Origin of the sequence: Poseidonocella sp. HB161398 (assembly GCF_005870025.1) — a bacterium.
Lineage (GTDB): Bacteria > Pseudomonadota > Alphaproteobacteria > Rhodobacterales > Rhodobacteraceae > Mangrovicoccus.
In genome coordinates, this window is the sequence record NZ_VATA01000056.1 from 1 (window position 1) to 41,925 (window position 41,925).

At 70.2% G+C, this 41,925-nt stretch carries 37 protein-coding genes and 1 pseudogene; 23 read left to right on the forward strand and 15 right to left on the reverse strand.

The window, feature by feature from the left end:
• Positions 1-174: 174 nt before the first annotated feature.
• Entirely contained in the window at positions 175-1,203 is a 1,029-nt protein-coding gene (locus tag FGX59_RS28375; protein ID WP_138470718.1) for a LacI family DNA-binding transcriptional regulator, read from the reverse strand.
• 275 nt (positions 1,204-1,478) lie between these two features.
• Between FGX59_RS28375 and FGX59_RS28380 the strand changes: the two genes are divergently transcribed.
• Genes FGX59_RS28380 through FGX59_RS28390 form a run of 3 tightly spaced genes read left to right on the forward strand, consistent with a single transcriptional unit; the run spans position 1,479 to position 5,316 of the window.
• Positions 1,479-2,210, forward strand: coding sequence for a gluconate 2-dehydrogenase subunit 3 family protein (locus FGX59_RS28380; RefSeq protein WP_138470720.1), 732 nt, complete (start codon positions 1,479-1,481; stop codon positions 2,208-2,210).
• Positions 2,211-2,223: 13 nt separating this feature from the next.
• Positions 2,224-4,008, forward strand: coding sequence for a GMC family oxidoreductase (locus FGX59_RS28385; RefSeq protein WP_138470722.1), 1,785 nt, complete (start codon positions 2,224-2,226; stop codon positions 4,006-4,008).
• A gap of 3 nt (positions 4,009-4,011) precedes the next feature.
• On the forward strand, positions 4,012-5,316 hold the full coding sequence (locus FGX59_RS28390; protein WP_138470724.1) for a cytochrome c: 1,305 nt from the start codon (positions 4,012-4,014) through the stop codon (positions 5,314-5,316).
• A 48-nt stretch (positions 5,317-5,364) separates the two neighbouring features.
• Here the strand turns inward: FGX59_RS28390 and FGX59_RS28395 are convergent, their stop codons facing one another.
• Positions 5,365-6,129, reverse strand: a complete 765-nt coding sequence (locus FGX59_RS28395) for a DeoR/GlpR family DNA-binding transcription regulator (protein WP_138470726.1) — start codon at positions 6,127-6,129, stop codon at positions 5,365-5,367.
• 275 nt (positions 6,130-6,404) lie between these two features.
• Here FGX59_RS28395 and FGX59_RS28400 point away from each other — a divergent pair, with 275 nt between their 5' ends.
• From FGX59_RS28400 to FGX59_RS28480, 17 genes are all read left to right on the forward strand, one after another.
• Positions 6,405-7,193 carry an inositol monophosphatase family protein gene (locus FGX59_RS28400; RefSeq protein ID WP_138470728.1) on the forward strand — a complete coding sequence of 263 codons (789 nt, stop codon included), beginning with the start codon at positions 6,405-6,407 and terminating at the stop codon, positions 7,191-7,193.
• Between the two features lie 50 nt (positions 7,194-7,243).
• On the forward strand, positions 7,244-8,824 hold the full coding sequence (locus FGX59_RS28405; RefSeq protein ID WP_240722783.1) for an ABC transporter substrate-binding protein: 1,581 nt from the start codon (positions 7,244-7,246) through the stop codon (positions 8,822-8,824).
• A 59-nt stretch (positions 8,825-8,883) separates the two neighbouring features.
• The gene (locus FGX59_RS28410) at positions 8,884-9,864 is read left to right on the forward strand and encodes an ABC transporter permease (RefSeq protein WP_138470730.1); all 981 of its coding nucleotides are present in this window, start codon (positions 8,884-8,886) and stop codon (positions 9,862-9,864) included.
• On the forward strand, positions 9,864-10,778 hold the full coding sequence (locus FGX59_RS28415) for an ABC transporter permease (protein ID WP_138470732.1): 915 nt from the start codon (positions 9,864-9,866) through the stop codon (positions 10,776-10,778). The genes FGX59_RS28410 and FGX59_RS28415 overlap by 1 nt, the downstream gene beginning before the upstream one ends.
• Position 10,779: 1 nt before the next feature.
• Positions 10,780-12,639, forward strand: coding sequence for an ABC transporter ATP-binding protein (locus FGX59_RS28420; protein ID WP_138470734.1), 1,860 nt, complete (start codon positions 10,780-10,782; stop codon positions 12,637-12,639).
• Complete coding sequence (locus FGX59_RS28425; protein ID WP_138470736.1) at positions 12,632-13,909, forward strand: Zn-dependent hydrolase; 1,278 nt, start codon at positions 12,632-12,634, stop codon at positions 13,907-13,909. The genes FGX59_RS28420 and FGX59_RS28425 overlap by 8 nt, the downstream gene beginning before the upstream one ends.
• Positions 13,906-14,859: a phosphotransferase family protein gene (locus tag FGX59_RS28430; protein ID WP_138470737.1), complete on the forward strand. Its 954-nt coding sequence runs from the start codon at positions 13,906-13,908 to the stop codon at positions 14,857-14,859. Before FGX59_RS28425 ends, FGX59_RS28430 begins: the two co-directional genes overlap by 4 nt.
• The gene (locus FGX59_RS28435; protein ID WP_138470739.1) at positions 14,856-15,791 is read left to right on the forward strand and encodes a choline/ethanolamine kinase family protein; all 936 of its coding nucleotides are present in this window, start codon (positions 14,856-14,858) and stop codon (positions 15,789-15,791) included. Before FGX59_RS28430 ends, FGX59_RS28435 begins: the two co-directional genes overlap by 4 nt.
• 10 nt (positions 15,792-15,801) lie before the next feature.
• Positions 15,802-17,181: an ethanolamine ammonia-lyase subunit EutB gene (locus FGX59_RS28440; protein ID WP_138470741.1), complete on the forward strand. Its 1,380-nt coding sequence runs from the start codon at positions 15,802-15,804 to the stop codon at positions 17,179-17,181.
• Positions 17,178-17,921, forward strand: a complete 744-nt coding sequence (gene eutC, locus FGX59_RS28445) for an ethanolamine ammonia-lyase subunit EutC (RefSeq protein WP_138470743.1) — start codon at positions 17,178-17,180, stop codon at positions 17,919-17,921. The genes FGX59_RS28440 and eutC overlap by 4 nt, the downstream gene beginning before the upstream one ends.
• Positions 17,922-17,981: 60 nt before the next feature.
• Entirely contained in the window at positions 17,982-19,367 is a 1,386-nt protein-coding gene (locus tag FGX59_RS28450; protein ID WP_138470745.1) for an amidase, read from the forward strand.
• Positions 19,364-20,329: a phosphotransferase gene (locus FGX59_RS28455; RefSeq protein WP_138470747.1), complete on the forward strand. Its 966-nt coding sequence runs from the start codon at positions 19,364-19,366 to the stop codon at positions 20,327-20,329. Before FGX59_RS28450 ends, FGX59_RS28455 begins: the two co-directional genes overlap by 4 nt.
• Positions 20,326-21,231 (forward strand): phosphotransferase, encoded by a 906-nt coding sequence (locus tag FGX59_RS28460; protein WP_138470749.1) that lies wholly within the window; start codon positions 20,326-20,328, stop codon positions 21,229-21,231. Before FGX59_RS28455 ends, FGX59_RS28460 begins: the two co-directional genes overlap by 4 nt.
• The gene (locus tag FGX59_RS28465) at positions 21,224-21,694 is read left to right on the forward strand and encodes a DUF2938 family protein (protein WP_171060871.1); all 471 of its coding nucleotides are present in this window, start codon (positions 21,224-21,226) and stop codon (positions 21,692-21,694) included. Before FGX59_RS28460 ends, FGX59_RS28465 begins: the two co-directional genes overlap by 8 nt.
• Before the next feature lie 374 nt (positions 21,695-22,068).
• A complete protein-coding gene (gene dctP, locus FGX59_RS28470; protein WP_138470753.1) occupies positions 22,069-23,142 on the forward strand; it encodes a TRAP transporter substrate-binding protein DctP in 1,074 nt (357 codons plus the stop codon).
• A 52-nt stretch (positions 23,143-23,194) separates the two neighbouring features.
• A complete protein-coding gene (locus FGX59_RS28475; protein WP_171060872.1) occupies positions 23,195-23,755 on the forward strand; it encodes a TRAP transporter small permease in 561 nt (186 codons plus the stop codon).
• A gap of 9 nt (positions 23,756-23,764) precedes the next feature.
• Positions 23,765-25,063 carry a TRAP transporter large permease gene (locus FGX59_RS28480; protein ID WP_138470757.1) on the forward strand — a complete coding sequence of 433 codons (1,299 nt, stop codon included), beginning with the start codon at positions 23,765-23,767 and terminating at the stop codon, positions 25,061-25,063.
• A 38-nt stretch (positions 25,064-25,101) separates the two neighbouring features.
• Here the strand turns inward: FGX59_RS28480 and FGX59_RS28485 are convergent, their stop codons facing one another.
• Both FGX59_RS28485 and FGX59_RS28490 read right to left on the reverse strand, forming a co-directional pair.
• The gene (locus FGX59_RS28485; protein ID WP_171060873.1) at positions 25,102-25,680 is read right to left on the reverse strand and encodes an NIPSNAP family protein; all 579 of its coding nucleotides are present in this window, start codon (positions 25,678-25,680) and stop codon (positions 25,102-25,104) included.
• Positions 25,681-25,773: 93 nt separating this feature from the next.
• Positions 25,774-26,601: a helix-turn-helix domain-containing protein gene (locus FGX59_RS28490; protein WP_240722784.1), complete on the reverse strand. Its 828-nt coding sequence runs from the start codon at positions 26,599-26,601 to the stop codon at positions 25,774-25,776.
• 235 nt (positions 26,602-26,836) lie between these two features.
• On the opposite strand from FGX59_RS28490, the gene FGX59_RS28495 reads away from it, so the two are divergent.
• Both FGX59_RS28495 and FGX59_RS28500 read left to right on the forward strand, forming a co-directional pair.
• Positions 26,837-28,534, forward strand: a complete 1,698-nt coding sequence (locus tag FGX59_RS28495; protein WP_138470763.1) for an FAD-dependent oxidoreductase — start codon at positions 26,837-26,839, stop codon at positions 28,532-28,534.
• A complete protein-coding gene (locus tag FGX59_RS28500; RefSeq protein WP_240722785.1) occupies positions 28,531-29,343 on the forward strand; it encodes an SDR family NAD(P)-dependent oxidoreductase in 813 nt (270 codons plus the stop codon). The genes FGX59_RS28495 and FGX59_RS28500 overlap by 4 nt, the downstream gene beginning before the upstream one ends.
• A 16-nt stretch (positions 29,344-29,359) precedes the next feature.
• Here the strand turns inward: FGX59_RS28500 and FGX59_RS28505 are convergent, their stop codons facing one another.
• The 9 genes from FGX59_RS28505 to FGX59_RS28545 form a co-directional block, all read right to left on the reverse strand.
• Complete coding sequence (locus tag FGX59_RS28505; protein WP_138470765.1) at positions 29,360-30,151, reverse strand: DNA-binding transcriptional regulator; 792 nt, start codon at positions 30,149-30,151, stop codon at positions 29,360-29,362.
• Between the two features lie 32 nt (positions 30,152-30,183).
• The gene (locus FGX59_RS28510) at positions 30,184-31,062 is read right to left on the reverse strand and encodes a fumarylacetoacetate hydrolase family protein (protein ID WP_138470767.1); all 879 of its coding nucleotides are present in this window, start codon (positions 31,060-31,062) and stop codon (positions 30,184-30,186) included.
• A gap of 4 nt (positions 31,063-31,066) precedes the next feature.
• The gene (locus tag FGX59_RS28515) at positions 31,067-32,560 is read right to left on the reverse strand and encodes a bifunctional 3-(3-hydroxy-phenyl)propionate/3-hydroxycinnamic acid hydroxylase (RefSeq protein ID WP_138470769.1); all 1,494 of its coding nucleotides are present in this window, start codon (positions 32,558-32,560) and stop codon (positions 31,067-31,069) included.
• A gap of 2 nt (positions 32,561-32,562) precedes the next feature.
• Positions 32,563-33,543, reverse strand: a complete 981-nt coding sequence (locus tag FGX59_RS28520; protein ID WP_138470770.1) for a VOC family protein — start codon at positions 33,541-33,543, stop codon at positions 32,563-32,565.
• Positions 33,544-33,652: 109 nt separating this feature from the next.
• A complete protein-coding gene (locus FGX59_RS28525; RefSeq protein ID WP_138470772.1) occupies positions 33,653-34,648 on the reverse strand; it encodes a TRAP transporter substrate-binding protein in 996 nt (331 codons plus the stop codon).
• Between the two features lie 17 nt (positions 34,649-34,665).
• Positions 34,666-35,967 (reverse strand): TRAP transporter large permease, encoded by a 1,302-nt coding sequence (locus FGX59_RS28530; RefSeq protein WP_138470774.1) that lies wholly within the window; start codon positions 35,965-35,967, stop codon positions 34,666-34,668.
• On the reverse strand, positions 35,967-36,467 hold the full coding sequence (locus FGX59_RS28535) for a TRAP transporter small permease (RefSeq protein ID WP_138470776.1): 501 nt from the start codon (positions 36,465-36,467) through the stop codon (positions 35,967-35,969). Before FGX59_RS28535 ends, FGX59_RS28530 begins: the two co-directional genes overlap by 1 nt.
• Before the next feature lie 140 nt (positions 36,468-36,607).
• Positions 36,608-37,546, reverse strand: a complete 939-nt coding sequence (locus FGX59_RS28540; protein ID WP_138470778.1) for an MYG1 family protein — start codon at positions 37,544-37,546, stop codon at positions 36,608-36,610.
• 370 nt (positions 37,547-37,916) lie between these two features.
• Positions 37,917-39,344, reverse strand: coding sequence for a mannose-1-phosphate guanylyltransferase/mannose-6-phosphate isomerase (locus tag FGX59_RS28545; RefSeq protein WP_240722786.1), 1,428 nt, complete (start codon positions 39,342-39,344; stop codon positions 37,917-37,919).
• 317 nt (positions 39,345-39,661) lie between these two features.
• On the opposite strand from FGX59_RS28545, the gene FGX59_RS28550 reads away from it, so the two are divergent.
• Entirely contained in the window at positions 39,662-40,393 is a 732-nt protein-coding gene (locus FGX59_RS28550) for a FadR/GntR family transcriptional regulator (RefSeq protein WP_240722787.1), read from the forward strand.
• Positions 40,394-40,406: 13 nt separating this feature from the next.
• Here the strand turns inward: FGX59_RS28550 and kdgD are convergent, their stop codons facing one another.
• A complete protein-coding gene (kdgD, locus tag FGX59_RS28555; RefSeq protein ID WP_138470788.1) occupies positions 40,407-41,327 on the reverse strand; it encodes a 5-dehydro-4-deoxyglucarate dehydratase in 921 nt (306 codons plus the stop codon).
• Between the two features lie 55 nt (positions 41,328-41,382).
• Positions 41,383-41,925: pseudogene (locus FGX59_RS28560) on the reverse strand (aldehyde dehydrogenase (NADP(+))); the annotation flags it as partial.

Below are 41,925 nucleotides of genomic sequence, written 5' to 3' on the forward strand. Positions count from 1 at the left end.
GGCCGCTTCTTCCACGGGCTCTTCACCAGCCCGCTCTCCACCGTGCTCTTCATCGCCGTCGTCCTGATCTTCGTGTCGCAGACGCCGCTCTGGCGCAATCCCTTCCGGATGGCGCAGGGCGTGCGGGAAAAGCACAGCTGAGCAGGGCCCGGCGGAAAGCCGGGGAGGGCGGCCTCAGGCGTTTTCTTTCAGCAGGATGCGGAAGGGCAGGGTCTCGGCCGGGGCAGAGGCGGAGGCGGCGCCGTTCAGCAGCGCCTCGAGCCGGGCGACGGCCACCGGCACCGCCTCGGCGGCCGGATGGGCCAGCACCACGTCGAGCCCGCCATCGGCCAGGGCCAGGCGCGCGCGCTGCGTCGCCTCGAGCGCGACCGTCACCGGGCGCGGACCGGCGCAGCTGCCGAGCCCGGCCAGCAGCCCGTCCACCCCGCCGCCGCAGAGGAAGATCCCGCCCGGCGGCTGCTCCATCGCCATCAGCTGGCGAGCGATCTCGGCGGCGCGCTGGTCCTCCTCGCCGGTGAAGCGGGTGGGCAGGATCTCGGTGCCGGGCATCTCCGCCTGGGCATAGGCGCGGAAGCCCGCCTCGGCGGTCTGCTGGCAGCGGAACAGCCGGTGCCCCGAGATCACCGCGATCCGCTCCAGCGGGCGGGCGGGCAGCCGGTCGAGGAACCACCCGGCGCTGCGGCCGATCTGCCAGTCGCTGGCGCCGACGAAGCCCGCCGCCGCGCCGGCCGAGACCTCGCTGAGCAGCGGCAGGACCGGCACGCCGGCCCCGGCCAGATCGGCGATGGCGCGGTTGACCAGCGGATGGTCCACCGCCACGCAGGCCACCGCGTCGCATTCGGCCCCGAGCTTGCGCAGCGCCGCGGCCACTTCGGCCGGTTCCAGCCCGGGCGCCCGCGCCAGCACGGCCTCGCCCGCGACGCGCCGCAGCGCAGCGGCTTCGCGCATGAAAGCGTCGCAGAGATCGTCGTAGAAGAGCCGGTCGAAGGCCGGGACCAGCAGGCCGAATTTCCGCCGCGCCGCCGTGCGGCCGAGATGGCGCCGGATCGAGCCCGTGGCGTAGAAGTCCATTTGCTCGGCGATTTGAAGCACATGCTCCACCGTGGCCCGCTTCACCCCGCCGCGGCCGGAGAGGATGCGTTCGACAGTCGAGACGCTGAGCCCGGATTCGCGGGCGAGATCGGCGATGGTGTGGCGGGGCATGGGACGGGTCCGGATTGCTTTGCTGCTGCAGCATTAGTGCCGTCGGCGGCCAAGGGGAAGGGGGCGTTCACGAAGCGGCGAGCGCGCCTTCAGCAAAACCGGTCAGCATGAGGGGTTTCGCGGATGAAGGCAGGTTTCGTCCGGGCAGCGGCTTGTGCCGACCCCTCGGGCGGCCCTACCGCGGCGGCGCGAACGGAACGCGATGCGACAGGCGGTCCCGGCGGCCCGGAGGGCCGCGCGGCGGCGCCCGGCGCCCAGTCCAAGGAGATGACGAGATGAACCGCAGAGAAGCGCTGTTCTCGCTGGGGGCTGCGGCGGCCTCCACCGGGCTCGCCGCGACCGGCCGGGCTGCCGAGATCAAGGGCATGCCCGAGGCCACCCAGATGAGCGCCGACCACCTGCCGGTCCCGGCCCGCCAGGGCGGCGCCTTCCGCGTGCTGACCGACGAGACCGACCAGAAGACGCTGGCGGCGGTCTTCGACCGGCTGATTCCGGCCGACGGCAACGGCCCTTCGGCGACCGAGGCGGGCTGCCTCGATTTCGTCGACGACCAGCTGTCGCGCGACTACGGCGCGGGCAAGGCGCTCTATCTCGAAGGGCCGCTGAACCGCGAGAACGAGGAGGCGATCATGGGATCGCCGCAATTCCTGGCCACCCCGCGCGAGCGCTACGCCGCCGGGCTGAAGGCGCTGGACGCCTATGCCCAGAAGACCGACGGCGCCGCCTTCCACGCGCTGTCGCCGGGCCGGATCGACGAGATCCTGACCGGGCTCGAGGCCGGCGAGATCGACCTGGGTGCCGACGTGAACGGCCAGGCCTTCTTCGAGCTGATGCTGCAGAACGTGCGCGAGGGCTACCTGGCCGACCCGCTCTATGGCGGCAACCGCGACATGGCGGGCTGGAAGATGATCGGCTTCCCCGGCGCGCGCTATGACTACCGCCCCTATATCGACCGCCGCGGCGAGGACCTGGCCCTCGCCCCCGTGTCGCTGATCCCGCAGGACTGAGAGGACGACCCAGATGGCGAATGAACGCCCCAAGGCAGATGTCGTGATCGTCGGACTCGGCTGGGCCGGCTCCGTCATGGCCGAGGAACTGACCCGCGCGGGCCTGAATGTCGTCGCGATCGAGCGCGGCGCCTGGCGCGACACCTCGACCGACTTCCCCCCGGCCGTCGACCCTGACGAGCTGCGCTGGCACACCCGCCGCGAGCTGCTGCAGCCGATGAGCGTGGAGACCACCACCTTCCGCAACACCTCCGCCCAGACCGCGGCCCCGGTGCGCAACTGGAACGCCTTCCAGTTCGGCTGGAATGTCGGCGGCGCGGGCACCCACTGGGCCGGCATGTCCTGGCGCTTCCTGCCCTGGGACTTCGAAGTCGCCGGCAGGACGGCGGAACGCTACGGCCAGGCGAAGCTCGACGGGCTGATGGCCGAAGGGCTGATGCTGCAGGACTGGGGCGTCACCTACGAGGAGATGGCGCCGTTCTACGACCGCTTCGAGCGGATCGCGGGCACCTCGGGCAAGGCCGGCAATCTCAACGGCCAGGCAATGCCCGGCGGCAATGTCTTCGAGGGCCCGCGCGAGCGCGACTATCCCACGCCGGAGCTGAAGGACACGCACTGGATGCGGATGTACCGCGAGACGGCCGAGGGCATGGGCTACCATCCCTTCACCATCCCCGCGGGCAATATCAGCCAGGCCTACGTGAACCCGCTGGGCGTCGCGATGGGGCCCTGCACCTATTGCGGCTTCTGCGATTTCCACGGTTGCGGCAACTTCTCGAAATCCTCGCCCCAGGCCTGCATCCTGCCGGCGCTGATGCGCCGCCCGAACTTCACCGTGCTGACCGAGACCGAGGTCCTGCACGCGGTGAAGCACGAGGACGGCAAGACGGTGACGGGCGTGAAATTCGTCACCCGCGACGGACAGGAGGGCTTCCAGCCCGCCGATATCGTCTGCATCACCGCCTACCAGATGGACAATGTCCGGCTGATGCTGCTCTCGGGCATCGGCGAGCAGTACGATCCGGTCAGCCAGCAGGGCACGGTCGGGCGGAACTACAGCTACCAGACCTGCTCTTCGGTCACCGGCTTCTTCTCGGGGGCCAAGATGAACCCGTTCATCGGCGGCGGCGCGCTCGGCGTGCAGATCGACGATTTCAACGGCGACAACTTCGACCACGCGGAACTGGACTTCATCGGCGGCGCCGGGATCATGGGCTATTCGACCAATGGCCGCCCGATCGCCAACATGAACGGCATCCGCCCGGGCTCCAAGCGCTGGGGCTCGGAGTGGAAGGAGGCCTATGCGCGCGACTACCAGGAGGTGGCCAACATCTTCTGCCAGGGCACCTCGATGCCCGCGCGCGACGCCTACCTGTCGCTCGATCCTACCTATACGGACCGCCACGGCCAGCCGCTGCTGCGCCTGACCTTCGACTGGAACCGCAACGACAAGTCGATGATCGAGCATGCCACCGGCAAGGCGATCGAGATCATGAAGGAAGCCGGCGGCGAGGACCTGATGGTCGACAACCAGGCCGAAGCCTCCTGGAACCCCTACAAGCAGCACAGCTCGCACACGATCGGCGGGCTGGTGATGGGCGCGGATCCGGCGACCTCGGCGCTGAACCCCTACCTGCAGAGCTGGGACTGCCACAACGTCTTCTCGGTCGGGGCCTCGGCCTTCCCGAACAATGGCGGCTACAACCCGACCCTGACGGTCGGCGCGCTGGCCGTCCGCGCGGCGCGGGCGATCCACGAGACCTATGTCAACAATCCCGGACCGCTGGTGGAGGCCTGATCCATGGCAAACTGGAAGAAGATCGGCACCGGCGTCGCCGTGCTGGCCGTCATTGCCGCGGCAGGCGCCGGCGGCTGGGCCTGGACCAAGCTGAACACCTCGCGCTCCTCCGTGGCCGATGACAGCGTCGCGCTGGCCGATTTCAAGGCCGATCCCGAGGCGGCGGCGCGCGGCGAATACGTGATGCGGCTGGGCGACTGCGCGGCCTGCCACACCAAGGGGCAGGGCGATTTCGCGGGCGGCTACGAGATCCACACGCCCTTCGGCATGCTCGTCTCCTCGAACATCACGCCCGACCGCGAGACCGGCATCGGCGCCATGACCGAGCGCGATTTCTTCGACGCGATGCGCCATGGCCGGGGCTCGGAGGGCATGCTCTATCCGGCGATGCCCTATACCGACTATGCCAAGCTGTCGGATGCGGACATGCATGACCTCTGGGCCTACATGTCCACCGTGGTGCCGGTCTCGAACGAGATCGACGAGAATGGCGGCATGGCCTTCCCCTACAACATCCGCCTGGCCATGGCCGGCTGGAACATGCTGTTCTTCGACAATTCCGGCTTCTCGCCGGACGCGTCGCAATCGGCGGAATGGAACCGCGGTGCCTATATCGTCGAGGGTCCGGGCCACTGCTCGGCCTGCCACACGCCGCGCAACGCGCTCGGCGCGGAGATCGGCGCGGCCCATATGCAGGGCGCCGAAGTCGATGGCTGGCACGCGCCCGAGATCACCTCGAACCCGCATGTCGGGCTGGGCGGCAGCTCGCTCGAGGATGTCGCGCGCTACCTGCAGACCGGCTCCGACGGGGTGGCCTTCGCGGCCGGCCCGATGGCCGAGGCGGTCGAGGATTCCACGCAGTACCTGAGCGACGAGGATGCCATGGCGGTGGCGACCTACCTGATGTCGCTGCCGGGCTCGGAGGCGCGCGCCTCGGCGCCGATGGCGCTGAACGCCTCGGCGGCGCTGGCCTACGAGGTCAACTGCTCGGCCTGCCACGGGCTCGAGGGCGAGGGGATCGACGGCCTGGCGCCGGGCTTCGCCGGCAATGGCGCGCTGCTCTCGGACAGCACGACCAACCCGGTGCGGGCGCTGCTGACCGGCGCGCGGGCGGCCCATACCGGCGTGCTGCCGACCGGGGCGGGGATGCCGTCCTTCGCCTGGAAGATGAACGATGCGCAGATCGCCGAAGTGCTCGACTTCATCCGCAACAGCTGGGGCAACTCGGCGGCGCCGGTGAAGGTCGAGGATGTCGCCAGCCTGCGCGAGGCGCTCGGCGCGCGCGAGAAGATCGCGGCGCCCGAATGAGGCAATCCCCGGGGCGGTCCGCCGCCCCGGGGGGCCGCTCCGCCGGGCTCAGCCCCGCGGGGAAAGCGCCGCGTAATGCGTCGTTCCGCGCGGCAGGTCGAACGGCTCGGCCAGCGCATCGGTGACCAGATGGTCGATCTCGTCGAGACGGCAGATCGAGACCCGGCTCTCCGTCTCCAGCTTCTCCGAATGGCACAGCATGATGCAGTTCTGCGAGCAGCGGATCATCGCCCGCGCGACCTCGGCCTCGTGCAGCTCGTAGCTGGTCGCGCCGCGCTGGCGGTCGACCGCCACCGGCGAGATCACCGCATGGTCGGCGCGGAACCGGTCGATCTCGGACAGGGTCATCTCGCCATAGGTCGCCGGCACGTCGGTATGCGGCCGCCCGCCCAGCAGCAGCGTGTCGCAATTCGCGCCCTTGACCATGATCGTCGCGATTTCCAGCGAATTGGTCATCACCCGGATATTGCCGCGCGCCGCCAGCGAGGCGGCGAAGGACGAGGTGGTCGTGCCGGCGTCGATGAAGCAGGTGGCGCCCTCGGGGATCAGCTCAAGCGCGGCGCGGCCGATCGCGTGCTTCTGCTCGGAGAACTGCGAGGCGCGCGCGGCGAAGGCCGGTTCCGGCTCCACCGAATGCGAGCCGACGGCGCCGCCATGGACGCGCTGCAAGAGCCCCGCCTCCTCCATCTCCAGGAGGTCGCGCCGCACGGTCTCGCGAGAGACGCTGAAACGCGAGGCGAGGATATGCGCCGAGACCTTGCCGTCCTGGCTGAGCAGGGCGAGGATCTCCGCCTGGCGTTCATGTGACCACATTGCCGTCTCCTTCTGACATCCCCTCCTTGCGGGCCGTCCCGGGGAAAGTCCACATGGAATGTGGCTTTGCGTGGCATTTCTGGCGGTTCTCCGGCGCAGACGCCACAATCCATCTGCGATCTCGCCTGTTTGCGTGCCATTTTGTGGGATTCTGCGCTGAATTTTCCGGCGGAATGTGTAAATGCGTGGAAATGGCTGTGTCTTTGCGTGTTTTTTGCTGCTGATTCTGCGGTTATGGGCCAAAGCTTCCTCAAAAGCGCAGGATATGACACAGAATGACAACTACCCCGGAGACCGACCTGGCAGCCGATGTGGCAGACGGCGCGCGCAAGATGGCGCTGAGCTACTTCCGCAAGCCGCTGGCCGTCGATGACAAGCCCGACAGTTCGCCGGTGACGGTCGCCGACCGCGAGATCGAGGCCTATATGCGCGCCTGCATCGCCGCGGCCTTCCCTGCCCATGGCATCTTCGGCGAGGAGCAGGATCCCGAGCGGCTCGACGCCTCCGAGATCTGGGTGGTCGATCCGATCGACGGCACGAAGTCCTTTGTCACCGGCCATCCGCTCTTCGGCAACCTGATGGCCTTCCTGCGCGACGGCCGCCCGGTGATGGGCCAGATCGAGATGCCCGCCCTCGGCGAGCGCTGGCAGGGGACGAAGGGCCAGCCGACGCTGTTCAACGGCGCGCCCTGCCGCACCAGCGCCTGCACCGATCCCGCCGAGGCGCTGGCCTATACCACCGACCCGCTGCTCTTCGCCGGGGACGACCGCGCCGTCTTCGACATGCTGGCCGCCTCGGTGCGGCTGCTGCGCTTCGGCGGCGACTGCTACAATTACGGGCTTCTCGCCTCGGGCCATTGCGACCTGGTGCTGGAGATCGGCCTGCAGCCCTATGACTACCTGCCGCTGGTGCAGGTGATCGAGGGCGCGGGCGGGGTCATCACCGACTGGGACGGCAGGCCCCTGGGCCTCGGCTCGCGCGGCGACGTGCTGGCCTCGGCCACGCCCGAGCTGCATGACCGCATGCTGGCCCGGCTCGCCGAGCGCGCGCCGGTCCCGGCCTGACGACACGAATAACCAACCAAGAAAACCAGTTCCCGACAGGAGAGTTTACAGTGCTGAACAGACGGTCCTTCCTGAACTATGCCGGCATGGCGGGCGCGGGCGTCCTCATGAACCGCGTCAATCCCGATTTCTTCATTGGCACCGCCCGTGCCGATGTCACCAAGCCGATGACGTTCCTGTCGGCCGAGAACATCACCGGCAACTGGGATCCGACGGCGCATACCACGCTGTCCCAGACCACCATCCAGGGCTTCGTCATGGGCTACCTGGCGCGCGCGCCGATGCGCCCCGAGGACCCGCAGGCGATGGAGATGGAGCTGGCCACCGAGTTGAACCTGCTCGACGCGCACCGCTTCGAGATCAAGCTGCGCGAAGGCATCACCTTCCATGACGGCAAGCCCTTCACCGCCGAGGACGTCAAGGCGACCTTCGAATACGGCGCCCAGCCGGACCGTCCGGCGCAGTGGTATCCGGGCCCGACCGACAGCTTCGAGGTGACGACGCCCGACGACTACACCGTCATCGTCGACACCACCAAGGGCGGCTACGGCGCCCACATGTTCTACTTCCTGACCGCCTATCTGCCGATCATGTCCGCCAAGGACATCGCCGAGGGCCCGAAGGGCGCGCTGACCCAGCGGCTGAACGGCACCGGCCCGTTCAAGTTCGTCGAGCAGCGCGGCAACGACACCGTCATGGAGGCCAATGGCGACTACTGGAAGGGCGAGGTCACCGTCCCGGGCGTGGTCTATTCCTTCGTCGGCGACGCCACCACGCGGATGCTGTCGCTGCTGAACGGCCAGGCCGACGTCATCGAGCGCCTGGAGCCCGAGCAGCTGGAGACGCTGATGGGCAATGACGAGATCAAGCTCTCGAAGCTGGTCTCGGTCGAGAACAAGTACCTGTGGTTCCGCTGCTCGAAGCCGCCCTTCGACAACCCGCTGGTCCGCAAGGCGGCCGCCCATGCCATCGACCGCGAGCTGCTGCTCGAGGTGCTGGGCGATGCCGGTGCGCCGAACTCGAACTTCATCTCGCCGATCAAGTTCGGCTATGTCGAGCTCGACAACTACCCCGAATACGATCCCGACGAATGCCAGCGCCTGCTGGCCGAGGCGGGCTACCCGAACGGCGAGGGCCTGCCCGAGCTGGAATACATCACCTCCACCGGCTTCTACCCGAAGACCAAGGAATACGGCGAGGTGATCACCGCGCTCCTGCAGGAGCAGGGCTTCCCGGTGACGCTGAACGTCATGGAGGTCGCGGCCTGGAACGAGCGGCTCTACGACCGTCCGGGCGGCGGCCCCGGCCACATGATCGACTGCGGCTGGATGGCCGGCTCGCCCGAGCCCGACCTGGTGCTGCGCACGCATTTCCACTCCAGCTCCAAGCGGATCTGCGGCATCGAGGATGCCGAGATCGACGCGGCGCTGGATGCGGAGCGCAACGCGCCCTCGCTCGAGGCCCGCGAGCAGGAGCTGGCCACCAACCTGATGCCGCTGCTCGCGGACAAGGTGCCGGCGCTGTCGCTCTTCACCTCGGTGATGATCCACGCGATGCGCGCCCAGTATGACGGGCTCTTCATCTATGCCGACGGGCTGATGGACGCGTCGAAGGTGACCTCCGCCTCCTGATCCGCTCCCCGGGGCGGCGGCCACGCCGCCCCGTCTCCACCGCCCCGGAAGGGACCGCCATGTTCATTCTCCGTTTCCTGCTGCGCCGTCTTGCCCAGGGCGCGCTGATCATCTTCCTCGTCTCCGCGCTGATCTTCACGCTGCTGCGCGTGGTGCCCGGCGACCCCGTGCGGCTGATGGCCGGCGGCATGGCGCCCGAGGCGCTGATCGAAGAGATCGCCACCGAGATGGGCCTGCGCGACCCGATCCCGGTGCAGTTCACCCGCTACATGTCCGGCGTCGTCCAGGGCGACCTGGGCCAGTCCTTCGTCCGCCCGGCCAACGGCGCCGCGGTCGGCGGCGCCAGCTTCGACGACAGCACCCGCTCGGCCCGCGCCGAGGTCTGGGACCTGATCGCCGAGACCGCGCCGAAGACCATCCAGCTGGCCTGCCTCGCCATGGTCTTCGCGCTGATGATCGCCATTCCCATCGGCGTCTGGGGCGGGCTGCATCCCGGAGGCTGGCCGGACCGGATCGCGCTCTACTGCAGTTCCGTCTTCGTCTCGCTGCCGAATTTCTGGCTCGGCATCATTCTGGCGCTGCTGCTCAGCGTGAAGCTGAAGCTGCTCCCGGCGATCGGCTATGGCGGCTTCGCCTGGACGATCCTGCCCGCGCTGGTCCTCGCGATCGAGATCGCGCCCTTCATCATCCGCTCGCTCACCGTCTCGGTGGCGCAGATCATGGGGCAGAACTTCATCGACATCGCCGGGGTCCGCGGGCTGTCGCGCAACCAGATCATCTTCCGCCACGGCGCCAAGAACGCGGCCGTGCCGCTCCTGAACCTGCTCGGCGTGCAGTTCTCCATGCTGCTCGGCGGGGTGCTCGTGGTCGAGTTCATCTTCGACTATCCGGGGCTCGGCCTCCTGACGATCAACGCCGTGATGCAGCGCGACTTCCCGCTGATCCAGGGCATCGCCATCGTCACCGCCGCCGCCTTCGTCCTGATCAACATCGTGGTCGACCTCCTGTCCACCCTCATCGATCCGAGGCTCGAATACTGATGACCAGCATCGACACCCTTGCCGCTCCGGGCGGCCGCCGCGCCGAAGCCCGGTCGATCTCCTCGCGGATCTGGCGGCTCGCCTTCGCTTCCGTCGAGTTCCGCATCGGCCTGATCGTCTTCGCCGTCCTGCTCTTCGCGGCGCTGCTCTATCCCGAGCTGTCGGGCATCGACCCGACCAAGATGAACATCCGCGCCAAGATGACCCCGCCGCTCTTCATGGGCGAGGATTGGAGCTGGGCGCATCCGCTGGGCACCGACCAGCTGGGGCGCGACATGCTGGCCCGCAGCCTCGTCGGCCTGCGCTACTCGATCCTGATCGGCGTCACCACCACGGTGCTGATGCTGGCGGTCGGCGCGCTGATCGGGCTGGTCGCGGGCTATTACGGCAAGTCGATCGACACGGTGCTGATGCGCCTGACCGACGCGCAGCTCTCGATCCCGATGATCATCCTGGCGATCACCATCCTCGGCGTCTCGCGGCCCACGATCCCGTCGATCATCCTGGTGCTCGGCCTGGCCGGCTGGCCGGTCTATGCAAGGGTCATGCGCTCGACCATCATGGCCGAGCGGAAGAAGGAATACGTCCGCGGCGCGATGGTGCTGGGCGCCACCGACTTCCGCATCATGGTCCTGCTGCTCCTGCCGCTGGTCCTGCCGCCGATGGCCTTCGTCGCCGTGCTCGACGTCGCGCGGATGATGATCTTCGAAAGCGTGCTGGGCTTCCTCGGCCTCGGCGTGCAGCCGCCGACCCCGACCTTCGGCAACATCATCGCCGACGGCCGCAAGTACCTGCTGAACGCCTGGTGGATCGCCACCATGCCCGGCATCTTCCTCTGCCTGACGCTGACCAGCATCAACCTGATGGGCGCTTCGCTGGAGCGGGCCCGCAACACGATCTACGGAGGCGCGTGACATGGACGGCACCAATACCGCAACCCCGCTTCTCGAGGTCTCGGGCCTCTCGGTCGGGGCGGTGACCCCCGAGGGCACGACGCCGATCCTCGAGGACGTCTCCTTCAGCCTCCGCCCGCGCGAGATCCTCTCGGTGATCGGCGAAAGCGGCGCGGGCAAGACCGTGCTGGCGCGCACCCTGGCCAGCTGGCTGTCGGATCCGCTCAAGGTCACCGGCGGGACGATCCGCTTCCGCGGCACCGACCTGGTCAATGACACGGCCGCGGCGCGAAAGCTCGCCGGGCGCGAGATCGCCTATGTCGGCGGCAACCCGGCAGGCGCGCTCGACCCGACCATGACGGTCGGCGCGCAGCTGGTCGAGAAGCTCCGCGCGGTCCGCCCCGAGGTCTCGGGCGCCGCGGCGAAGCAGAAGGCGATCGAGCTTCTCGACGCGGTGCGCATCCCCTCGGCCGCGCAGCGCTTCCATGAATACCCGTTCCAGTATTCCGGCGGGATGATGCAGCGGGTGATGATCGTCGACGCGCTGATCTCGGATCCGGCGCTCTTGATCGCCGACAACATCACCCAGCCGCTCGACGTGACCGTGGCCGCGCAGATCCTCAAGCTGATGCGCGACCTGACCGGGCGGTTCGACACCGCGGTCCTGTTCATCTGCTCCTCGCTGCCGGTCGCCTGCGACGCCTCCGACGAGGTGCTGGTCCTCAACAAGGGCCGCGTGGTCGAGCGCCAGACCCCCGAGGCGCTGGTCGCCTCGCCGCAGCACGCCTATACCAGCCAGCTGATCCGCGAGCTGCCGAAGCTCTGGGACACGGCTGCCGCGGCGCCGAAGGAAGAGCGCGGCGAAGCGCGGCCGATCATGTCGGTCCGCGGCGTCGCCAAGCACTACACCGCCAAGAACCGCGCCCAGGGCGGCACCTCGGTGGTGCAGGCGGTGCGCAATGTCGAATTCGACGTCTTCCAGGGCGACAATTTCGGCCTGGTGGGGGAATCCGGCTGCGGCAAGTCCTCGCTGATGCGGCTGCTGACCGGGCTGGAACGTCCCGATGCCGGCACGATCCTGTTCGAGGGCGAGGATATCGGCTCCGCCCGTCCGGCGCGGATCCGCGAGCTGCGCCGCAAGTTCCAGCTGGTGCTGCAGGATCCCTACGGCTCGCTGCCGCCGCAGAAATCCATCGGCGCGATCCTCGAGGAGCCGTTGAAGATCCACCGCATCGGCGACCGGAAGGAGCGCCGCGAGCGCGCCCGTTCGGTGATGTCCGAGGTGGGCCTGCCGGAGGCGCTCTACGAGGAGCTGCCGAACGGGCTTTCCGCCGGGCAGCGCCAGCGCCTGAACGTCGCCCGCGCCATGACGCTGGAGCCGCGGCTGCTGATCATGGACGAGACGCTCTCGGCGCTCGACCAGACCGAGCAGCACAAGATGCTCGACCTCTTCGAGCGGCTGCAGGCCCAGCACGGCTTCACCTACATCTTCATCTCGCACGACCTCGCGATGGTGCGCCGCGTCTGCTCGCGCATCGCGGTGATGTATCTCGGCGAGACCGTCGAGGTGGCGCCGAACGACCGGCTGTTCTTCGATCCCGGCCATCCCTACAGCCGCGCGCTGCTCTCTGCCGCGCCGACGCTGGAGGAGCGGCGCTATGATCCCAAGGACTGCCTGCTCGAGGGCGAGCCGCCGAGCCCGATCGACCTGCCGCCCGGCTGCGCCTTCGCCAGCCGCTGCCCGCAGGCCTTCGACCGCTGCCGCGGCGAGAATCCGGGCCTGACCGCCCGTGGCGGCCGCGCGCTGGCCGCCTGCTTCCTGAACCCGCGCCGGGGCGAGGATGCCCCGTCCATGACGACACCGGAGACGACCCATGCCTGACACCCTCCAACGCGCCGGCTTCGACGCAGCCCTGTTCGAGCGCCTGATGGCGAAGGTCTCGGAATTCGGCGCGACCGCCCTGGGCGGCGTCGACCGCATGGCGCTGACCGATGATCACAAGGCCGCCCGCGAGTGGTTCATGGCCGAGATGGCCTCCCGCGGCTACACCGTGCTGGTCGACGCGATCGGCAATGTCTTCGGCCGGATCGACCTGGCCGGCGGCAATGCCCGCACGGTGATGGTCGGCTCGCATCTCGACAGCCAGCCCTTGGGCGGGCGCTTCGACGGCGCCTATGGCGTGATCGCGGCCCTGACTGCGGTCGAAAGCTACCGCGCCCACTGCGCCGCCACCGGCATCGAGCCGCAATGCAACTTCGTCATCGCCGACTGGATGAACGAGGAGGGCGCGCGGTTCCAGCCCTCGCTGCTGGGCTCTTCGGTCTTCGCCGAGATGCTCGATCTCGACTTCGCGCTGGCGCGCACCGACCGCGAGGGCCGCAGCGTCGGCGACGAGCTGAAGCGCACCGGCTTCGACGGGACGGACAAGGTCGGCATCCCGGATGTCTACCTGGAATTCCACATCGAGGGCGACGACAAGATGGAGAAGGCCGGCACCCGCATCGCGCCTTTCCGCCGCCACTGGGGCGCGCTGAAGGTCAAGATCGAGGTGACCGGCCAGCAGAACCACACCGGCCCGACCCCGATGGAGGACCGCCGCGACGCCGTCCTGGGCGCCGCCTATATCATCGCCGAGGTGCGCCGCCTTGCCGATACCGCGCCGGACACGCTTTTCTCCTCCGTCGCCCGCGTCGACATCTCGCCGAACTCGCCGAATATCGTGCCGGGCAAGGCCGTGCTCTTCGCCGAGCTGCGCGCGCCCGAGGCGGCGACGCTCGACTGGGCCGAGACGGGCCTGAAGGACGCGCTGCCGGGGCTGGCGGCGAAGGCCGCCACCGAAGCCGGGATCGTCTCGATCGACCGCCGCCCGGCGGGCAAGTTCGACACCCGGCTGATCCAGCTGGCCGAGGAAGGCGCCGACCGCCTGGGCCTGGCGCGGATGGATCTGGACACGATCGGCGGGCATGACGCGATCCCGGTGCTGACCCGCTGCCCGGCCATCGTCGTCGCGGTGCCCTCGGTCGGCGGCGTCATCCACCGCCATGACGAGTTCACCAAGCCCGAGGATCTGGCCGCGGGCGGCGAGGTGCTTGTCGACATGATCCGCCGCATCGACGCCGCGGCGGGCGATCTCGACCAGGCCGTGGCATGACGGAGGCGCTGGTTTCCCCCGGAGGGCTCGCCGCCCTCCTCGCCGCCGCGCGGCCCGATCTGGCAGGGGCGCCCATGGCGCCCGGCCCGGCCGCGCTGGCTTCGCCGAGCTATCTCGGCCTCGACAGCGCCTCGGCGCGGATCGCCGCGCCAGAAGGCGGGCTCTTCCTCAAGGTGATCCATCCGGAGATGCGCGGCCGCTACGATCTGGGCGCGGCGATGCAGCTTGCCGCCGGGGCGGGCGCGCTCGGCGCCGGGCCCGAGGTGCTCTGGTCGGATGCGGAGGCCGGGGCCATCCTGATGCGCGATCCCGGCCCGGACTGGCAATCGGCCAAGCAGGACCGGCTGCAGGACGGGGGCTTCGTCGCCGCGGCCATGGCGCAGATGCGCGTGCTGCACGGCGCGGCGCCGCTGGCGCACCGCTTCGACCCTTTCGCCGCCATCGACCGGACCGTGGCCGAGGCGGCGGCGGGCGATGTCGCGCTGCCGCAGGATGCCGGCTGGGTTCTGGCGCTGGTCGAAACGCTGCGCGCGCCGCTGATGGCCGCGCCGGTCGCGCCCTGCCGCAATGACGGCTCGGCCTCGAACCTGCTGGCGGGCCCCGGCGCGGCCGACGTGCTGCTGGTCGACTACGACCGGGCGGGGATGAACGACCCGATGTACGACCTCGGGGTGCTGCTGGCCGAGATCACCGATTTCGAGGCCGGCATGGTCGCCCCGGCCGGAGCCTATATGGGCGCCTTCGACGCGCAGGGCTTTGCCCGGGCGCGGCTCTGGTCGATCGTCGACGACGTGATGCACGCCTTCGAGGCGCGGGTCGCGGGCGCGCGCTCGGTCCGGGGGGGCATCGAATGGCTGAAATATTCCGAATGGCGGATCATGCGCGCGCGGCTCGGCCTGCGCCATCCGCAATTCGAGGAGAAGATCCGCATCATCGGGGGCGACACATGAAAACGCTGGGAGAGGCGCAATCGCCGGAAGAGCGCCAGCTGGAATCCGCCATCCTCGAGGCGCCGCTCTTCGCGGGCGGGCAGGGCGCGCGCTATGCCCCGGTCTCGGGCGGGATCAGCAATTCGAACTGGCGCGTGGCGCTTGCGGGCGGGCGCGACTACTTCGTCAAGCTGCCCGGCAACGGCACCGAGATGTTCATCGACCGCAAGGCGGCGCTCGACGCGTCGCAGAAGGCCGCGGCCGCGGGGCTGGGCCCGGCGGTCTATGACGACCTCGCCCATCACGGCATCGAGATCAACGACTTCATCCCCGACCGGCGGCCCTCGACCCATAGCGACTTCGCCGCGCGCGACCTGCGGATGGAGGCGATGGCGGCCTATGGCAGGATGCACGGCCTGCCCGCGCTGGGGCTGACCAAGACCGTCTTCGACATGATCGACGAGCACAAGGCGCAGATGGCCGAGCTCGGCGCGCCGCAATACCGCGACGCCGCCTGGATCGAGCTGAACGACCGGCTGGCGCGCGAGGCGCTGACAGCCTCCGGCCTCGACCTGGTGCCCTCCTTCAACGATCCGATGCCGGGCAATTTCATGATCGGCCAGGACCGCTCGATCATGCTGATCGACTACGAATACGCCTCGATGAACGACCGCTGCTACGATCTGGGCATCTGGTTCGGCGAAATGTTCTTCACGCCCGAGCAGGAGGCCGAGATGATCGAGGAGTATTTCGGCCGCGTCACGCCGCAGCTCGTCGCCCGGGTCACCATCCACAAGGCGCTGGCCGACGTGAAATGGGGCTACTGGTCGATGGTGCAGCTGATGGTCTCGCGGCTGGATTTCGACTTCTACAAATACGGCACCTGGAAGCTGATGCGCTTCCGCACGATCACCGGCGACCCGTCCTGGGCCACCCATCTGCGCAACGCCTGAGGAACCCCGAATGCCCGTCTACAGCGCCTCCGCCGGGGGCGAGACCTACCGTTTCGGCTCGCTCGCCCGGCTGATGGCAGCGGCCACGCCGCGCCGCTCGGGCGACGAGCTTGCCGGAATCGCCGCCGCCTCCGAGGGCGAGCGGGTCGCGGCGCGCTACGCGCTGGCCGACCTGCCGCTGGCGGAATTCCTCAACGAGGCGCTGGTGCCCTACGAGACCGACGAGGTCACGCGGCTGATCCTCGACAGCCATGACCGCCGCGCCTTCGCGCCGGTGGCGGCGATGACCGTGGGCGACCTGCGCGACTGGCTCCTGTCGGAGGCCGCGGACACGGCGGCGCTGGCGCGGCTGGCGCCGGGGCTGACCCCCGAGATGGCCGCCGCGGTCTCGAAGCTGATGCGCAACCAGGATCTGGTCGGCGTGGCGCGCAAGATCGAGGTGGTCAGCCGCTTCCGCACGACGCTGGGGCTGAAGGGGCGGATCGCCACGCGGCTGCAGCCGAACCACCCGGCCGACGACCTGGCGGGGATCGCGGTGGCGGTGCTCGACGGGCTGCTGCAGGGCACGGGCGACGCGGTGATCGGCATCAACCCGGCCTCCGACAGCATCGCCAACTGCACCGGCATCCTCGAGGCGCTGGACCGGCTGCGGCAGGATTTCGCCATGCCGATGCAGAGCTGCGTGCTGACCCATGTCACCAACACGATCAAGATCATCGAGGCGGGCGGGCCGGTCGATCTGCCCTTCCAGTCGATCGCCGGGACCGAGGCGGCCAATGCCGGCTTCGGCGTCGACCTGGCCGTGCTGGCCGAGGCCAATGACGCCGCGCGCAGCCTGAAGCGCGGCACGGTCGGCGACAACGTGATGTATTTCGAGACCGGCCAGGGCGCGCCGCTCTCGGCGGATGCGCATCACGGCGTCGACCAGCAGACGCTGGAGGCGCGCGCCTATGGCGTCGCCCGCGCCTATGACCCGTTCCTGGTCAATACCGTGGTGGGCTTCATCGGGCCCGAATACCTCTATGACGGCAAGCAGGTGATCCGCGCCGCGCTGGAGGACCATTTCTGCGGCAAGCTCCTCGGCCTGCCGATGGGGGTCGACGTGTGCTACACCAACCATGTGGAAGCCGACCAGGACGACATGGACACGCTGATGACGCTCCTGGCCGCGGCCGGGGTGAATTTCGTCATCTGCGTGCCGGGGGCCGATGACGTGATGCTGAGCTACCAGACGCTGGCCTTCGAGGATGCCGCCTGGCTGCGCCGGGTCTTCGGCCTGCGCCCGGCGCCGGAATTCGAGGACTGGCTGGCGGCGATGGATCTGGGCCCGGCGCGGCAGGCGCTGCCCGATCTGTCGGGGCTGGCCGGACGCATGGGGATCCCGGCATGACGAACGAGATCGGCAGCTTCGCCGGACGGCTGCGGGCGCTGACGCCCGCGCGGGTGCGGCTCGACCCCCGCGGCGGGGCGGCGCCGCTTTCGGCGGTGCTCGACTTCCAGGCCAGCCATGCCCGCGCCCGCGACGCGATCCGCCAGCCGGTCGACTGGGCGGCGGTGAAGGCCGGGCTCGGCGACCGGCCGCTCCTCGAGCTCGAAAGCCGCGCGCCGGACCGCGACACCTATCTGCGCCGCCCCGATCTGGGCCGCCGCCTGTCGCCGGAAAGCCTGGCGCGGGTGCCGCAGGCCAAGCCGGACCTGGCTGTGGTCATTGCCGACGGGCTCTCGGGTTTTGCCGTCGCGCATCACGCCGCGGCGATGGTGGCGGCGCTGGAGGCGGCCCTGCCGGAGACGGATCTGGGTCCCGTGGCGCTGGTCCGCCAGGGCCGGGTGGCGATCGGCGACGAGATCGCCCAGGCGATGGGCGCGCCGCTCTGCCTCATGCTGATCGGCGAGCGGCCGGGGCTCTCGGTCTCCGACAGCCTCGGCGCCTACCTGACCTGGGCGCCGCGCATCGGCACGCCCGACAGCGCGCGCAACTGCGTGTCGAACATCCATGGCAAGGGCGGGCTGAGCCACCGCGCAGCGGCGGAGCTGATCGCCTATCTGGCAGGGCGCGCCCGCGAGATCGGCGCGACCGGCGTGGCATTGAAGGACGAACGCGGGCAGGCAGCGCTGCCGTCCGCGGAGTGAAGTGACCGAAGCGGCCAGAGAGCCGCGCAGGAACGTGACCAGAGGAAGGGGCGGACACCCATGTGGAAACTCAGCGCAACCGAGCTGATCGAGGCCTACCGCGCCGGGACGCTGTCGCCGGTCGATGTCATGCGCTGCACGCTCGAGCGGGCGGCAGAGCTCAACCCGGCGATCAACGCGCTCTACGATATCGACGCCGAGGGCGCGATGGCGGCGGCAGAGGCCTCGGCGGCCCGCTGGAAAGCGGGCGCGCCGATGGGGCCGCTCGACGGGGTGCCCTGCATCGTCAAGGACTCGATCGCGGTGAAGGGCATGCGCATGCTGCGCGGGCTCGCCGCGCGTCATGATGCCGGGCCCGATGCCGAAGACAGCCCGCCCGCCGCGCGGCTGCGCGAGGCCGGGGCGATCCTTTTCGCCAAGTCGACCATGCCCGACATGGGTTTCCTCGGCTCGGGGCTGAGCTCGGGCCATGGCGTGACCCGCAACCCCTGGGATCTGTCGCTGAATACCGGCGGCTCCTCGGCGGGCTCCGCCGCTGCCGTGGCGGCCGGGATCGCGCCCATCGCCATCGGCAGCGATGTCGGCGGCTCGGTGCGCCTGCCTGCCTCGCATTGCGGGCTGGTGGCGCTGAAGCCGACCGCGGGGGTGATCCCGCATCTGCCCTATAGCCGCGACCGCGTTGCCGGGCCGATCACCCGCACCGTGGCCGATGCCGTGCTGCTGATGTCGGTGCTGTCGCAGCCCGACCCGGAAGCCTTCGAGCCCGGCGCCGAGATGCCCGCCGCGCTGGCGCCGCTCGATCTGGCGGGCAAGCGCATCGGCCTGCTGCTCTCGGTCGGCGACGGACCTGCAGTGGCGCCGGAGGTCGAGGCGCTGATCCGCGGCGCGGCGGAGGTCTTCCGCGGCCTCGGCGCCCGGGTCGAGGAGATGCCCGCGCCGCTGGATTTCCCCTTCCTGCGCAAGCTCTCCGCCTATTTCTCGGTCAAGGCCGCGGGCGAGCGCGCCGCGCTGCCCGAAGACCGCCGCGGCCAGATGCTGCCCGTGCTGACTGCCTGCTGCGATGCGGGCGAGGCGATGACGGCGCTCGACTTCGCCTCGGCCATGTCGACCGTCGACAAGGCGCAGCGGCTCTTCGCGCGGGCCTGCGAAGGCTACGATTTCGTGCTGGCGCCGACCATGCCGATGGCGAACTACCCGGCCGAGGCGGCGGGCGCCGATCCGGCGCATCCGCATGACCATGTCGGCTTCACCGCGCTGCTCAACCAGTCCGGCCAACCCGGCGCGACGCTGCCCTGCGGCTTCGCCGGCAGCTCGCCGGTCGGGCTGCAGCTGATCGGGCCCGCGGGCGGCGACATCGCGCTGCTCGCCGCCGCGGCGGCCTTCGAGGCGGCGCAGGGCGCAGGCGCGGCCTTCCCGGCACTGGCCGAAGCGGCGGTGCCCGCATGAGGGCGGCGGCCGATCCCTTCGCGGAGGGCTCCCGCGCGCGCCACGCCGCCGTGCTGGCGCGGTTCGAGGCGGGCGCGCCGGTGCCGCCCCTGGCAATGCCGTCGCATTCCGGGCTCGATGCCCGGGTCAGCTTCGCCACCTGCGGCAGCCGCGCGGTGGCGGTGAAGACCTTCCATCGCGGCGCGCTGGGGCAGGCGGGCTTCGCGGGCGCCGCCGAGGGCCATGCGCTGGCCTCGGAGAGCGGGCTCGGCCCGCAGCTGCTCGCGGCCGAGCCCGGTTCGGCGACGCTGGTCACCGAGCGGCTGGACGCGGGCTGGCGCCCGGCGATGGTGCCCGATTTCGTCACCGGCGGCAGGCTCGGCGATCTGCTGGCGGCGCTGAAGCGCTGGCATGGCGCGGGCAAGGTGACGGCGGTCAGCGATCCGCGCGCGGAATTCGCGGCGCTGGCCGAGGTCGCCGCGGCGCCGGGCATGCTGGCGCTCCCGGCCACGGCCGGGATGGGGCTGGCGCAGCTCGGCGACTGGGTCGCGCGGATCTGCGACGCGCTCGAGGCCGTGCCGGGCGAACCGGTGCTGCTCCATGGCGAGCTGATGGTCTCGAATGTGCTGCTCGGCCCCGAGGGCGGGCTGAGGCTCGTCGATTTCGACCGTGCGGCGATGGGCGATCCCTGGCGCGACCTCGCCTCGCTGGCGCTCGAGCTCTGCGTCGACGATGCCGATCGCGGCGCGCTGCTGGCTGCCTGGCTGGGCCGCGCCGCCACGCCGGCCGAGCTGGCGCGGCTGAAGCTGATGTCGCTGGCCGAGGATGCGATCTGGGGGCTCTGGGCGATCGCCGGCGAGGCCGCGGAGGACCGCGGGGGGCCCGAGCTCTACAAATACGCCTGCAACCGGCTGGTCCGGCTGCGGCTCCACCTGTCGCTCTTCGACATGGCGCAGCTCTTCGGGGAGGTCCGCGGGACATGACCGGCATTCACGAGGCCATTGCCGCCGTCCCGCATTTCGCCGGGCGCCAGATGCAGGCCCACCGCATCAATGGCGGGATCACCAATATCAACTGGCGCGTGGTCGACGATGCCACGGGCGAGACCTTCTTCGTCAAGCTCCACGGCGCCGGGACCGAGGCCTTCATCGACCGCGCCACGGCGAAGATCGCGGGCGAGATCGCGGCCGGGCGCGGGGTCGGCCCGCAGGTGATCCACTATGACGCCGCTGCCGGGATCGAGGTGCACGAATTCCTCGAGGGCTTCCGCAGCTGCGGCCTTCATGACGTGCAGGACGACACCGTGCGGGGCGGGATCATGGCGGCCTACAAGGGCGTGCATGACAGCCTGCGGCTGGAGGCGGCCAATACCGGCCTGTCGCAATTCGAGGATTTCGCCGCCAAGGTCGCCGGTTGCGGCGCGCTGCTGCCGCGCGACGCGGAGCATCTGGTCTGGAACGGCCGCCGCGCCGCGCGGGCGATCGAGGCCGCGGGGGTGGAGCTGAAGGGCTGCTACAACGACAGCTACATCTCCAACTACATGCGCGACGATGCCGGGCGGATCCGGATCATCGACTGGGAATACGCGGCGATGAACGATCCCTACTGGGACATCGCCATGTTCGGGATCGAGAGCTTCTTCGACGACCGCAGGGGCGTGGCGTCGCTCCTGGAGATGTACGAGGGCGCGGCGCGGACCGAGACGGTGGCGCGGACCTATCTCTATGTCGGGATGGCGATGGTGCGCTGGGGCTTCTGGGCGGTCTACCAGAGCGTCAATTCCGACGTGCCCTTCGATTTCGCCAAGTATTCGCGGCTGCTCCTGCTGCGCGGGCGGCGGCAGATGCTCTCGCCCGACTGGGACTGGGCGCTCGGCCATGTCTGACCTGCCCGTCTTCCTCGTCTGGGGGATCGCCGCGACGGCGTTCTCCGATCTGTGGCAGCGCGCGGCGATGCGGCTCTGCGGCCAGCCCGCGCCCGGCTGGGGCTCTGTCGGCCGCTGGGTCCTGGGCTTCGCCGAGGGGCGCTTCGTCGATGCAGAGCTGAAATCCCGGCCCGCGAAGCCGGGCGAAGACGCCGCGGGCTGGGCCTTCCACTATGTCGTGGGGGCGGGCTACGGGCTGCTCTACGGGCTCGCGCTGGCGCTTTTCGGCCTCCCGTCCTCCTTCTGGGCGGCGATCCTCTTCGGCTTCGTCACCCTGGCCGGGCCGATGCTGCTGATGAAGCCGGCCATGGGCGGTGGCCTCTTCGGCCTGAAGGCGTCCAATCCCTGGCCGGGCCTCGCCAAGACGGTCTCGGCGCATGTCTCCTTCGGCCTCGGGCTCTGGATCGCCGCCGCGCTGATCTGAGCGCGGCGCTGCCGAAATCTGCAACTCCCGGGCCCGGCCGCGTGCCGGGCCGCGGGCTCTGGCGCCTGGAAGCTGGCCGAATCCCCAGGAAATGCGGGCAGGGCAGTGTGGGCGGCCGCGCGGCGCCTGTCCCGTCCGCCGCGGCCCGGCACGAAATGTGCAACTTTTTTTCGCCTTTTCTCCATTCAGGAATGCCCGCTTTTCTGTGACCTTCCCGACGGGGCGCGGCACCAGAGGAGACCGTCCGCATCCCGGGAGGACCGTTCCGGCGGACAATCTGGCCATGCCGACCGCGCCCCGGCGCGGACCGCCCTCGGGCGGCGGGCAGGGCCGTGCCGGCGCGCCTCCCTCCAGACGGAGACAGGGAGGATACCATGACACGCGACACGACACTTGCCCCGGCCGGGCTTGCCCTGATGGCAGCGGCAGCGATGGGAACGGCACTGGCGGCTGGGCTGCCCTCGGCCGCGCAGGCGGCGGAGGTGGAGGGGCCCAAGGTCCGCTGGCTGGTCTCGCTCTGGGGCGCGCGGCGCGGCTTCACCGAAGGCGTCGAGGGGCTGAAGGACTATCTCGCCGAGAAGACCGACGGCCGGTTCGAGCTGTCGCTGGAATATGGCGGCGTGCTGTCGGACCCGAAGGAGAATATCGACGGGCTGCAGCTGGGCGCCTTCGAGGCGGCCACGATCTGCCCCTACTACCACCCCGAGAAGACGCCGGCCTCGATGGGGATGAGCCTCGCCTTCCTGCCGCTTCCCGATTTCGCGGCGCAGATCCGCGCCTATGACGCCTTTCTCGCCCATCCGGCGGTGCAGGGCGAATGGGCGAAGTGGAACGCCGTGCCGCTGATGTCGGCGCTGATGCCGAATTACGAGGTGATGGGCCGCGGCGAGGCGCCGGTGGCGGCGGCCGACTGGGACGGGCTGCGGGTCAATGCCTCGGCCGGGCATGCGGTTCTGATGGAGGCGCTCGGCGCGGTGCCCTCGACCATGCCGGCCCCCGATCTCTACACCTCGCTGGAGCGCGGCGTGATCGACGGCATCGTCTATCCCTATACCTACGCCTTCGTCGCCTACCGCTTCCACGAGCTTTCGGACTGGGTGACCGACAGCTGGAACCTGGGCACGATCCAGTGCACCGTCGCGGCCGGCAAGGACGCCTGGGAGGCGCTGCCCGGCCAGTACAAGGCGCTGATGGCCGAGGCGATCCCGGAGGCCTATGCCCGCCAGATCGCCGCCTATGCCGAGATCGACGCCGCGAACGAGGCGCTGTTCGAGGAGCAGGACCTGGCGCGCATCCCGATCACCCCCGAGATCCGCGCCGGGCTCGACGCCGCCGCGCAGCCGAGCTGGCAGGCCTGGATCGACGACATGACCGGCCGCGGCTATCCCGGCCAGGAGCTCTTCGACATCCTCGTCGCCGGCGCCGCCGATGCCCAGCCTGGCCAGTAACCGCACGGCCGGGGCCGCGATCCGGCCCCGCCCCGCAGAGGAGCCGTCCCGGATGCGCAGCCTCATTGAACAGGCGGACCGGGCGCTCGGCCGGGTGGAGCGGCTGGCGGCGCTGGTCGCCGGCATCCTGATCCTGGCGCTGATGGCGCTGGTCTGCGCCGAGGTGCTGGGCCGGGGGATCCTGAACCACGCGATCCGCGGCTCGATCGACATCGTCGAGCAGCTGATGGTCGCGCTGGTGACGCTGGGCGTGTCGTATTGCCAGAGCCATTTCGGCAATGTCCGCATGACGCTGGTCAGCGACCGGCTGAAGGGCCGCGCGAAATGGGCGGGCGAGATCTTCGCGCTCTCGGTCGCGCTCTTCGTGACGGTGGTTCTGGCCAAGGGCAGCTGGCTGAACTTCCAGCGCGCCTGGGGCAATGGCGGCGACACGCCCGAGCTCGGCATCCCGCTCTGGCCCGGCATCCTGCTTGTCACCCTGTCGCTGGCGCTCCTGGCGCTGCGGCTGGCGCTGCAATGGGCCGAGGCGCTGCGGCTGATGCTCCGGAACGGCGACGGCTCGCGCATCTTCGGGCATCCGGCGGATGCCATCGAGACAACCCCCTACGAGTGAGGAGCCCAGATGGACCCCATTACCCTCGGCGTGATCGGCATCCTCGTGCTGGTGCTGCTGGTCGTGACCGGCGTGCCGGTCGCCTATGCCTCGGCCTTCACCGGCATTGCCGGCATGATGATCCTCAGGAACCCGACCGTCGCGACCGGGCTGTCGGGCATCGTGCCCCATGCCAATTCCGGGCATTACGCGCTGAGCGTGCTGCCCCTCTTCATCACCATCGGCTTTCTCGCCATGCATGCGGGGATCACCACCTCGGCCTATGACGCGGCGCGCAAATGGGTCGGGCGCGCGCCGGGCGGGCTGGCCACGGCGACGATCTTCGCCTCGGCGGGCTTCGCGGCGGTCTCGGGCGCCTCGACCGCCTCGACCGCGGTCTTCACCCGGCTGGCCCTGCCCGAGATGGAGGCGCGCGGCTACGACCGCCGCCTGGCCGCGGGCGTGGTCGCCGTGGGCGGCACGCTGGCCGCGCTGATCCCGCCTTCCGCCATCCTGGTGATCTACGGCATCATCGTCGAGCAGTCGGTGGCGAAGCTGCTGCTGGCGGGGCTGGTCCCGGGGGTGATCTCGGTCATCGTCTACCTCCTCGTCATCACCGTCGTGGTGAAGCTGAAGCCCGGGCTCGCGCCGCTGGAGCCCTCGACCACCTTCGGCGAGAAGCTGCGCGCGCTGCCGCAGGTCAGCGGCGTCTTCGCGGTGGTCGGCGTGATCCTCGGCGGCATCTACCTGGGCTGGATGACGCCGACGGAATCCGCGGGCGTCGCCACCGCGATCATCCTGGCCATGGCGCTTTTCAAGCGGATCGGCCTGGGCGAGTTCCGCGACGGGCTCCTCGACACGGTGCGCACCACCGTGATGATCTTCATGGTGATCTGGGGGGTGATGATCTTCGTGCGCTTCCTCGCCTTCACCGGGCTGCCGGGACAGGTGACCGACATGGTGGTCGGGCTCGACACGCCGCGCTGGGTCATCATGGCCGGGATCATCGTGATGTACCTCCTTCTGGGGATGATCCTCGACGGGCTCGGCATGATGATGCTGACCCTGCCGGTCGTCTTCCCGGCGGTGACCGCGCTCGGCTACGACCCGATCTGGTTCGGCATCCTCCTGGTCAAGCTGATCGAGATCGGCGTGGTGACGCCGCCGGTGGGGCTGAACTGCTACGTGGTCAGCGGCATCCGGCCCGACATTCCGCTGGAAAGCGTGTTCCGCGGGGTGACGCCCTTCCTTGTCGGCGAGGTCGTCATCATCGGCCTGATCCTGGCCTTCCCCGAGCTGATCCTCGCCCTGCCGAACCTGATGGGCTGAGACCCGGACCGGCGGCGCGTCCCGCCGGTCCGTCCGCGTCAGCGCAGCGGCGAGAGCGCCAGGGGGCGCAGGATCTCGTGGCGGGCCGCGCCCTCGGCGGTGGCGAAGGGATCCTCGCCCGGCGCATGCGCGAAGAGCGACAGCACCCGCCCCGGCGCCGCCCCCGAGACCGCCCGCCAGCGGCCCAGCTGCTCGCCCGCGGCCGCGCCATCGCCCTCGGCCAGGGTCAGGAGCCGTTCCCCGAACATCGGCGTGCCCTGGGCATCCGGCGGATGCGCCTGGCGCCGCGCCGCCGCCACCAGATCGAGCAGCGGCGAGGAGGCCTCGCAGCGCATCAGCAGGTTCTCCTGCCTGACGATCAGCGGGAAGCCCGCCGGCACGAAGCCCTCGTTCCAGTCGCGGTCCCGGGCCAGCCCGGCCCGCGCCGCCGCGCGCTCTTCCAGCGAGGCGTAGATCCACAGATGGTAGATCCGGTTCAGCGCGCCGCTATCGGTCAGCCAGTAGCCCGCCAGCGGCAGGTGCCGCGTGACATGCTGCACGCCGTTCTTCCGGAAGAGCTCCAGATAGTCGGGGGCCTTGCCCGGCACCAGGTCGTAGATCCGCAATTCATGGAACATCATCTGCCCTCCTCGGCTTGCCTGCGACGGGTCTAGCCCGCCGGGACCGGGCGGAGAATGCAGCTTTGCGGGTTCTTCTTGCAGATTTGCCGCTCAGCCCGCGCGGCTGCGCCCGGCCAGCATCGCCTTGCGGTAGCCGCCCGGGGTCTGGCCGGTGCGGCGGGTGAAGTAGCGGCTGAAATAGGCCGGATCCTCGAAGCCCAGCTCGAAGCCGATCTCCGCCACCGAGCGGTCGAGATAGACGAGATAGCGCTTGGCCTCGACGATGGTCCGGTCATGCAGCAGCGCCGAGGGCGACTTGCCCGCCCGCGCCCGGCAGGCCTGGTTCAGCCGGTGCGGCGTCACGCCGAGCGCGCCGGCATATTCCGCGATGGTCCGCTGGGTGCGGAAGCCCTCCTCCAGCGCCTCGCGGAAGCGGCAGACCAGCGCGTAGTCGCGGTCGCCCGCGGCCAGGGACGGGCCGCCGGTCTCGGCTGCGGCGCGCATCAGCGCCACCAGCATCTGCAGCACCAGGCCGCGGATCGCCGCCCGCCGCCCCGGCGCCGACCAGACATATTCGCGGTAGCAGCCGCGGAAGAGCGCCGCCGCGCCCTCGCCATCCTCGGGCGGGTAGACCGCCGGGCGCGAGAGCGGCGCGAGAAGCCGCGCATCCTGTCCGGCCACCGCGCGCAGATAGCCGGTCGCGGCATTGATGACCCAGCCGTCGGTGCCTGCGGAGAACTCGAACCCGTGGACCAGTCCGGCGGGGACCAGGATCAGGCTGCCCTCGGGCACGGCCAGCTCCTGCCCCTCGACCAGGTAGCGGCCGCCGCCGCGCTCCACCAGCAGGATCTGCACGTGATCGGGATGGGAATGCTCTCCAATAATCCAATCATGCGCCCCGCTGCGTTCGCGGATCGGCTCGATATGCAGGAAGTCCATCTCGACATCCGAAATGGGGTCTCCGTACAGAAAACAAAGGGGAATTTCCAAATCCAGCATCGCGCGCCGCCTCCCTGCCAGCTTGTCCGCGCCTGTCTCCTCCCGGGCGCGGCCATCCAAATATGCAATTTTTGACGGGCTGCGTCCATTCATTCCGGCGCCGGTCCGAACGAGATTGCCGGAGATGGGCGCGGGCCAGGGAGAGGCGGCGCCGCAGATTCCGGGAGGACAGAGGATGGACGAAACGCTCCGAGACGGGCAGCGATGCGACGTGCTGGTGATCGGCTCCGGCGCCGGCGGGCTGGCGACCGCGATCACCGCGGCCGAGCACGGGCTCGACGTGGTGGTGATCGAGAAGGAGCCGGTCTTCGGCGGCAGCACGGCCTTTTCCGGCGGGGTGCTGTGGATCCCGGGCAACCGCCATTGCGGCGGCGCGGACAGCCGCGACGCGGCGCGGCGCTACATGCAGGCCGAGACCGGCAATTTCTACGATGCCGAAGCGGTGGAGGCCTATCTGCGGACCGGGCCCGAGATGCTCGACTTCTTCGAGCGCGAGACCGAGGTCGCCTTCGTGCCGACGCTCTATCCCGACTACCATCCGCTGGCGCCGGGCGGGGTCGATACCGGCCGCTCGGTGCTGGCCGCGCCCTATGATACCTCGGCGCTCGGCAAGGACATGAAGCGGCTGCGCCCGCCCCTGAAGACGATCACCTTCATGGGGATGATGTTCAATTCCTCGAATGCCGACATCAAGCATTTCTTCAATGCCACCAAGTCCTTCGGCTCGTTCCTCTATGTCGCGCGGCGGCTTGCGGGGCATTTCGGCGAGGTCCTCCGCCATGGCCGCGGGACCAAGGTGACATCGGGCAACGCGCTGGCCGCGCGGCTGGCCAAGAGCTGCTTCGACCGCAGGATCCCGATCCATACCGGCTGCGCCGCGACCGAGCTGCTGAGCGGGCCCGACGGCGTCACCGGCGCGGTGATCGCGACGCCCGACGGCACGGTGACGGTCCATGCCGGCAAGGCGGTGGTGCTGGCGGCGGGCGGCTTCGCCCGCGACCTGGAGCGGATCCGGCAGGCCTATCCGCATATGCGCCGCGGTGGCGAGCACCTGACGCCGGTCCCGGAGGGCAGCACCGGCGACGGCATCGAGCTGGGCATCGCCGCGGGCGGGCGGTTCGAGCTGCGCTTCCCCAATGCCGCCGCCTGGATGCCGGTTTCCAAGGTGCCGGACGGCAAGGGCGGGCATATCGCCTTCCCGCATCTGCTTGACCGCTACAAGCCGGGGATCATCGCCGTGCTGAAGGACGGGCGGCGCTTCACCAATGAAAGCGAGAGCTACCACGATGTCGGCGCGGCGATGATCCGCGCCTGCGAGGGCGGGACCGAGACCGCCTGCTGGCTGATCGCCGACCGCAGGGCGCTGTCGAAATACGGGCTCGGCCATGCCAAGCCCGCGCCTGTGCCGCCCGTGCTGTCGCAGCGCACCGGCTATCTCAAGCACGGCCGGACGCTGGCAGAGCTGGCCGCGGCCTGCGGCATCGATCCCGCGGGGCTCGAGGCGACGGTGGCGGAATACAACCGCGGCGCGCAGGACGGGCAGGATCCGGCCTTCGGCCGCGGCGCGACCTCCTTCAACCGCTATCTCGCCGATCCGGAGGTCGCGCCCAATCCCTGCGTCGCGCCGATCGAGACCGGGCCGTTCTATGCGGTCAAGCTGGTGATGGGCGATCTGGGCACGTTCGAGGGGCTCGACACGACGGTGGAGGGGCAGGTCCTGGACCGCGAGGGCGGCACCATTCCGGGGCTCTACGCGGTCGGCAATGACCGTGCCTCGATCATGGGCGGCAACTATCCCGGCGCGGGCATCACGCTGGGTCCGGCGATGACCTTCGGCTATATCACCGGCCGCCATCTGGCAGGTGCGGCATGACCGGCGGCATGGACTGGCTCGGGCTCGGCGGGCGCACGGCGGTCGTCACCGGCGGCGGCGGCGGCATCGGCCGCGCCTGCCTCGAGGGCTTCCTCGCCGCGGGCTGCAACACCGTCTCGCTGGAGATGGGCGCGGCGCGCGGCAAGGCGCTGGCCGCGGATTTCCCCGCCGAGACGGAGGCCGGGCGCTTCCTGGCGCTCGATTGCGACGTGACCTCGCCCGAGAGCCTGGAGCGCGCGGGCGAGGCGGTGGCCGCGGCCTTCGGCGGGGCGGACATCCTGGTGAACAATGCCGGGATCCTGCGCCCGGGGCCGCTGGCGGGGCTGCCGCTGGGCGACTGGAAGGCGATGCTGGCGGTCAATCTGGAGGGCGTCCTGCTGGCCAGCCAGGTCTTCGCCCGGCAGATGGCGGCGCGGGGCGGCGGGGCGCTGGTCCATGTCGCCTCGATCGCGGCCAGCCAGCCGCAGCCCTTCTCGGGCGCCTACAGCCCCGGCAAGGCGGCGGTGGCGATGCTCTCGCGCCAGCTGGCCTTCGAGATGGCGGCCGAGGGCATCCGCTCGAACGTGGTCAGCCCGGGCCTGGTGGTGACGCCGCTCAGCGCCGCCTTCTATGCCGATCCGCAGGTCCGCGCCGCGCGCGAGCGCCATGTCCCGGCCGGGCGGATCGGCACGCCGGCCGACATGGCGGAGGCGGTGCTGTTTCTCGCCAGCGCCCGGGCGGGCTATGTCACCGGCCAGGAGATCGTCGTCGATGGCGGGCTCTCGCAGGGGCTGATGGCGGCGGTGCCGCGCCCGGGCTACACCGCCTGAGCCCGCAGGCGCTGCCTCAGTCGGGCAGCGCCGCGGCGATCCGTCCGGCAATCTCGGCCAGCGGCGCGCCGTATTCGGACAGCGCCTTGCCGGTGCCCATCGCGCTGCGGATCCAGATCAGCGAGATGCATCCCAGAAGCCCGGTCCCGGCGCGGATCGGCGCGGCGATGGAGGCGGTCTCGGCGCGGAACTCGCCGCTGTCGCGGATCGCGAGGCCGCGCGCGCGGGTCTCGGAGATCATCCGCAGGAGCCAGCGCTCCTCGAGGAAGGGCAGGTCCGCCGGATCGCCGAGCCGCCGCAGATGGTCGAGGATCAGCGCGCGCTCCTCGTCGGGGCAGAAGGCGAGATAGGCGCGGCCCGCAGAGGTGCGCAGCATCGGCAGCCGGTAGCCGGTCATGCCGCGGTCGATCGACAGCGGCGAGCGGCCATGGGTGGTTTCCTGGATGACCATCGCGGCGTTGTGGTAGACCGTCAGGTCCAGCGGCCAGACCACCTGCCCGGCATATTCCCCGAAGATCGGCCCGGCCGCCTGGGCGATCTCCGCGGTCAGCGCATGGCCGTCGCCGAGCGCGGCGGCGAAACGGGTGACGCGGACATATTGCGAGGTGGCGGAGAAGGCGACATAGCCCAGCTCTTCCAGCGTCTCGAGCAGCCGGTAGACCGTGGGGCGGGGCAGGCCGAGCGCCCGGGCGATCTCGCCGGGCCGCGCCTCGCCGACCTCGTTGACATGGCGCAGGACGGCCAGGCCCCGTGCGAGCGCGCGCACGGAGCCGGAGGAGGTCTTCGGCAGGGCGGGACCGTCTGTCATGGAAAGCAGCATGTCACGCCCCCGCGCCGGTGTCAGGCGTCTTCGGTCGCCTGGACGGCGGCGCCTGCCTCGGCCTCGGCCCGGACCGGGTTGCGCAGAATGCCGATGCCCGAGACCTCGACCTCGCAGACATCGCCCTCCTTCATGAAGAGCGGCGGATTGCGCCGCGCGCCGACCCCGCCCGGCGTGCCCGAGACGATGACGTCGCCGGGCAGAAGCGGCAGGATGGTCGAGCAGTAGGCGATGAGCCGCGGGATCGAGGTCACCAGCAGCGCGACGGAAGTGTCCTGCACCACCTCGCCGTTCAGCCGGGTCTGCAGGTGCAGGCTGGTCGGGTCGGGGATCTCGTCGGCGGTCACCATCCAGGGGCCGAAGCCGCCGGTGCCCGCGAAGGTCTTGCCCGGCATGAACTGGTGGGTGTGCTTCTGCCAGTCGCGCACCGAGCCGTCATTGTAGCAGGCATAGCCCGCCACATGCTCCAGCGCCTCGGCCTCGGGGATGCGGCGGCCCGGCTTGCCGATGATGACGGCGACCTCGCCCTCGTAGTCGAACTTGTCGGATTCCAGCGGCTTGATCAGCGGCGCGCCGTGGCCGATCTGGCTGCCGGGGAAGCGGGCGAAGAGGACCGGGTTCGGCGTCTCCTCGCGGCCGGTTTCCTCGATATGGGCGTGGTAGTTGAGGCCGACGCAGATGATCTTGTCCGGGTTCGGGATGACCGGCTCATGCGCCACCTCGTCGAAGGCGTAGTCGGGCGCGGCGGAGGCCAGTGCCGCGACCTTCCCGGGATCGCCCGCGGCGAGGAATGCGCGCAGGTCCGGCTCGGCGAAGCGGCGGCCGAGATCGACGATGCCTGCCTCGGTGACGAGGCCGTAGGAGGAGGTTCCGTTCTTGGAGAAAGAGCAGAGTTTCATGGGGTCACACCAGTTCCGGTTGCTGAGTTTCGATGGGATTGGGAAGCGCGAGGGCGAGAAGCTGCGCCAGCTCTGCGGCGGTCCCGGCGCTGCCGAGCGTGTGGCGGTCGGGGCGCAGCAGCACGGCGCGGGTGCCGAGCCGCTCCAGATGCCGGGCGGCGTCGGACTCCGCGGTGGTGACCAGCGCCACGTCCGCGGGCAGGGCGAGCCCCTCGGTCAGCCCGGCCTCGGCGACAAGGACGAACTGGTGGGGGTGGCGGTCGTCCATCCGCGTGCCGTCCGCCAGCCGCGGCTGGCCGAAGAGCCGCCCGGCAAGCGGGCCGGTCCCCAGCCCCGGCCCGAGCGGCGGCGCGATGCTTTCCATCCGCGCGGCGCCGTCCGCAGAGGGCAGGGCAGCGCGCAGCGCCTCCTCGGTGCCCGCGGTGTTGATCAGCCCGCCGAGCCGCACGGCGGTGGCGATGTATTCCCGGGCATTGGGTTTCCGCTCGCTCTCGTAGCTGTCGAGCAGCCGCTCGGCCGCGGCGCCCGCGACCTTGCCCTGGCAGATCAGCGCGAGCTTCCAGTAGAGGTTGGCCACGTCGCGGATGCCTGCGCACATGCCCTGGCCCATGAAGGGCGGGGTCTGGTGGCAGGCATCGCCCGCGAGAAGCAGCCGTCCGCTGCGCCAGTCCTCGGCGACGAGCGAGTGGAAGGTGTAGACGGCGGTGCGCTCCAGCTCGGCCTCTTCCGGCGCGATCCAGTCGGAGAGCAGCGCCCAGACGGAGTCGGGCCTGGAGATTTCGGCGCTGTCCTCGCCGGGCAGGACGGTGATCTCCCAGCGGCGGCGCTTGCCGGGGGTGCGCACATAGGTTGCCGGGCGGCCGGGGCGGCAGTACTGGATCGAATGGTCGCCGAGCCCGGGCTTCTCGCCCTTGAGGATCAGGTCGACCACCAGCCAGCGCTCGTGGAAGCCCAGATCCTCCATGCCGCTCTCGGTATAGCGGCGGATCAGCGAGCGGGCGCCGTCACAGCCGACGACATAGGCGGCCGTCACCCGCTCCACCTTGCCGCGGGACATGTCCTCGAAGCGCAGCCCGACGCGGTCGCCCTGGTCCTCGACATGGAAGACATCGCAGCGGGTGCGGACGGTGACGGTGTCGCGCGTCTCCATATGGCGGCGCAGCAGCGCCTCCAGATCCGGCTGGTGGAAGCGGTAATTGGCGCGCCAGCCCTGCGGACCCTCGCCCTGCGGTCGCGGCCAGTCGAGCAGCAGCTGCCCCGCCCCGTCGACGAAGCGCATGCCGGGATGGACATGGGTCAGCGGCTCCATCTCGGCGGCGATGCCGATCCACTGGAAGACCCGCATCACCTCGGCATCGAAATGCACCGCGCGGGGCAGGTGGTAATGGGCGCTCTCGCGCTCGAGCACGAGGGTCTTCAGCCCGCACTGGCCCAGGAGATGGGCGAGCGTGGCGCCGGCGGGCCCGTAGCCCACGATGGCGACGTCGTAATGGTCCATGGTCATTTCCACTGCTTGGTCAGTTCGGCAAAAAGCCAGGGGCACTCCGCCACCGGCGGCGCGCGGCGGCCGCGGGCGGCGGCGTCGAGGCGCATGTCGCGCAGGCGCTTCCGCCCGCCTTCCTCGGTCAGGTAGAGCCGTTCATGGCCCCAGAAGCTCGGCCCGTCGGTGGTCTCGTGCGGCTCCCAGGTGGCGGGGTCGATCACCCGCCCGCCCCAGCCGTTCTCGACGAAGAAGCCCGAGGGCGAGTTGGCGTAGTAGGAGGTCATGTAGTCGTTGGTGTGCCGCCCCAGCGTGTAGGCGACGCGGCCGTCCTCCTGCTGGGCGAGGTCGAAACCCTGCCCCACGTCGTCGAGATTGCGGAACTCCACCATGAAATGGTGGAAGCCTTCCTGCCCCGAGCCGACCATGGCGAAGGAATGGTGCCGTCCGTTGACGTGGAAGAAATAGAGCCCGTAGGGGTCGAGCCCGTAATCCGAGACGCGGAAATCCAGCAGGTCGCGGTAGAAGGGCATCATCACCTCGATGTCCTTCACATGCAGCACCGCATGGCCCATGCCGTAGGGGCCGGTCTGGAACCCGTCGATCGGGCGGCCCGGCACGAAGGGATCGGCGGCGATCACCGGATCGTGGAACAGCTCCACCCGGTTGCCCATCGGATCCTCGAACCAGATCAGCGCTCCCACCAGCCGCCGGTCGCAAAGCTGGGGTGTCCCCGGATGCACCTGCACTCCGGCCCGGTCGAGCCGCGCGGCATAGTCGTCGAGGTCCGACTTCCGCTCCACCTGCCAGCCCATGAAGGCCAGCGTGTCGCCCGGCTCGTCGGTGACCAAGAGCCGCTGCGCCCGGTCGTCCATGCGGAAGGCCAGCGCCTTGCCGCCGCGGTCGATCCTCTGCATGCCGAGCAGCTTGCCCGCGAAGTCGCCCCAGTCGTCGAGCTTGCCGGAGCGTATGCCGAGATAGCCCAGAGCATTGATTGCCATGGTCGTCTCCATTCATAGGGAATTCGGGATGGCCCAGGCTAGCTGCGCCGGGGAGGCCGGGGGAGCGCCGCGCCCGATCTGTCCGGGGCGCGGACTCCGGCGGAGGGCGTCAGGGCCCGGCGACCTCATGCGCCCGCGCCAGGGCCGCGGCGGCGGCGGCGGGGTCGGGCTGTTCCTCGATCCACAGCTCGGGCGCGGCGGCGAAAGCCTCCTGCCAGAGCGCGGCCTTGCCGGCGCCGGGCTCGGTGAAGGTGACCTTGCCCTCGTCGCGGAAGGCGGCCTCGATCTCGGCATCGGTCGCATCGACCACCCCGGCGATCCAGTCCGCGGTGGCGCGGCCCGACATGGCGTCGATCGCCGCGCGGTCGGCCTCCGACAGGCTGTCATAGCTGCGCCGGTTCATCAGGATCGACATCGGCTGCGCCATGAAGCCGGTGGTCGAGATGCTGGGCGCCACCTCGTCGAGCCGGAAGGTGCGGTAGGCGTCCATCACCCAGGCCGCGCCCGAGACCACGCCGCGTTCCAGGTTCTCGTAGACCTGCGGCGCCGGGATGCCGACGCCCGAGGCGCCCGCCATCTCGAAGAGTTCAGAGCCGAATTTCGACGGCGAGCGCAGCTTCATCCCGGCAAGCTGGGCCGGATCGTCCACCGGATCGCCGGTCAGGAAGAAGCGGTAGGCCGGCGTGGTGAAGAGCGCGATCACCTTGTAATCGGCATATTCCGCGTCGAGCGCGCCCTCCTCCTGCAGGGTGTTGAGGATGTCGGCGCCCATCGCGCCGGTCTTCACCAGCCCGGGCAGCTCGACCACGCCCGAGAGCGGAAAGAGCCCCGGCGTATAGGTCGGCACCACCAGCGCGATATCGGCGACGCCCTTCTTCACCAGCTCCGCCTGCGCGGGCGGCGCGCCGAGGATGGAGCCGGGATAGAGCCTCAGCTGCGCGGATTTCGAGAGCTTGGCGTTCACCTCGTCGATCCAGGGCTGCAGGATCTTCGCGGAGTAGAAGCCCTGGGCCGGTTCGAAGGACGAGACGCGCAATTCGCGGGCCTGGGACGGGGCGGCGAGCGCCAGGGCCAGCAGCCCTGCGGCAGTCAGTCGGGTGAACATGGTTTCCTCCCTGATGTTCAGATGGCGTTGAGCGGCAGCCAGGTCACGATCGCGGGCAGCGCGATGATCGTGGCGACGCGGATGACATCGGCGGCGACGAAGGGCGCGGCGCCGGTCCAGAGCTCGGTCAGCTTCACCTCCGGGACGACGGCCTTCAGCACGAAGAGGTTCATGCCGACGGGCGGGGTGATCAGGCCCATCTCGACGACCATCACCGCGAAGATGCCGAACCAGATCAGGTTGATGCCCGCCGCATCGGCGATCGGCACGAAGAGCGGCACGGTCAGCAGCAGCATGGCCAGGCTGTCCATCAGCGTGCCGAGCAGAAGGTAGATCGCCAGCATCAGCAGGATCACCAGAAGCGGCTGGTCGAGGATCCCCGAGAACAGCCCGGTCAGCGAGAAGGGCAGCCCCGAGAGCGCCAGGAAGAAGTTGAAGAGGTTCGCCCCGATCAGCACCAGGTAGAGCGCCCCGCAGGTCAGCGCCGTGTCCATCAGCGCGGCGAGGAAGCCCTCGGCCGAGAGCCGCCGGGTCAGCGCGCCATAGGCCAGCACCACGGCCGCGCCGATGGCGGCGGTTTCGTTGGCGGTGAAGACCCCGCTATAGAGCCCGCCCATGATCAGCCCGAAGATGCCGACGGGCGGCAGCAGCTCGCGCAGCGCGGCCCGGCGGGTCTCGCGGCAGGCGCGGCCGCGCTCGGGCGCCGAGGACCAGCCCGCCCGGATCGGCAGCCAGACCGCCAGGCAGTAGAGCAGGATCGCCAGCACGATGGGCCCGGCAGTGGCCAGCAGCAGCGCGCGGATCGACTGCTCGGCCATGAAGGCGTAGATCACCAGCACGGTCGAGGGCGGGATCAGGATGCCCAGCGTGCCGCCTGCGGCCACGGAGCCCGCCGAGAGCGCGCGGGAATAGCCGGCTTCCTGCATCTCCGGCAGCGCGATCCGCCCCATCGTGGCGGTGGTCGCCAGCGACGAGCCCGAGATCATGCCGAACCCCGCCGAGGCGCCGATCGTGGCCAGCGCGAGCCCGCCGCGGCGATGGCCGAGCAGCACCGCCATCGAGCGGTAGAGCTTGGCGGAAAGTCCGCTGCGCGCCGCGGCATTGCCCATCAGCACGAAGAGCGGCAGCATGGTCAGCGTGTAGTTGGTCAGGCTGTCCCAGATCGTGGTCGAGCCGATCGCCATCGCCCCGGGCAGGCCGATGATCATGGCCGAGCCGAGAAGCCCGACCAGGCCGAGCGCCACGGCGACCGGGATTTCGAGGAAGATCATGAGGATGGCGGCGCCGAAGCCGATCCCGCCGAGAAGGATGCCGTCCATTACCAGCTCCGGTCGTTCTTCAGCGCCAGGCGCAGCCCCGCCAGCGCGGCGGCGAGGCAGGCGCCGAGCGCAATCGCGGCGATGGCCGTGGCCAGGGGGACGGGCAGGCCGAGATCCGCGGTGGTCTCGGGCGAGCCGATCTTCTCGATCGCGGCCTGGGCCATGATCCACAGGAGCAGTGCGGCGAAGGCCGCCGAGACCGCGGCGCCGGCCAGCCCGAGCGGGCGGCCGAAGCGGTTCGGCATCAGCTCCGAGAGCAGCCGCGCGGTGACATGGCTCTGCATCGCGTAGCAGACCGGCATCGACAGCAGCGCGCCGAGCCCGATCGAGAGCGAGGTCAGCTCGATGGCGCCGGGAATGTTTCGTCCGGCCAGGGCGCGCAGCGCCACGTCGCCGGTGGTGACGGCCATGCCGAAGAGGAAGCAGGCGCCTGCCGCGCCGAGAAAGGCGCGCGAGACGATCTTCCTGGCGGAGAGCCTGCGGGTGCGGGGCGCGGTCATGCCGCTGCCCCGGCAGGGGGTGGGGTGTCGTGATGGTCCATGGCGTTCCTCCCAGACGCGGTCCCCCGGTGATAGGGGACCGGCCGGGGCCGCGACATGGAAAGAACCGGGGTGTCCGTCAGGCGGACACCCGGGGAGGGCTAGGCCTGCGCCGCCCCTGCCGCCAGCGCCTCTTCGACGGCCAGCGCGGCCATGGCCATCACGGCCTCGCGCGACTTCGCGGCGGCGATGAAGCGGCCGTTATGGCAGAAGATCGCGCCTTCGACGCCCGAGACGGCTTCCAGCTCGGCGCCGTTCAGCCCGGCCCAGGCGGCCGGCAGGTCGGCGCGCTGCTCGAAGCCGTCATCGTTCAGCCGGATGCCTCCCAGCGTCCAGTCGCCGCCGCGCGGCGTCACCACGAAGAGCAGATGGTCCGCCCCGGCCTTGATGACCGCCGGACGGAACGGCATGCCCATCGGCAGCTCCAGCACATGGCTGTCGCCCGCGGCCTTCACCGCCTCCTCGGCCAGCACCTCGGCGCGGCGCTTGGCGGCGCTGCGGGCGATGCGCGCCTCGATGAAGGCGCGCGCGATCTCCACCGCCTGGCGGAAGGCGCGGATCTCGGCCTCGGGATCGGTGTCGTCGAAGACCGGCTTCAGGCTCTCGATCAGCCCGGGCAGGGTCATGCCGGAAAGCGCGCCGGCCTCGGAGAGGTTCAGCGCGCCGTTGTCGACCAGATCGACCGGCAGCACGAAGCCCGTGTCGAAGGAGGCATGGACCGGATCGACATGCGCTTCGGGCACGCCCGAAGCGGCCAGGTAGTCGCGGCCGAAATGCTTCCACACCAGCCCGAAGGAGCTGTAGGGCGCGCCGTCCTCGCGCAGCGGCGCGCCGCGCTGGTGGTGGTCGAAGATGCCTGCCTCGGGATCGTAGAGCCCGCCGACATCGTAGATGATCCGGTCTTCGGCCGGGGCGATCCAGTCGGGCGCGCGGCTGCGGACGATCTCGGCCTCGGGGAAGAGCCGGGTGAGGATGACGGTGGAGAAGACTTCGTCGGCATGGAAGCCGCCGGAATGGGTGACGAGATAGCTGGGGGTCATGGGGCGCCGTTTGCTGATGGAGCGGTTGCCCGCCACATAGTCCGCCCTGGCCCCGGGGTTCAAGCGCCGCAAGGGAGGCAGGACCATCCGCGGCCGCCGGTCCCCTCGCGCCAAAGGCGCGGTCTGGCCGGTTGTCGCCAAAGGCGCGGTCTGGCCGGTTGCCCGCCTGAGGCGCGGGTTGGCCGGTTTCCGGCCTGAGGCGCGGGTTGGCCGGTTTCCGGCCGCACGCGTGGATTGGCCAGTTTCCGGTGGCAGGCGCGGTCTGGCCGGATTCCCGCCTGGGACACGTGTCAGGCAGTTCCCAACGCCATTGGTGCGGTGTCCGGCCGCCCGCCCGCGCCTGAGGCGCGGCAGCGGCCGGTCCGGCGGCTCAGGCGCGGTTGTAGATGTCCTCGTAGCGGAGGATGTCGTCCTCGCCGAGATAGCTGCCGGTCTGGACCTCGATCAGGTGCAGGTTGACCTTGCCGGGATTCTCCAGCCGGTGGACGGCGCCCAGCGGGATGTAGACCGACTGGTTCTCGGTCACCAGCTTCACCTCCTCGTCGATCGTCACCGTCGCCGTGCCCTTGACCACGATCCAGTGCTCGGCGCGGTGGTGGTGCGACTGCAGCGACAGCTTCTTGCCCGGTGGCACCATGATCTGCTTGACCTGGAAGCGGTCGGCCAGGGCGAGGGTCTCGTACCAGCCCCAGGGCCGGTAGGTGCGGGGCAGGGTCTCGGCCTCGCGCACGCCCTCTGCCTTCATCTCCAGCACGGCGGTCTTGACCGCCTGCAGCTCGGACTTGTCGGCCACCAGCACCGCGTCGCGCATCGCCACGACGGCAATGCCCTTGAGCCCGACGCCCACCAGCCGCGGCCCGTCCTCCTCGGAGCGCAGGAGCGTGTCGGTGCAGTCGACCTCGGTCACCTCGCCGCGCTTCGAGACGCCGTTCGCATCCGGCCCCATCTCGCGCCAGACGGCATCCCAGGCGCCCAGATCCGACCAGCCGCAGGAAAGCGGCACCGCCACCACACCGGCGGCCTTCTCCATGATGGCGTAGTCGATGCTGTCCTCGGGCATGTCGGCATAGGCGGCCGGATCGAGCCGCAGGAAGCCCAGATCGGGCTTCGCCCCGGAGACGGCCGCGCGGCAGGGGGCCAGCATGTCGGGGGCATGGGTTTCGAAAGCCGCGATCAGCGCGTCGGCGCGGAACATGAAGATGCCGGCATTCCACATGAAGTTGCCCGCCTCGACCATCCCGGCCGCCGCCTCGGCGCCGGGCTTCTCGACGAAGCGCTCCACCGGCATCACCTCGATCGCGCCCTCCGCCGGGGCGGCGGCGAGCTCGAGATAGCCGTAGCCGGGCTCGGGCCGGTCGGGCCGGACGCCGAAGGTGACGAGCTTGCCCGCCGCTGCGGCCGGGGCCGCGGCCTCGATGGCGCGCTGGAAGGCGGCACTGTCGCGGATCACGTGGTCCGAGGGCGCGACCGCCATCACCTCGCCGCCCTTGCCCTGGGCGTCCAGATGCAGCGCCGCGGCCAGGATCGCCGGAGCGGTGTTGCGCGCGGTGGGCTCCAGAAGGATCGCCGCCTCGGTGATGCCCAGCTCGGAGGCCTGCTCGGCCACGAGGAAGCGGAAATCGGAATGGGCGACCAGGACCGGGGCGCCGTAGCCGTCGCCGCAGAACCGTTCGAGGCTGCCCTGGAACAGGGTCTTGGGCCCGAGAATGCGGGTGAATTGCTTGGGATAGTCCTTGCGCGACAGCGGCCAGAGCCGTGTGCCGGAGCCGCCGCAGAGAATAACCGGATGAATAATCATGTTGCCGTCCTTGAGCCGAGGGCCTTCACGTCTGCCGCCTTTCCGGCAGCCTTGGCGCAATCGCAACCTGACGCGGGCCGGCACAGTGGCTTTTGTGGCAAGCCCGGGTGGCAGGCAGGAAATGCTGCCGATCCGAAATATTGCCAAAAAACAATTAATTTTCCCGGGCTAAGCTGTCAATGACTGAATCCCGCTGCGGTTGCCGGCGGTCCGCGGGGGCGGCCGCGGGGGCCGAGAAAGCCGTTGACCCTCCGGGCATTTCGCACTTGTATGACATGCCATCCGATGGCGCGGACCTTGCAGAGACGGACATCCCCTTGAGCGCAGACAGCCCCGACACGCCCCCCGCCGCCGCCAAGGGCCGCGAGAGCCTGGTCGCGCAGCTCTGCGCCAGCCTGCGCGCGATGATCGAGAGCGGCCAGTACAAGCCCGGCGACCGGCTGCCCAGCGAGGCGCAGCTGACCCGTGACCATGGCGTCAGCCGCACCGTTGTGCGCGAGGCGGTGGCCACGCTGCGCGCCGACGGGCTGGTGCGGCCGCGCCAGGGGGCGGGGATCTTCGTCACCGAACCGGAAGTCTCGGCACCCTTCTCGCCGCTGGAACTCGACATGACGAGTCTGCCCGCGGTGATGGAGCTCCTGGAGCTGCGCACCGCGATCGAGGTGGAGGCGGCGGGCCTGGCCGCGATCCGCCGCAGCCCGGCGCAGGAGGCGCAGATCCTCGACTGCCTGCATGCGGTGACGGCGGCGGACGGGGCGGAGGGATCGGCGGAGGCGGATCTGGCGCTGCACCGGGCCATCGCCGAGGCGACGAACAATCCGCGCTTCGGCCAGCTCCTGCAGCTTCTGGGCGCGGCGGCGATCCCGCGCCGTTCGCTCGGCGGCGCCGCCAGCGTGCCGCCCGATTACATCGGCAAGATCAATGCCGAGCACGAGGCCATCGTCAACGCCATCCTCGACGGCGACGAGGAGGCTGCCCGGACCGCGATGCGCAGTCACCTCAAGGGCAGCCTCCGGCGCTACCGCGCCCTGCAGCGGCAGGGCGCCTGACGCGGGGGCTGGATCAGGCCGCGGCCAGCAGCCCGTCCTGGGCGTCGATCAGCACCTGCAGCATCGCCTCTTCCTCGGCGGTCAGGTCGTCGAGCGGCGCGCGCACCGGCCCGGCCTCGAAGCCGACAAGCCGGACGCCGGCCTTGATCGCCGAGACCGCATAGCCCTTGCGGCGGGCGCGCAGCTCCATGAAGGGATAGAAGAAATCCTTCAGGATGGTCTCGCAGGTGGCACGGTCGCCGGCGCGCAGCGCCACGTAGAAGCGGTTGGCCAGCGCCGGGACGAAGTTGAACACGGCCGAGCTGTAGGTGGTGAAGCCCGCGCCCAGATAGGCCTCGGCGAAGAGCTCGGCGGTCGGCATGCCGCCCAGATAGGTCAGCCGGTCGCCCATCTTGGCGGTGATCTGGCGCACCAGCCCGATATCGCCGGTGCCGTCCTTGAAGCCGATCAGGTTCGGGCAGTCGTCGCAGAGCCGCGCCAGCGTGTCGGCCTGCAGCACGGCATTGTCGCGGTTGTAGACCATGACGCCGAATTCGACCGACTGGCAGACCGCCTTGATATGGCGGTAGAGCCCTTCCTGCGGCGCGTCGATCAGGTAGTGCGGCAGCAGCAGGATGCCGTCGGCGCCGGTCTTCTCGACCGATTGCGCGATCTCGACGGCCATTTCGGTGCCGTAGCCGCAGCCCGAGACGATGGCGGTCTTGCCCGAGCTTTCCTTGGCGGCCGAGACGATGCCCGGGATCTCGCGCGGGGCGAGCGAGAAGAACTCGCCGGTGCCGCCCGCGGCAAAGAGCACGGGCGCGTCATAGCCCGCGAGCCATTCGACATGGCGGCGGTAGCTTTCGGCGACGAAGCGGCCCTCGGCGTCGAAATGGGTGACGGGAAAGGACAGGAGGCCGGAGCCGAGGGCGGCTTTCAGCTCTGCGGGAGACATGGTCATGGGATTACTCCTCCGGATCGGATGACGGATTGTCGTTGGGGGGGAAGGCTCAGGCGATATCCTCGGGCAGGACGCTTGCGGGGATGTTCTGGAAGCAGACCGGGCGCAGGAAGCGGCGGATCGAGAGGGTTCCCACGGAGGTCGCGCCGAAATTGGTCGAGGCCGGATAGGGCCCGCCATGGACCATCGCGTCGCAGACCTCGACGCCGGTGGGGAAGTTGTTCGCCATCACGCGTCCGGCCTTGCGCTCGAGCACCGGCAGCAGCTGCCGCGCCAGACCCGCGTCGCCCTCGTCCATGTGCAAGGTCGCCGTCAGCTGGCCCTCGAAGCCCTTCGCCAGCGTCACCATCTGCTCCGCCGTGTCAGTGCGGATCACCAGGCCCAGCGGGCCGAAGACCTCCTCGCCCAGGGCGTGGTCCTGCAGGTACGAGTCCGCATCGGTCTCGTAGAGGTTCGGCGAGGCCTCGCGCCCCGCGCTCTCGGTCTCCAGCACCGGCGCGACCGCGTTGCGGCCCTGGAACCGCGCCTTGCCCGCCTGGTAGGCCGCGGCGATCCCGCCCGTCAGCATCACCTGCGGCGCGACCTTGGCCAG

Excerpts from the sequence above, each read along its gene's own strand:
- FGX59_RS28480 (WP_138470757.1), top strand. The coding sequence starts at position 23,765 with ATGGACCCCATTACCCTCGGCGTGATCGGCATCCTCGTGCTGGTGCTG.
- FGX59_RS28415 (WP_138470732.1), top strand. The coding sequence starts at position 9,864 with ATGACCAGCATCGACACCCTTGCCGCTCCGGGCGGCCGCCGCGCCGAA.
- FGX59_RS28525 (WP_138470772.1), bottom strand. The coding sequence starts at position 34,648 with ATGTTCACCCGACTGACTGCCGCAGGGCTGCTGGCCCTGGCGCTCGCC.
- FGX59_RS28510 (WP_138470767.1), bottom strand. The coding sequence starts at position 31,062 with ATGAAACTCTGCTCTTTCTCCAAGAACGGAACCTCCTCCTACGGCCTC.
- FGX59_RS28380 (WP_138470720.1), top strand. The coding sequence starts at position 1,479 with ATGAACCGCAGAGAAGCGCTGTTCTCGCTGGGGGCTGCGGCGGCCTCC.
- FGX59_RS28520 (WP_138470770.1), bottom strand. The coding sequence starts at position 33,543 with ATGGCAATCAATGCTCTGGGCTATCTCGGCATACGCTCCGGCAAGCTC.
- FGX59_RS28530 (WP_138470774.1), bottom strand. The coding sequence starts at position 35,967 with ATGGACGGCATCCTTCTCGGCGGGATCGGCTTCGGCGCCGCCATCCTC.
- FGX59_RS28420 (WP_138470734.1), top strand. The coding sequence starts at position 10,780 with ATGGACGGCACCAATACCGCAACCCCGCTTCTCGAGGTCTCGGGCCTC.
- FGX59_RS28515 (WP_138470769.1), bottom strand. The coding sequence starts at position 32,560 with ATGGACCATTACGACGTCGCCATCGTGGGCTACGGGCCCGCCGGCGCC.
- FGX59_RS28500 (WP_240722785.1), top strand. The coding sequence starts at position 28,531 with ATGACCGGCGGCATGGACTGGCTCGGGCTCGGCGGGCGCACGGCGGTC.
- FGX59_RS28410 (WP_138470730.1), top strand. The coding sequence starts at position 8,884 with ATGTTCATTCTCCGTTTCCTGCTGCGCCGTCTTGCCCAGGGCGCGCTG.
- kdgD (WP_138470788.1), bottom strand. The coding sequence starts at position 41,327 with ATGTCTCCCGCAGAGCTGAAAGCCGCCCTCGGCTCCGGCCTCCTGTCC.
- FGX59_RS28545 (WP_240722786.1), bottom strand. The coding sequence starts at position 39,344 with ATGATTATTCATCCGGTTATTCTCTGCGGCGGCTCCGGCACACGGCTC.
- FGX59_RS28385 (WP_138470722.1), top strand. The coding sequence starts at position 2,224 with ATGGCGAATGAACGCCCCAAGGCAGATGTCGTGATCGTCGGACTCGGC.
- FGX59_RS28395 (WP_138470726.1), bottom strand. The coding sequence starts at position 6,129 with ATGTGGTCACATGAACGCCAGGCGGAGATCCTCGCCCTGCTCAGCCAG.
- FGX59_RS28435 (WP_138470739.1), top strand. The coding sequence starts at position 14,856 with ATGAAAACGCTGGGAGAGGCGCAATCGCCGGAAGAGCGCCAGCTGGAA.
- FGX59_RS28440 (WP_138470741.1), top strand. The coding sequence starts at position 15,802 with ATGCCCGTCTACAGCGCCTCCGCCGGGGGCGAGACCTACCGTTTCGGC.
- FGX59_RS28465 (WP_171060871.1), top strand. The coding sequence starts at position 21,224 with ATGTCTGACCTGCCCGTCTTCCTCGTCTGGGGGATCGCCGCGACGGCG.
- FGX59_RS28390 (WP_138470724.1), top strand. The coding sequence starts at position 4,012 with ATGGCAAACTGGAAGAAGATCGGCACCGGCGTCGCCGTGCTGGCCGTC.
- FGX59_RS28540 (WP_138470778.1), bottom strand. The coding sequence starts at position 37,546 with ATGACCCCCAGCTATCTCGTCACCCATTCCGGCGGCTTCCATGCCGAC.
- FGX59_RS28400 (WP_138470728.1), top strand. The coding sequence starts at position 6,405 with ATGACAACTACCCCGGAGACCGACCTGGCAGCCGATGTGGCAGACGGC.
- FGX59_RS28460 (WP_138470749.1), top strand. The coding sequence starts at position 20,326 with ATGACCGGCATTCACGAGGCCATTGCCGCCGTCCCGCATTTCGCCGGG.
- FGX59_RS28475 (WP_171060872.1), top strand. The coding sequence starts at position 23,195 with ATGCGCAGCCTCATTGAACAGGCGGACCGGGCGCTCGGCCGGGTGGAG.
- FGX59_RS28495 (WP_138470763.1), top strand. The coding sequence starts at position 26,837 with ATGGACGAAACGCTCCGAGACGGGCAGCGATGCGACGTGCTGGTGATC.
- FGX59_RS28425 (WP_138470736.1), top strand. The coding sequence starts at position 12,632 with ATGCCTGACACCCTCCAACGCGCCGGCTTCGACGCAGCCCTGTTCGAG.
- FGX59_RS28505 (WP_138470765.1), bottom strand. The coding sequence starts at position 30,151 with ATGACAGACGGTCCCGCCCTGCCGAAGACCTCCTCCGGCTCCGTGCGC.
- eutC (WP_138470743.1), top strand. The coding sequence starts at position 17,178 with ATGACGAACGAGATCGGCAGCTTCGCCGGACGGCTGCGGGCGCTGACG.
- FGX59_RS28375 (WP_138470718.1), bottom strand. The coding sequence starts at position 1,203 with ATGCCCCGCCACACCATCGCCGATCTCGCCCGCGAATCCGGGCTCAGC.
- FGX59_RS28490 (WP_240722784.1), bottom strand. The coding sequence starts at position 26,601 with ATGGACTTCCTGCATATCGAGCCGATCCGCGAACGCAGCGGGGCGCAT.
- FGX59_RS28455 (WP_138470747.1), top strand. The coding sequence starts at position 19,364 with ATGAGGGCGGCGGCCGATCCCTTCGCGGAGGGCTCCCGCGCGCGCCAC.
- dctP (WP_138470753.1), top strand. The coding sequence starts at position 22,069 with ATGACACGCGACACGACACTTGCCCCGGCCGGGCTTGCCCTGATGGCA.
- FGX59_RS28485 (WP_171060873.1), bottom strand. The coding sequence starts at position 25,680 with ATGTTCCATGAATTGCGGATCTACGACCTGGTGCCGGGCAAGGCCCCC.
- FGX59_RS28430 (WP_138470737.1), top strand. The coding sequence starts at position 13,906 with ATGACGGAGGCGCTGGTTTCCCCCGGAGGGCTCGCCGCCCTCCTCGCC.
- FGX59_RS28450 (WP_138470745.1), top strand. The coding sequence starts at position 17,982 with ATGTGGAAACTCAGCGCAACCGAGCTGATCGAGGCCTACCGCGCCGGG.
- FGX59_RS28535 (WP_138470776.1), bottom strand. The coding sequence starts at position 36,467 with ATGACCGCGCCCCGCACCCGCAGGCTCTCCGCCAGGAAGATCGTCTCG.